The 57,671-nt window shown below is 36.7% G+C and carries 50 protein-coding genes (1 of these 50 running past the window's edge); 20 read left to right on the top strand and 30 right to left on the bottom strand.

The genetic code is table 11. The features are described from left to right. The 4 genes in view from hemA to hemE are tightly spaced (at most 43 nt apart) and all read left to right on the top strand, a layout consistent with a single transcriptional unit that may run on beyond the window. A protein-coding gene (gene hemA / locus ABID46_RS10000) for a glutamyl-tRNA reductase (protein ID WP_354509647.1) crosses the window boundary here: on the top strand, window positions 1–246 show its end. Its footprint begins 1,002 nt before the window's first position; 246 of the gene's 1,248 nt are visible here — the last part of the coding sequence; its start codon lies beyond the left edge, outside the window; it ends in the stop codon at window positions 244–246. Further along, a complete protein-coding gene (gene hemC, locus ABID46_RS09995) occupies window positions 246–1,163 on the top strand; it encodes a hydroxymethylbilane synthase (protein WP_354509645.1) in 918 nt (305 codons plus the stop codon). The genes hemA and hemC overlap by 1 nt, the downstream gene beginning before the upstream one ends. Beyond that, the gene (locus ABID46_RS09990) at window positions 1,164–1,853 is read left to right on the top strand and encodes a uroporphyrinogen-III synthase (protein ID WP_354509643.1); all 690 of its coding nucleotides are present in this window, start codon (window positions 1,164–1,166) and stop codon (window positions 1,851–1,853) included. It abuts the gene before it with no gap. A gap of 43 nt (window positions 1,854–1,896) precedes the next feature. Continuing rightward, a complete protein-coding gene (gene hemE / locus ABID46_RS09985; RefSeq protein WP_354509641.1) occupies window positions 1,897–2,931 on the top strand; it encodes a uroporphyrinogen decarboxylase in 1,035 nt (344 codons plus the stop codon). On the opposite strand, the gene ABID46_RS09980 is transcribed toward hemE, so the two are convergent. The 7 genes from ABID46_RS09980 to ABID46_RS09950 form a co-directional block, all read right to left on the bottom strand. Further along, window positions 2,928–3,320, bottom strand: a complete 393-nt coding sequence (locus tag ABID46_RS09980; RefSeq protein WP_354509639.1) for a GreA/GreB family elongation factor — start codon at window positions 3,318–3,320, stop codon at window positions 2,928–2,930. The genes hemE and ABID46_RS09980 overlap by 4 nt on opposite strands. A gap of 233 nt (window positions 3,321–3,553) precedes the next feature. After that, the gene (locus tag ABID46_RS09975) at window positions 3,554–3,898 is read right to left on the bottom strand and encodes a T9SS type A sorting domain-containing protein (RefSeq protein ID WP_354509637.1); all 345 of its coding nucleotides are present in this window, start codon (window positions 3,896–3,898) and stop codon (window positions 3,554–3,556) included. Between the two features lie 129 nt (window positions 3,899–4,027). Continuing rightward, a complete protein-coding gene (gene tsf, locus ABID46_RS09970; RefSeq protein WP_354509635.1) occupies window positions 4,028–4,849 on the bottom strand; it encodes a translation elongation factor Ts in 822 nt (273 codons plus the stop codon). A gap of 113 nt (window positions 4,850–4,962) precedes the next feature. Continuing rightward, complete coding sequence (gene rpsB, locus ABID46_RS09965; RefSeq protein WP_354509633.1) at window positions 4,963–5,733, bottom strand: 30S ribosomal protein S2; 771 nt, start codon at window positions 5,731–5,733, stop codon at window positions 4,963–4,965. A 186-nt stretch (window positions 5,734–5,919) separates the two neighbouring features. Continuing rightward, window positions 5,920–6,306 carry a 30S ribosomal protein S9 gene (gene rpsI, locus ABID46_RS09960; RefSeq protein WP_354509631.1) on the bottom strand — a complete coding sequence of 129 codons (387 nt, stop codon included), beginning with the start codon at window positions 6,304–6,306 and terminating at the stop codon, window positions 5,920–5,922. 8 nt (window positions 6,307–6,314) lie between these two features. Then, window positions 6,315–6,770 (bottom strand): 50S ribosomal protein L13, encoded by a 456-nt coding sequence (gene rplM, locus ABID46_RS09955; RefSeq protein ID WP_354509629.1) that lies wholly within the window; start codon window positions 6,768–6,770, stop codon window positions 6,315–6,317. 163 nt (window positions 6,771–6,933) lie between these two features. Further along, window positions 6,934–8,259 carry a T9SS type A sorting domain-containing protein gene (locus ABID46_RS09950; RefSeq protein ID WP_354509627.1) on the bottom strand — a complete coding sequence of 442 codons (1,326 nt, stop codon included), beginning with the start codon at window positions 8,257–8,259 and terminating at the stop codon, window positions 6,934–6,936. A 303-nt stretch (window positions 8,260–8,562) separates the two neighbouring features. Here ABID46_RS09950 and ABID46_RS09945 point away from each other — a divergent pair, with 303 nt between their 5' ends. Together ABID46_RS09945 and ABID46_RS09940 are read left to right on the top strand one after the other, a co-directional pair. Then, window positions 8,563–10,986, top strand: a complete 2,424-nt coding sequence (locus tag ABID46_RS09945) for an alpha-ketoacid dehydrogenase subunit alpha/beta (RefSeq protein WP_354509625.1) — start codon at window positions 8,563–8,565, stop codon at window positions 10,984–10,986. Between the two features lie 231 nt (window positions 10,987–11,217). Continuing rightward, entirely contained in the window at window positions 11,218–13,722 is a 2,505-nt protein-coding gene (locus ABID46_RS09940; protein ID WP_354509623.1) for a cation-translocating P-type ATPase, read from the top strand. A gap of 160 nt (window positions 13,723–13,882) precedes the next feature. On the opposite strand, the gene ABID46_RS09935 is transcribed toward ABID46_RS09940, so the two are convergent. From ABID46_RS09935 to ABID46_RS09850, 18 genes are all read right to left on the bottom strand, one after another. Beyond that, window positions 13,883–14,782, bottom strand: coding sequence for a cation diffusion facilitator family transporter (locus ABID46_RS09935; RefSeq protein WP_354509621.1), 900 nt, complete (start codon window positions 14,780–14,782; stop codon window positions 13,883–13,885). Between the two features lie 70 nt (window positions 14,783–14,852). Then, entirely contained in the window at window positions 14,853–16,484 is a 1,632-nt protein-coding gene (gene pruA / locus ABID46_RS09930) for an L-glutamate gamma-semialdehyde dehydrogenase (RefSeq protein WP_354509619.1), read from the bottom strand. A 94-nt stretch (window positions 16,485–16,578) separates the two neighbouring features. Further along, window positions 16,579–17,829, bottom strand: a complete 1,251-nt coding sequence (locus ABID46_RS09925) for a type IX secretion system plug protein (protein WP_354509617.1) — start codon at window positions 17,827–17,829, stop codon at window positions 16,579–16,581. A 97-nt stretch (window positions 17,830–17,926) separates the two neighbouring features. Continuing rightward, a complete protein-coding gene (locus ABID46_RS09920; RefSeq protein ID WP_354509615.1) occupies window positions 17,927–18,208 on the bottom strand; it encodes a GNAT family N-acetyltransferase in 282 nt (93 codons plus the stop codon). 206 nt (window positions 18,209–18,414) lie between these two features. Beyond that, complete coding sequence (locus tag ABID46_RS09915; protein WP_354509613.1) at window positions 18,415–18,813, bottom strand: OsmC family protein; 399 nt, start codon at window positions 18,811–18,813, stop codon at window positions 18,415–18,417. Continuing rightward, window positions 18,810–19,706, bottom strand: a complete 897-nt coding sequence (locus ABID46_RS09910) for a pirin family protein (protein ID WP_354509611.1) — start codon at window positions 19,704–19,706, stop codon at window positions 18,810–18,812. Before ABID46_RS09910 ends, ABID46_RS09915 begins: the two co-directional genes overlap by 4 nt. A gap of 9 nt (window positions 19,707–19,715) precedes the next feature. Next, window positions 19,716–20,030 (bottom strand): GNAT family N-acetyltransferase, encoded by a 315-nt coding sequence (locus tag ABID46_RS09905; protein ID WP_354509609.1) that lies wholly within the window; start codon window positions 20,028–20,030, stop codon window positions 19,716–19,718. A 95-nt stretch (window positions 20,031–20,125) separates the two neighbouring features. Continuing rightward, complete coding sequence (locus tag ABID46_RS09900) at window positions 20,126–20,719, bottom strand: Crp/Fnr family transcriptional regulator (RefSeq protein ID WP_354509607.1); 594 nt, start codon at window positions 20,717–20,719, stop codon at window positions 20,126–20,128. Between the two features lie 192 nt (window positions 20,720–20,911). Then, window positions 20,912–22,051, bottom strand: a complete 1,140-nt coding sequence (locus tag ABID46_RS09895; RefSeq protein ID WP_354509606.1) for an acyl-CoA dehydrogenase — start codon at window positions 22,049–22,051, stop codon at window positions 20,912–20,914. Window positions 22,052–22,089: 38 nt separating this feature from the next. Beyond that, the gene (locus ABID46_RS09890; protein ID WP_354509604.1) at window positions 22,090–22,566 is read right to left on the bottom strand and encodes a CvpA family protein; all 477 of its coding nucleotides are present in this window, start codon (window positions 22,564–22,566) and stop codon (window positions 22,090–22,092) included. Next, window positions 22,566–23,723 (bottom strand): cysteine desulfurase family protein, encoded by a 1,158-nt coding sequence (locus tag ABID46_RS09885; protein WP_354509602.1) that lies wholly within the window; start codon window positions 23,721–23,723, stop codon window positions 22,566–22,568. Before ABID46_RS09885 ends, ABID46_RS09890 begins: the two co-directional genes overlap by 1 nt. 30 nt (window positions 23,724–23,753) lie before the next feature. Then, window positions 23,754–24,203, bottom strand: a complete 450-nt coding sequence (locus ABID46_RS09880) for a protease complex subunit PrcB family protein (protein WP_354509600.1) — start codon at window positions 24,201–24,203, stop codon at window positions 23,754–23,756. A gap of 51 nt (window positions 24,204–24,254) precedes the next feature. Beyond that, complete coding sequence (locus ABID46_RS09875; RefSeq protein ID WP_354509598.1) at window positions 24,255–25,070, bottom strand: DUF4846 domain-containing protein; 816 nt, start codon at window positions 25,068–25,070, stop codon at window positions 24,255–24,257. Window positions 25,071–25,199: 129 nt separating this feature from the next. After that, complete coding sequence (locus ABID46_RS09870; protein ID WP_354509596.1) at window positions 25,200–26,897, bottom strand: ribonucleoside-diphosphate reductase subunit alpha; 1,698 nt, start codon at window positions 26,895–26,897, stop codon at window positions 25,200–25,202. A 42-nt stretch (window positions 26,898–26,939) separates the two neighbouring features. Next, a complete protein-coding gene (locus ABID46_RS09865; RefSeq protein ID WP_354509594.1) occupies window positions 26,940–27,914 on the bottom strand; it encodes a ribonucleotide-diphosphate reductase subunit beta in 975 nt (324 codons plus the stop codon). Window positions 27,915–28,310: 396 nt separating this feature from the next. Next, window positions 28,311–29,873, bottom strand: a complete 1,563-nt coding sequence (gene rny, locus ABID46_RS09860; RefSeq protein WP_435529326.1) for a ribonuclease Y — start codon at window positions 29,871–29,873, stop codon at window positions 28,311–28,313. 275 nt (window positions 29,874–30,148) lie between these two features. Continuing rightward, window positions 30,149–30,442, bottom strand: a complete 294-nt coding sequence (locus ABID46_RS09855) for a cell division protein ZapA (protein ID WP_354509590.1) — start codon at window positions 30,440–30,442, stop codon at window positions 30,149–30,151. Then, window positions 30,439–30,798 (bottom strand): uS7 family ribosomal protein, encoded by a 360-nt coding sequence (locus tag ABID46_RS09850; protein ID WP_354509588.1) that lies wholly within the window; start codon window positions 30,796–30,798, stop codon window positions 30,439–30,441. The genes ABID46_RS09855 and ABID46_RS09850 overlap by 4 nt, the downstream gene beginning before the upstream one ends. Window positions 30,799–30,888: 90 nt before the next feature. On the opposite strand from ABID46_RS09850, the gene ABID46_RS09845 reads away from it, so the two are divergent. The 4 genes from ABID46_RS09845 to ABID46_RS09830 all read left to right on the top strand — a co-directional run bounded on the left by ABID46_RS09845 (window position 30,889) and on the right by ABID46_RS09830 (window position 36,182). Then, window positions 30,889–32,586 (top strand): M23 family metallopeptidase, encoded by a 1,698-nt coding sequence (locus tag ABID46_RS09845; RefSeq protein WP_354509586.1) that lies wholly within the window; start codon window positions 30,889–30,891, stop codon window positions 32,584–32,586. Next, complete coding sequence (locus ABID46_RS09840; protein ID WP_354509584.1) at window positions 32,537–34,984, top strand: TonB-dependent receptor; 2,448 nt, start codon at window positions 32,537–32,539, stop codon at window positions 34,982–34,984. Before ABID46_RS09845 ends, ABID46_RS09840 begins: the two co-directional genes overlap by 50 nt. A gap of 200 nt (window positions 34,985–35,184) precedes the next feature. Continuing rightward, entirely contained in the window at window positions 35,185–35,511 is a 327-nt protein-coding gene (locus ABID46_RS09835) for a GIY-YIG nuclease family protein (protein WP_354509582.1), read from the top strand. Window positions 35,512–35,675: 164 nt separating this feature from the next. Further along, window positions 35,676–36,182, top strand: coding sequence for a hypothetical protein (locus ABID46_RS09830; RefSeq protein ID WP_354509580.1), 507 nt, complete (start codon window positions 35,676–35,678; stop codon window positions 36,180–36,182). A gap of 56 nt (window positions 36,183–36,238) precedes the next feature. On the opposite strand, the gene ABID46_RS09825 is transcribed toward ABID46_RS09830, so the two are convergent. From ABID46_RS09825 to ABID46_RS09815, 3 genes are read right to left on the bottom strand one after another with little or no spacing between them, the layout of a single operon-like run. Next, window positions 36,239–37,225: a glycosylasparaginase gene (locus ABID46_RS09825; protein WP_354509578.1), complete on the bottom strand. Its 987-nt coding sequence runs from the start codon at window positions 37,223–37,225 to the stop codon at window positions 36,239–36,241. Beyond that, window positions 37,215–37,487, bottom strand: a complete 273-nt coding sequence (locus ABID46_RS09820; protein WP_354509576.1) for a hypothetical protein — start codon at window positions 37,485–37,487, stop codon at window positions 37,215–37,217. The genes ABID46_RS09825 and ABID46_RS09820 overlap by 11 nt, the downstream gene beginning before the upstream one ends. Before the next feature lie 30 nt (window positions 37,488–37,517). Next, a complete protein-coding gene (locus tag ABID46_RS09815) occupies window positions 37,518–38,234 on the bottom strand; it encodes a copper homeostasis protein CutC (RefSeq protein WP_354509574.1) in 717 nt (238 codons plus the stop codon). Between the two features lie 141 nt (window positions 38,235–38,375). Between ABID46_RS09815 and ABID46_RS09810 the strand changes: the two genes are divergently transcribed. The 10 genes from ABID46_RS09810 to ABID46_RS09765 all read left to right on the top strand — a co-directional run bounded on the left by ABID46_RS09810 (window position 38,376) and on the right by ABID46_RS09765 (window position 49,926). Then, complete coding sequence (locus ABID46_RS09810) at window positions 38,376–38,909, top strand: nucleotide exchange factor GrpE (RefSeq protein WP_354509571.1); 534 nt, start codon at window positions 38,376–38,378, stop codon at window positions 38,907–38,909. A gap of 9 nt (window positions 38,910–38,918) precedes the next feature. Beyond that, the gene (dnaJ, locus tag ABID46_RS09805) at window positions 38,919–40,043 is read left to right on the top strand and encodes a molecular chaperone DnaJ (protein ID WP_354509569.1); all 1,125 of its coding nucleotides are present in this window, start codon (window positions 38,919–38,921) and stop codon (window positions 40,041–40,043) included. 96 nt (window positions 40,044–40,139) lie between these two features. Continuing rightward, window positions 40,140–40,973 (top strand): 1,4-dihydroxy-2-naphthoyl-CoA synthase, encoded by an 834-nt coding sequence (locus tag ABID46_RS09800; protein WP_354509567.1) that lies wholly within the window; start codon window positions 40,140–40,142, stop codon window positions 40,971–40,973. Between the two features lie 57 nt (window positions 40,974–41,030). After that, on the top strand, window positions 41,031–41,546 hold the full coding sequence (locus ABID46_RS09795; protein WP_354509565.1) for a TPM domain-containing protein: 516 nt from the start codon (window positions 41,031–41,033) through the stop codon (window positions 41,544–41,546). A gap of 111 nt (window positions 41,547–41,657) precedes the next feature. Continuing rightward, entirely contained in the window at window positions 41,658–44,882 is a 3,225-nt protein-coding gene (locus ABID46_RS09790; RefSeq protein WP_354509563.1) for a type ISP restriction/modification enzyme, read from the top strand. A gap of 10 nt (window positions 44,883–44,892) precedes the next feature. Next, the gene (locus ABID46_RS09785) at window positions 44,893–45,651 is read left to right on the top strand and encodes a hypothetical protein (protein ID WP_354509561.1); all 759 of its coding nucleotides are present in this window, start codon (window positions 44,893–44,895) and stop codon (window positions 45,649–45,651) included. Window positions 45,652–45,925: 274 nt separating this feature from the next. Continuing rightward, complete coding sequence (locus ABID46_RS09780) at window positions 45,926–46,459, top strand: TPM domain-containing protein (protein ID WP_354509559.1); 534 nt, start codon at window positions 45,926–45,928, stop codon at window positions 46,457–46,459. A 48-nt stretch (window positions 46,460–46,507) separates the two neighbouring features. Continuing rightward, entirely contained in the window at window positions 46,508–47,755 is a 1,248-nt protein-coding gene (locus ABID46_RS09775) for an MFS transporter (RefSeq protein ID WP_354509557.1), read from the top strand. Window positions 47,756–48,338: 583 nt separating this feature from the next. Next, the gene (menA, locus tag ABID46_RS09770) at window positions 48,339–49,235 is read left to right on the top strand and encodes a 1,4-dihydroxy-2-naphthoate octaprenyltransferase (protein ID WP_354509555.1); all 897 of its coding nucleotides are present in this window, start codon (window positions 48,339–48,341) and stop codon (window positions 49,233–49,235) included. 10 nt (window positions 49,236–49,245) lie between these two features. Then, window positions 49,246–49,926 (top strand): metal-dependent hydrolase, encoded by a 681-nt coding sequence (locus ABID46_RS09765; protein WP_354509553.1) that lies wholly within the window; start codon window positions 49,246–49,248, stop codon window positions 49,924–49,926. A gap of 118 nt (window positions 49,927–50,044) precedes the next feature. Here ABID46_RS09765 and ABID46_RS09760 read toward each other — a convergent pair whose 3' ends face one another. Next, on the bottom strand, window positions 50,045–52,573 hold the full coding sequence (locus ABID46_RS09760) for a GEVED domain-containing protein (protein WP_354509551.1): 2,529 nt from the start codon (window positions 52,571–52,573) through the stop codon (window positions 50,045–50,047). 234 nt (window positions 52,574–52,807) lie between these two features. Beyond that, window positions 52,808–57,319 (bottom strand): T9SS type A sorting domain-containing protein, encoded by a 4,512-nt coding sequence (locus tag ABID46_RS09755; RefSeq protein WP_354509549.1) that lies wholly within the window; start codon window positions 57,317–57,319, stop codon window positions 52,808–52,810. Window positions 57,320–57,671 lie beyond the last annotated feature (352 nt).

The raw sequence follows: 57,671 nt of genomic DNA, 5'->3' as shown, positions 1-57,671 counted from the left end.
AGTACACGTGAATTTGTTCCAATTATTCAATCTTTCAAAGAGCGTTTGGAATTTTTGCAAATGCATGAATTGAAAAATCTTCAAAAGAAAAATCCTGCCATCAATGGCACTGAAACCGCTGTCGCACAAAAATTGGTTCAAAATTTAACCAATCAATTTGCATCCTACTTACTTGAAAACAAAGAGAATGCGGAAGACACCATCCAGATGATGGAGGAAATATTCAGACTTAAAGCAAAATCCTAATGAATCCTATTCGCATTGGTACTCGAAAAAGCCCATTGGCAATGTGGCAAGCAAATTTAGTAGCTTCCAAATTGGAGGAACTAGGACAATCAACCCAAATTGTAGCCATTTCATCTGAGGGCGATATTAATCTAAAGCAACCCATTTATGAAATCGGAATTTCGGGTGTTTTCACCAGATCTTTGGACATTGCTTTATTAAATGGCGAAATAGATATTGCCGTTCATAGTTTAAAAGATGTTCCTACCCTACTTCCAAAAGGCATCGAAATGAAAGGCTTTATGGAAAGAGGAAATCACCAAGATATTTTGGTGTACAAATCAGAGGAAATCTTTGAAAAACAAACCCGAACCATTGCGACAGGAAGTTTGCGAAGAAAAGCCTTTTGGCTCAATCAATATCCGCAAGACACTTTAGTTGATTTAAGAGGAAACGTTCAATTGCGAATTCAAAAACTAATGGATTCCGATTGGGATGGTGCAATTTTCGCTTATGCGGGATTGGATAGAAGTGAAATTTTGCAAGAATTAGCCGAAAAAAATCTTAAATTTAAAGTATTGGATTGGATGATTTCCGCACCCTCACAAGGAATTGTTGGAATCGCCGCCATGGAAAATTTTGAATTGCCTCAAATTTCCAATGAACAATCCAAAATTGCAGCTACCGTTGAAAGACAATTTTTAAATGTTTTGGAAGGCGGATGTACAGCACCTATTGGTGGATATGCCAATGTCCAAAACGAGGAAATTCATTTTCAAGGTGCCGTTTTATCTTTGGACGGAAAAACGAAATTAACAATTGAAGAAACTTTTTCAAGATCAGATTTTGAACATAAAGGAAAAGAATTAGCTCAAAAATTGAATGAGCAAGGTGCTTATGATTTAATTCAAAACATCCAAAAACAAATCAAGAAATAGATGCAGCAAAATCCCGACATAAAAATTCTTTTTACCAAAGATCTTTCGGAAGATTGGATCGCGGGTAAATTGAATCCAAGTTTGGATTTTAGCATTCGTCCTGCTTTAAAAATCGAATTGATATCATCTGATCAATTTGAAAATCGAATTATTCCTGAAATAAAAAAATACCTTATTTCAAGCCAAAATTCGGTAAAAGCAATTTCAAAATTAAATCTTGATGGCGAGTTTTATGTTGTAGGACAAAAAACTGCTGAATTCCTAAGAAATTCCAATTTCAATGTTGTTCAAGTAGCCGATTATGCAATTGATTTAGCAGCGTATATTTTGGACAACGAAATCCCACAAACCTGGAATTTTTTCTGTGGCAATAATCGAAGAGATGAACTAGTTGAAATCTTAGGAAATGAAGGTCATAAATTAAATGAAATCATTTGTTATAATTCCTATCCGCAAGAATTAAAAATTCGATCAGAGGCCTATACGGGATTTGTGTTTTTTAGTCCATTGAGTGTTAAAACCTATTTTAAAAACAATTTTATTTCGAAGGGTGCGATTGTATTTTCGATTGGCAATACGACCACTGGCGAATTAAAAAAACATACGGAAAATACCATTATTACATCAGAAGTTCCTGAAATGGAGCATTTGATTCAAACCATTAACAAGTATTATGTTGGAAATGAATGACAAAATTTCGTTCATAAACAACTTAATTTAAATAAAGAAAAATATGCAAGAGTTGAAAAATGATTTATTATTACGCGCATTAAAAGGAGAAGAATTGCAAAGACCACCCGTATGGATGATGCGTCAAGCGGGTCGTTACTTACCCGAATTTATTGCGCTACGTGACCAATATGATTTTTTCACTAGATGTCAAACGCCTGAATTGGCTACCGAAATTACGGTTCAACCAATCAGAAGATTTCCGTTGGATGCAGCGATTTTATTTTCAGATATTTTGGTAGTTCCTCAAGCAATGGGAATGAATTTCGAAATGAAACACGGAATTGGACCTTGGTTGGAAAATCCGATCAGAACCGTTGAACAAGTTCAAAATGTAATCGTACCCGATGTAGAAGAGACTTTAGGATACGTGTTTGAAGCCATTAAATTGACCAAAAAAGAATTGGACAATAAAATTCCATTGATTGGTTTTGCTGGTTCTCCATGGACGATTTTATGCTATTGCATTGAAGGAAGAGGCTCTAAATCATTTGATATTGCCAAAGGATTTTGTTTCCAGCATCCTGAAGCAGCACATGAATTATTGCAAAAAATTACCGATACAACCATTGCTTATTTGTTGAAAAAAGCAGAAATGGGATGTAATGTGATTCAAATTTTTGACAGTTGGGGCGGAATGCTTTCACCAAAAGATTATGATGAATTCTCTTGGAAATACATTGAACAAATTGTCAATGCTGTTTCAGAAGTTAGACCGGTTACAGTATTCGCAAAAGGTTGTTGGTTTGCCTTAGAAAAAATGAGTCAATCAAAAGCTTCTGCATTGGGAGTAGATTGGACAGTAACTCCAGAAGTTGCTCGCCAGTTGACCAATAATTCTATCACTTTGCAAGGAAATTTCGATCCGTCGAGATTATTGTCAAAGCCAGAAAAGATTCAAGAAATGGTGAAGGAAATGATCGATGGATTTGGGACTACTCGTTACATTGCCAACTTAGGACACGGGATTTTACCCAATGTCCCAGTTGAAAATGCACAAGCTTTCATTCAAGCTGTAGTAAATTATCGCAAAGACTAAGCGTCTAAATCTTCATTATTTACTTTTAGGATACGAATTTGGGTGGTGCCAGCAGGCATCTCCCAATTTACTTCATCTCCTTCAGAAAAACCGATTAGAGCTACTCCGAGTGGAGCCAACAAGGAAACCTTTCCTTGAGCTAAATTAGCTTCTGTAGGCAACACCAAACGAACTTTCATGGTTCTTTTGGATTTCATTTCCTCTATTTCAACTTCGGAACCTATACGAACAATCTTTTCGTTGATTTCTTCTTCTTTGATTACGATTGCACGATCCAACTCCGATGATAGTTGTTGAACTTCCTTGGCAACTCTTTGATCTGTATTACGCTTAATTAAATCACGTAAAATTTGATATTCTGATAATAATACAATAGGTTTTATTTCCATGATGATAAGGATTAATGATTATGAAATAGTAATGTAAATTCGATTAAGAATTCGATTACAAAAAATAGTTAAATGACGTAAACTCTCGTATAGAAAACGAGAGTATTAAGAAATGAAGGCCTTATTGTGCGCCAATAAGATTTTGCTTTCATAATTCGGAAGAATTGAAATATTGGTAAGCAATACTATGTGTCTAAATGTAGACATAAATAATTCCGAAAATTTAAATTAGATTATTGTTTAATTAACGTAACAACTTCCGAAGTATTGTCGGTAAAAATTACACGTACCATATACTTCCCTTTTTTCAAACTTCTAACGGCTAAATCAAAAGTATTGGAAGAAGAATTGTAAGCTTTTGAATAAACTTCACTTCCAATTACGCTATAAATTGAGATCGATTTCACATCTGCCTCATTTCCTTCGATCGTTAATTTAACGTCAGAAACTGCAGGGTTGGGTGAAATGGTTAATTTCTTCTCATTGATGGGATTAGATACAACGATACCATCTCTGCTCTGTGCATGCACATTCAAAGCGGCAAAACTTAAAAACATTAAAAGTAGAATTCGTTTCATATCTATTTCAACAAAATTAGAGTATATTTTTCTAATTTCCAATATCTATACCAAAATAAATGTAGAAATCATAAAAATAAAAAAAGCTCTGTAAAAACAGAGCTTTCAATTGTATAGAATAGGATTTTATTATAAACCGTAACGGATGTATCCGATTACTTTTAAATCACCATTAACAGCGCTTACAACGTCTTTTACAGATGTTTTTCCATCTTTAATTGACGCTTGGTGAACCAACGTATTTTCTTTGAAGAATTTTTGCAATTTACCTTGCGCAATTCCTTCGATCATGTTTTCTGGTTTACCTTCTTGACGCAATTGGTCTTTTGCGATTTCCAATTCTTGGTCAATAACTGCTTGAGAAACTTGTGTTTCGTCTAAAGCTACTGGATTCATCGCAGCAACTTGCATTGCAACATCATACGCAACTTCTGTAGCACCAGGATATTCACCAGACAAAGCAACTACTGCAGCGATTCTGTTTCCTGCGTGGATGTAAGAATTCAAAGAGAATCCTTCGATTGTTGAGAAATGACCGATTTCGATTTTCTCTCCAATAACTCCCGTTTGCTCTGTTAATTTTTCTTCTACAGAAATACCGTTAAAGTCAGCTTTTAACAATTCTTCTTTTGAATCGAAATCCAAAGCCATTTCAGCTAAATCTTTCGCCAATTTGATGAAATCTTCATTTTTCGCAACGAAATCTGTTTCACAATTTAAAGCAAGAACAACCCCTTTGTTGTGACCAGCATTAACTTTTGCGATAACAGCTCCTTCAGTACTTTCTCTATCTGCTCTATTAGCAGCAACTTTTTGACCTTTTTTACGTAAGATTTCGATTGCTTTATCAAAATTACCTTCAGCTTCTTCCAAAGCTTTTTTAGAGTCCATCATTCCGGCTCCAGTTGCGTTACGAAGTTTACTAACTTCAGCTGCGGTTGCTTTATACATTGTTTATTTTTTTAATTGTTAGTAGTTAAATCTAAAATAAAAAGTAGTCCTTTCATTTACGAAAGAACTACATTATGATATGGTTAATTCTGATGAATAAACATCACCAAAAATTATTCTGCGTCCTTAACGTCTTTCATTTCCACTGCTTCCACTTCATCATTTTTAGACTCATCTTTTGATTTGTCCTTTTCGGCTTTTCTTTGAGATAAACCTTCTTTGATAGAATTGGTCACATTTTCCAAAATGATGTCAATTGATTTTGATGCATCATCGTTTGCAGGAATTGGGAAATCAACTTCTCTTGGATCGGTATTGGTATCCACCATCGCGAAGATTGGAATACCTAATTTTTGAGCTTCAGCTACTGCAATGTGTTCTCTAACTGTATCTACGATAAATACCGCAGATGGGATACGTGTCATGTCAGAAATAGAACCCAAATCTCTTTCTAATTTCGCTCTTTGACGATCTACTTGTAATCTTTCTTTTTTCGAAAGGGTTTCAAATGTTCCATCTTTCTTCATACGATCGATAGAGTTCATTTTTTTCACCGCTTTACGAATTGTGATGAAGTTTGTTAACATACCACCTGGCCAACGCTCAGTGATGTATGGCATCCCTACGCTTTCTGCGTGTTTTGCTACAACTTCTTTCGCTTGTTTTTTGGTTGCTACGAAAAGGATTTTACGTCCTGAAGAAGCGATTTTACCTAAAGCATCTGATGCTTCTTCTAATTTCACAGCTGTTTTGTGAAGATCTATGATGTGGATCCCGTTTTTCTCCATGAAGATATAGGGAGACATATTTGGATTCCATTTTCTTGTAAGGTGACCGAAATGTACGCCAGCCTCTAACAAGTTTTTTACATTTACTTTTGCCATTTTCTTTCTTTCTTAGTTTACGTTCCGCTTAATCTGCAAGCAATGTTTGAGTGGTTGAAATTATCTCGCCTGAAACATTTAGATGCTAAACCAACGGAAAATGGTTACTATTGATTTTTACTAATTCAGGTTTCTTATGAAGCCCAAGAGAATTCTCCCATAGCCAAGAAAACCTGAAACTGAATATTAACGTTTAGAGAATTGGAATCTTTTACGAGCTTTCTTCTGACCAAATTTCTTACGTTCAACCATTCTTGGATCACGAGTTAACAATCCTTCTGGTTTTAATTGTAATCTGAAATCAGCGTCTACTTCGCAAAGAGCTCTTGAAATACCTAAACGGATAGCCTCAGCTTGACCTGTAATTCCACCTCCATATACTTTCACGTCAACATTGAATTTCCCTTTGTTTCCTGTGATTGTTAAAGGTTGTTCTACTTTGTATTGTAAAACACCAGTTGTGAAATAATCTTTTAATTCACGACCGTTGATAAAGATCTCACCATTCCCCTCTTGCAAGTAAACTCTCGCAACAGAAGTTTTTCTTCGACCTATTTTGTGAACAATTGCCATAAAATTTATTATAAATAAGCGTTAATGTCGATTGATTTTGGTTTTTGTGCTTGTTGGTTATGCTCCTCTCCAGAGTACACATAAACATTAGACAAAATCTGTGTTCCTAATTTGTTTTTAGGTAACATTCCTTTTACTGCCTTTTCGACTAATCGAATTGGGTCTTTGTCAAATAATTGTCTTGCTGTTAAACTTCTTTGACCTCCAGGATAATTGGTGTGACGAATGTATAATTTCTCGTCCCATTTGTTCCCAGTCAATTGAATTTTGTCAGCATTCACAACTATCACATTATCGCCACAATCAGCATGAGGGGTAAAATTTGTTTTGTGCTTACCTCTTGCCAATTTAGCAACTCCTGATGCCAATCTACCTAAACTTAGTCCAGATGCATCTACAAGAACCCACTCTTTCTGAGCAGTTTCCTTGTTTGCTGATATTGTTTTGTAACTTAACGTATCCACTGTATTGATTTTTAATATTTTACTTGGTGAATAAAAATTCGGGTTGCAAAGGTAGGAATTCCTTTTTGTAATCCCAAATGCTTTTTGATAAATTATTGAGATTTATCCAAATAAAATGCCCCGATCACTCGGGGCACTTCTATTGTTGTGCAAAATAATTCAATTATTTTACGATAACTTTTGTGTTCTCTACACTTCCGTTAGCATATTTTACTTGTGCTACATAAACACCAGCTGCTAAAGAAGAAACATTGATTGAAGAAGAAGTAGATTTTGCTACAACTTTTCCAGTCATGTCAGCCAAAACAACACCAGTAATTTGGTTTTTAGCTGAGAAGTTAACTACGCTTGTAGCTGGGTTCGGATAAACTTGTAAGTTTGATTTAGCAACAACATCAGACACTGCTAAAGATCCTTGGAATTTCATGATTCCTGTAGATCCACCAGGTCCATCACTAAATTGTCCACACCATCCAGTTGTTCCATTTAAGAATTCAACTTTACCTCTTTGCTCACCTGCATCGATTTCAATCCAGTTCAAACCTCCATCAGTTGAATAAGAAGATCCCATCGGAGCTGCAGAGTTGATTCCAGTTGATACATATGTATTTGGAGTTCCAGGCACATATGCAATATCTCCATAATACCAAGGTCCGTTTGGAGTAATATCTGTCCAAGACTCACCTCCGTTGGTAGTTTCGTACAATACTGCAAAACCATTATCGTTTGTGATCAACAAACCATTAGTTGCACTTGAGAAAGCAAAACTTGCAGAAGATCCTTCAGTGATTACTCCACCAAAGTCCATTGCTGGAGAAATGTGAGCAGTCCAAGTGTTTCCTCTATCTGTTGAACGTAAAATACGACCTGTACTTGTTCCTAACCAGATGTTGTCCCCATGGACTTCTTTAACTCCAACGTAAGTAAACTCATCACCATTTTGAGGAGCTGGAGCAGTAGAAATCACAGTCCATGTGTTACCTCCGTCAGTAGTTTTGTACATTTCAAATTTATTTGCTACAGGGTCTCCACCAGCATAACCGTTGTTTTCATCCCAGAAATAAATATGATTTGCAAAAGATGCACTATTGTTGAAAATTGCTCCTGAATATTTTGTCCAGTTATCACCTCCATCAGTTGTTTTCCAGATACCGTTGCTAGACGCACCTCCACTAGATGGCGCAGTAATGATGAATGCTGTAGTTGAACTAAATGCATAAATATCACTAAATAATGCTGCTGCTGGCATTTCTTCAGCAGTTTTCGCTACCCAAGATGTTCCACCATTAGAAGTAACAGCGAAATCTTTTGGATAAGTTCCAGCTCCTGTTCCATCATAAGCAGTTGCCCAAACAACATTTTCATTTACGATATTAATCTCGTCAATACCCCAGCTTGGAGAAAAGTTCGTAGCCTGTGGCTGCCAAGACAATTGAGCAGACGCTAGTACTCCTGTCAAAGCGATTGCTAAAAAATAGAATTTTTTCATAATTGTTTTCAATTGTTAAACAGTCGTAAAATTATATATTATTTATGAATGTATGTATAATGATGTGTTAAAAATTAAAATTTACACCATATTTTAACGCTACCATTTTGGTTTTTAACAAAAAAAATCCTAAAAATTTTAGGGTCTAAAACCAACCAATCTTGCTTCCATACGTGTATTATGGGAAATAACTTGTTGAATCCGAAGAAAATTCAACATTTCCAATTCCAACAATTCTTACGTAAATCCAAATTTTTAATTCACTAGATAATTATTATTTTTGCTTCCATACCATATTATACAATGCAAACACAAACAGAAAATAAACTATCCTTTCAAGAATTTAAAAATCAAATTTTAGAAGATTATAGGATAGCTCAGCTTTCAAGAGAAACAAGTTTATTGGGTCGAAGAGAAGTTTTGACCGGAAAAGCCAAATTTGGAATTTTTGGTGACGGAAAAGAAATTCCGCAAATTGCAATGTCCCGAGTTTTCAAAAATGGAGATTTCCGTTCTGGCTATTACCGCGACCAAACTTTTATGTTGGCTATTGGACAATTATCCCTATCGGCATTCTTTGCCCAATTATACGCCAATACCGACCTAGAAAAAGAGCCAGCTTCGGGCGGACGACAAATGACCTCCCATTTCGCTACGCGTTCCTTGAACGAAGATGGTTCTTGGAAAAAATTAACCGATCAGAAAAACTCAAGTTCTGACATCTCTCCTACTTCTGGGCAAATGCCTCGACTCTTGGGATTGGCTCAAGCTTCCAAATATTATCGTCAAGTTCCTGAAGCCGATGAAAATCAAAATTTCTCGGTAACTGGAAACGAAATTGCTTTTGGAACCATTGGAGATGCAAGTACATCTGAAGGTCCGTTTTGGGAAACGATTAATGCAGGTGGAGTTTTACAAGTTCCGATGATTGTTTCGATTTGGGATGATGGTTATGGAATTTCCGTTCCTGCGAAATACCAACGCACCAAATCCAATTTAAGCGAATTGCTTTCGGGATTTGAACAAAACGAAGACGAAAGAGGTTACAAAATTTTTACCGTGAAAGCTTGGGATTATCCAGGTTTGATCGCAGCTTATCAAGAAGCAGAAAAATGGGCAAGAGAGGAACATACTCCTTGTATAGTTCACGTGAGAGAATGTACCCAACCGCAAGGTCACTCAACTTCTGGTTCGCACGAACGATACAAATCGGAAGAGCGTTTGAACTGGGAAAAAGAATTTGACGGAATCGCTAAATTCAAAGAATGGATTTTGAACTTTGATGCGGGCGATGAAAAATTGGCAACTGAAGAAGAACTTGCCAAAATTGAAGAAGAAGCCAAAAAAGAAGTAAAAGCAGCTCAAAAACAAGCTTGGGAAGATTATTTGAATCCCGTTTTGGCTTTGAAAGAAGAAGCAATCCAATTATTGACCCAAGTAGCCAATGAGAGCTCCAATAAATCTTTCATTGAAACCGAAATACAATCCTTAAAAGGAAAACAAGTTCCTTTCAAAAAAGATATTTACAGCGTTGTTCGCAAAGTATTCCGTATTACAAGAGGAGAAAATTTAGCGGCTAAAACTGCGCTAACTTCTTGGTACAACTCAAGAATGGAAGTCGAACAAGACATTTATTCGTCACATTTATATAGCCAATCCCAATGGAGCGCTTCCAACATAAAAAATGTAGCACCTGAATTTCCTGAAGAAGAACATTTGGAAGACGGACGTGTGGTTTTGCGTGACAATTTCGACAAGATTTTCACGAACAATCCAAACGTTTTAATTTTTGGTGAAGATTCAGGGAATATTGGTGACGTAAACCAAGGATTGGAAGGTTTACAAGAAAAATTTTCCGAAGCGAGAGTTTCTGACACAGGAATTCGTGAAGCAACCATCGTAGGACAAGGAATTGGAATGGCAATGCGCGGACTTCGCCCAATTGCTGAAATCCAATATTTGGACTATGTTTTGTATGGACTTCAATTGATGTCCGACGATTTAGCGACGGTTCAATATCGTACAAAAGGTGGACAAAAAGCGCCATTGATCATAAGAACGCGTGGACACCGTTTAGAGGGAATTTGGCACGCAGGTTCTCCAATGGGTGGAATCTTAAATTTGGTTCGTGGTATGTACGTTTTGGTGCCACGTGATTTAACCAAAGCTGCCGGATTCTACAATGCTTTGTTGCAATGTGACGAGCCAGCTATTGTGGTGGAAAGTTTGAACGGATATCGTTTGAAAGAAAAAATGCCTACGAATTTAGGGGAATTTACGACGCCAATCGGTGAAGTAGAAGTAACCAAAGAAGGATCTGATGTTACCTTGGTAACCTATGGTTCGACTTGGAGAATTGTCAACGAAGCGGCAAAAGAATTGGCTCAATTGGGAATTGATGCAGAAGTCATAGACATTCAATCTTTGATTCCATTTGACTTGAAGCAAGATATTGCAAAAAGTTTGGCCAAAACCAATCGTTTGGTCGTAATTGACGAAGACGTTCCAGGAAGTGCTTCTGCTTATATGATGCAACAAATCTTGGAAGTTCAAAATGGCTATTTCCATTTGGATAGCAAACCGATTACGATCACAGCGAAAGATCACCGTCCAGCTTATGCAACAGATGGAGATTATTTCTCAAAACCTTCAGTTGATGATATCGTAGAAAAGGTTTACGAATTGATGCGTGAGGCGAAACCAAATGATTTCCCTGCGATTTATTAAAATACAAATTTTACAATGATAGAAACTCCTGTTCGTAAGAATAGGAGTTTTTTTTTTACTTTATTTCGAATAAATCAATCCTAATTAGAAAATTTCTAAATTTCATTTCAACGAAATTGATAGAAGAAAATCTTTAACTTTATCTAATAATCAAGCATTCTATTAGTTAAACGACAAATTACTCAATTAGAATGCTTTACTTCTTCAGTATCATTAGTTTAAAAAAATTATATGGCTTTTCAAATTCCTTCTCATTTAACGGGTCTTTCACCAAATGAGGTAGCCGAATCAAAAAAACTCCACGGATCGAACCAACTCAATTCCAACCAAAATAATTCTTGGTTAAATCTACTTTTCGAGATCTTAAAAGAACCAATGTTGGTCATTCTGGCTATTATTTCCCTTATTTATGTAATTGTGGGAGAGTATGGAGAAGCCCTTTTTATGTTCGTCGCCATTGTAGCCGTTAGTGCAATTTCTTTTTATCAAGACAATCGAAGTAAGAAAGCTTTGGAAGCGCTAGAAAAGCTAAACGAACCTTTAAGTACCGTCATCAGGGATTCGAAAGTTGTTCAAATTCCTACCCACGAAATTGTAGTTGGCGATTTATGTTTGGTCGAAGAAGGAAAAATGATCAATGCCGATGGAACCATAAAGTACAGCACAGACTTTTCTGTCAACGAATCTTCTCTCACTGGCGAATCCTTTTCGGTTTTTAAAAATAAGGATACAGAAGATAATATGATTTATAATGGAACGCTTGTCGTGACGGGTTTAGCGGTTTTCGAAGTGAAGAAAATTGGACCGCAAACGAAATTGGGACAAATTGGTCAATCAATTCAAACTATCAAAGAAGAAATTTCACCTCTTCAAAAACAAATCACCAAATTCGTCAAAGGAATGGCGCTCGTTGGATTTGTCTTTTTCCTTATGGTTTGGGGGTATAGTTTTTATCAAACGGGCGAATTACTCAATAGTTTATTGGTTGGATTGACGTTGGCAATGTCGATTTTACCTGAAGAAATTCCAGTTGCTTTTTCAACATTTATGGCGATTGGCGCTTGGAAATTGATGAAAGAAGGAATCATCATCAAGCGAAGCAATGTCGTGGAAACTTTGGGAAGTACGACCATTATTTGCACCGACAAAACAGGAACCATTACCCAAAATGCGATGAACTTAAAATCGCTTTATGATTTTAAATCCAAAAAGTTGTTTTCAGAAGCTGAATTTGGAGATGTATCTTTAGCTGAATTGATTGAATACGCAATGTGGAGTAGTGAACCGATTCCGTTTGACCCGATGGAAAAAACTTTGCACCGAGTTTATGAATCTTTCATCAAAACGGATTTGAGATCTTCTTTTCATATGATTCACGAATATCCATTGGAAGGGAAACCACCCATGATGACGCATCTTTTTGAAAACGAAAATGGAAATCGAATCATTGCTGCCAAAGGCGCTCCCGAAGCTATTTTAGCAGTTTCCAATCTTTCAGAATCCGAAAAATCAGAACTTCAACTGGAAATCAAATCCTTGGGGAAACAAGGATTCCGATTGTTGGGTGTTGCCAAAGCAAAATTTGAAGGAAATCAATTTCCAGAAAATCAGCAAGATTTCAACTTTGAATTTTTAGGATTTACGGTTTTTTATGATCCTCCAAAAGAAGGAATTGAGCAAGTATTTCATCAAATTTATGATGCAGGAATTCAAGTCAAAGTCATCACAGGAGACAATGAAGATACTACCAAAGCTATCGCCCAACAATCAGGAATTCAACATTCCGAAAATGCGGTCAATGGTTCAGAGATTCTTAAAACTTCGGAAGAGAAAACCATTGAAATTTCACGAAAAACCAATTTGTTTACCCGAATGTTTCCCGAAGCGAAATTAAAAATGGTCAATGCCTTTAAAAAAGATGGCGAAATTGTCGCTATGCTCGGCGATGGCGTCAATGATGCTCCTGCGCTCAAAGCCGCGCACATAGGCGTTGCGATGGGAAATAAAGGAACCGAAATTGCCAAATCTGCTGCTGCATTGGTCATTGTGGATGATGATTTAACGAAATTGGTTACGGGAATTGCGGCAGGAAGACGAATTTACACCAACATCAAAAAAGCAATTCAATACATCATTTCCATTCATATTCCCATCATCTTAACAGTTTCTTTGCCGCTGTTTTTGGGATGGATTTATCCGAATATTTTCACTCCCGTTCACGTAATATTTTTGGAATTGATAATGGGACCTATTTGTTCGATTGTATATGAAAACGAACCGATGGAAAAAGGAACAATGTCGAAAAAACCCCGAAAAATGACCGATACTTTCCTAAATTGGAAAGAATTAAGCATCAGCATAGTTCAGGGAATTATCATCACAATGGGTGTGTTATTTGCGTATCAGTATGCGGTACAACTTGGTCAAGACGAAAGAACCACAAGAGCTATGGTGTTTTCGACTTTGGTTTTTGCCAATGTATTTTTAAGTCTTACCAATCGATCTTTTACTTATAGTCTTTGGGTAACTTTATTCTATAAAAATAGATTGTTTCCGCTGATTCTTTCGGCATCTATTCTACTTCTTCTTTGCTTATTATACATTCCTTTCTTGGCAGAATTTTTCCAAGTTACGGGATTGAGTTTGGAACAATTAGCAACAGTTATCCTGATTGCAATGGTTTCGGTTTTATGGTTTGAAGTTTACAAATGGATCAAAAGGAAATTCAGAAACTGAAATTATAATCCGTTTTCATTTTGAACGAAATTTTGAATGGATAAGGGAATTGCGTGAGGGATTATAGCAGAAATCCTTTTTTAGATTGCTTCGTACCTCGCAAATACAGATTGTCGCGGAAAGCCCGGTCCGCCGCTGCGGACACGCCCAAAAAGTTAGGTTAGGAATTTAGACTTTGATGATTATCGACAGAAACGCGATCGGGCTCTGTATGCACCAAAACATCTGCGATATGAGGAACTTGACGTTGAATTTCGTCTTTGAGATCATGGGCAATTTTATGTCCTTGGATGACAGAAATGTTTCCGTCCACAATCATATGCAAGTCGACATAGTAGGTCATTCCCATTTTACGAACATGACATTTTTCTGTATCCAAAACCCCTGGAACCGTCTGTGCTATGGCTCGAATATCCTCAATCATATCATCATAAACTTGTTCGTCTGAAATCTCACTGATGATCGGTTTGAAAATTTTATAGGCATTGTAAATGATAAAAGCAGAAGCCAATAAAGCAGCAACATCATCGGCCGCTTCAAATCCTTCGCCCAAGAAAATCGCAATCGATATTCCTATAAACGCCATAACAGACGTAATCGCATCACTTCGATGGTGCCAAGCATCGGCCTTTAAAGACGAACTATGTGTTTTTTTGCTTTGGCGAATCACATATTGGAAGGAAAGTTCTTTGAACAAAATAATCCCCAAAAGAACCCAAAGGGTAAATGATTTTGGACCTTCATGCGGCGTTTGAATGTTTTTGATACTTTCAACGGCAATTACTGTAGCAGAAATAACCAAAAATCCGATGACAGCAAAGGTTGAAATTACTTCAAATCGTCCATGTCCATAGGGATGATTTTCATCAGCTGGTTTGGTGGAATATTTCAAACCAATCCAAACTAAAATCGAAGCAAACACATCAGCAGTAGACTCAATAGCGTCAGCAATCAACGCATAAGAATTACCAAAAATACCTGCAAGAAATTTGATTACTGCAAAAAGTGCATTTCCTACAATACTAAAAACAGATGTTTGAATGGCTTGCTTGTTGCTCATTTGGATGATTCTGGTACAAAAATAAGCCATTCTTTTGGGAATGGCTTATGGATTTTATAGTGGATTTTCTTTACTCTTTTCCTAAGAAAGGATAACGATAATCTTTTGGTGTCACAAAGGTTTCTTTGATGGTTCTTACCGAAATCCAACGCATCAAGTTCATTGCTGAACCTGCTTTGTCATTGGTTCCAGAAGCTCTCGCTCCACCAAATGGTTGTTGCCCTACAACTGCACCAGTTGGTTTGTCATTGATGTAGAAATTTCCTGCAGCATTTTCCAAAGCTTTCATTCCTTGGTTCAAAACATAACGATCTTTTGCAAAGATGGCACCTGTCAAAGCGTAATCAGAGGTCTGATCAACCAATTCTAAGGTTTCTTCCCATTTTTCATCTTCAAATACATACACCGTTAAGACTGGGCCGAAGATTTCTTCAACCATACTTTCGTATTTTGGATTGGTAGTTTCGATAACCGTTGGATGAACGAAATACCCTACGGAATCATCACAAGTTCCACCTAAAACAACTTCAGCTTCTGAACTTGCTTGAGCTCTTTCAATATATCCTTTGGATTTATCAAAAGAGTTTTTATCGATAACTGCCGTCACAAAGTTTGAAAAATCCTCTGGTGAACCTACGGAAATAGAATCCAAAGCTTTTTTCATTTCATCTTTCACCGCTGGCCAAATTGATTTTGCAATATACGCTCTTGAAGCGGCAGAACATTTTTGTCCTTGGTATTCGAACGCTCCACGAACCAATGCAGTTGCTACCTCTTTGGCATCTGAAGAGCCATGTGCTACAACAAAATCCTTTCCTCCTGTTTCACCTACAATTCTTGGGTAAGTTTTATGGGTATTGATGTTGTCTCCAATTTGTTTCCATAAAGCTTTGAAAACAGAAGTTGATCCTGTGAAATGCAATCCTGCGAAATCTGGATGTTCAATACAAGTTTTGGCTGTTTCAGCACCACCTGTTAACACCATATTGATAACACCGTCTGGCAATCCTGCTTCTTTGAAGACTTCCATAATTACTTGAGCCGAATAAACTTGTTTGTCAGATGGTTTCCACACCACAACATTCCCCATCATAGCCATACAAGCTGGTAAATTTCCAGAAATAGCCGTAAAGTTAAATGGAGTGATTGCAAATGTGAATCCTTCTAATGGTCTATATTCAACACGATTCCATATTCCTTCTGAAGAAATAGGTTGATCGGCATAGATTTGGGTCATGAATTCTACGTTGAAACGTAAAAAGTCAATCAACTCACAAGCAGAATCGATTTCGGCTTGAAAAGCATTTTTGGATTGCCCAATCATGGTCGCTGCATTGATCCTTGCACGGTAAGGACCCGCAATCAAGTCAGCTGCTTTCAAGAAAATAGAAGCTCTTTGTTCCCAAGGCAAATCTGCCCATTCTTTACGAGCTTTTAAAGCTTCATTGATTGCTTCTTTGACATCTTCTTGTGTTCCTTTGTGGTAATATCCCACAATATGTTGATGGTCATGAGGAGGACGAATCTCGCCTTTGTTTCCTGACTTTACAATTTTATTTCCAATGTATTGAGGAACCTCCACAATTTCTTGGTACATCTTTTTATAGGTCGCTAACAATTCTTTTCTTTCGGCCGATCCTGGCGCATATGATAGAACTGGTTCATTCCCTACGAAAGGTACTTGATAAATTCCTTTGGGCATATTTTAAGATTTTATTTTATAATGAATTAACGTTTGCAAAGGTACGAAAATTATCGCTTTCTTAGGCGAAATCAAGGTTAGAGTTTCAGCTGATTTATCGAGTATTGACTTCACCGAATCCCATCAAAACATCGTATCGAACTCCCCAAGGTCGATAATAAAATAATCCTTGATAGGTGTTTTCGGTTTGCCAAAAACTTCCGTTTATTTCCGACATGGAAACTTGATTGGTTTTGGTATCCAAAACCGCATATTGATAATTGTAATATCCTTGTTTCAGAAGAATTGAAGCTTCCCAATAATTGGATTCTGTTTTATGAAGTTGATATTCTGGAGCGATTTGCCAATTGTTAAAAGCTCCTACCACATACAACTCTTTTGTTCCTTGTTTGTCATCAAATTCGTCCAATGCAAAATGAACCCAAGTGTAATCAGCTTCAGAATTAGACAAAGTCTGATTGGCAATGTTCACATTTCGGATGTAGAAGGCACCATTGACATCTTGATCATCAAAATATGACAAATTCCACTTTTGAAAATCGGGTCTTAAAACCGCATGGTAGATACTGTCTTTTCGAAACGAACGTTCGGTTGTCATTGCAGGCGCATCAAGATTTTTGGTATCAAACCATAGATATTCACTATTTCCTTCCATTATGATGGATTGATCTTTATACGTTAATTGGGAAGGTTTGATAAAGTTTGGTCTCGAAACGATCAAATGATCATTCCAATTTCCATTTTTCATGATAAACAAAGTCGCACCATCGGGTGTTTCGGTTAAATTCACTTGCGGACTTGAAACAATAACACTCAAACGTTGGTTTTGATATCCGCTTCCAATTGCTCTTTCCACTTGCATTCCAAGATTTACTTTACGTTCTTCGTAAAGTGCAAATCGTTTGGTAAACAAAGGTCGATTCTCATCTTTGGTATACACTTTCACTACATAGTTTCCTGCCAATTTAATTTGAGCATCGCGATTGGGTATTTGAACAGAATAATTGGTGTAATTCTGATAGGTATTGAAGGAATTTTGGTAATCTCGGATATAATTCGAACTATAGCCATCTAAAAATTCGGATTGGAAAATTCCAGAAGGCGTCCAATCGGCATTGTAATGTTCGATTTTGTAATTGTATTCTTTGAATCCTGGATCCAAATCATCAAACGATAAAATCAAATATTCACCATTTAATCTAATCACAGGGGTTTGATCATTGGTTTGCGGATTGAACAATTGAACGGTTTTGATGGTACTTGGCGGTAGTATTTCTTGGTATTTTTGCGCCAATAGATTTTCGAACATCAAAACAACCAACAAGAGAACGACTGAATTTTTCATACATTCAAAAATAAGGAATTGATTTGAATAAAAACAAAAAGGTGATTTCAATCTAGTAATCACCTTTTTTTTAAATACAATTCTAAATTCTATCTTATTAACTCAGCACATCGCGAATTTCAGCTTCTTTGTCAAAAACTGATTTTGCAAATGGACAAAGTGGGATAATTTTGATATGATTGGCTCGAGCGAAATCAACTGCATCCATCACCATTTTCTTCCCTACTCCTTGACCACTAAAATCTGGATTAACTTCTGTGTGATCAATGATAAATTTATCGGTTCCTGTCCAAGAATACGTCATAAGACCTGCTTGAACATCATCTTCAACAGCTCTAAAAAATCCTTTGTTGGCATCGTTGATTCTTTCAATTTTCATAATACGATATAATAAGTTTGTGTCAATAATTCGTTAAAGTTAAGCAATTCATCGATAGATTTTCGGCATTGGTCTATACATCGAAAACTTTCGAATAAAAAGGTATAAATCTTGTATTTAAATACTCAGAATGAGAGTATAGTAAGTTCTCATAGGTTAATAGGTTAGGTTATACAAAGGAAGAGCTCTACATGGTGGAGCTTTTCTCATTTTACAACTTCTGAACTAATTTCGATGGGATTGGCCAACATTCTATGAATCGGACATTTTCCCGCAATTTCATACAATTTATCAATTTGTTCTTGGGATAAATCGCCTGTGAATTTTAATTTCTTAGTGAATTTGGTCACATTGAATTTCGCATCGCGTTCAAAATCCACCTCTACTTCAACTTCTTGTAAATCCCATCCTTTTCGGTCTGCATACAATTTCACTGTAATAGAACTACAAGATGCCAAGGAAGCGGCCAACAATTCTCCTGGAGACGGACCAAAATCTTTTCCTCCAACTGAAATAGGTTCATCCACAATAAAATGATGAGGATCGGTTTGAATTTGTGTTCGGTAATTTTCTTTTTTCGTTATCGCTATTGACTTTACATTCATTTTCTTGGTTTTAGATTATGCAAATAATCGGGTAATGGCACATATCCGTCATCATTTTTTACTTTCGGAAATTGATGATGGATCCATTCTTCTTTTGCTTGTTGAATTCTTTCTGGACGACTCGAAACGAAATTCCAAAAAATGTATCGCTCTTCTGGAAAAGGTTCTCCTCCAAAAACATACACCTTTGTATTGGGCTTCATTTCAAATTCGCATAATTTGGTATCCTTGGCAATTAAAATATGTTTGGGTTCATAATCATGTCCCGAATCATGGATTCCACCTTCCAAAATATACAAAGCAGATTCGCCATACAATTGATCGCCAATTTTGACTTTCCCACCCAATTCTGATTTAATTTCAATAAAATACATGGGACTATGCACAGGAACTGGAGATGTATGACCTAAGGCTTCGCCCGCAATCAACTTAAAATGCATTCCGTCCTTTTCCCAACTTGGTAAATCGGTTGCTTCCACATGCGTAAAACTTGGATCGATTTCTTCTAATTCCTTGGGAAGCGCAATCCATATTTGAAGTCCATGGAGATGTTTTTCGGATTGTCTCAAATAGTCAGGAGTTCTTTCTGAATGCGTTACGCCCTTCCCAGCCGTCATCCAATTGACAGCTCCTGGTTGGATTTCAATTTCAGATCCAATGCTATCACGATGCATGATAGAGCCTTCGAATAAATAGGTTAAGGTCGAAAGACCAATATGCGGATGAGGCGGCACATCTAAATTTTCGTAATCTTTTAATGCGGCTGGCCCCATATGGTCGATAAAGGCAAATGGCCCAATCGTTCTTTTTTCTTTGAAGGGCAATAAGCGTCCGACCATGAAATTTCCAATGTCGGCGGCTCTTTCTTCTATGATTAACTCAATATTTGACATGGTATAATTTTAATTATCAAATCCATTGAAGGATTCATCAACAATTCGTTTCCATTCAGGATGCCTTTTGATATAAGCAAAAACAAAAGGACATAAAGGAACCAACGTGAAATTATTAGATTCCAAATACGCCAATGTTTTTTCAACCAAAGCAGTTGCAGCACCTCTTCCTTCTAATTCTGGCGGAGATTCTGTATGAATCAGGTAAATTTTATTCTCTTTCTTTTTATACACAATGAAAGCAGTAAATCCGTCAATTGTCAGTTCGAATTGCGTTTTTTCTACATTATCTTTCAAGGGTAGATTTTCAAATTCAGGTTTCATAGTATTAATTTGGGGAAATATCCCATTAAATTAACCATTCTAACTGAATTAGAAAATTCAATTTCTGCAAATTCTAAATTTTAGGGAGAATTTAACTAAACCTTAAAGTTTTTATTGGCCAATTCTTTTCGTACGCGACTTAAAGATTCAGGTGTAATTCCCAAATAAGAAGCGATCATCCATTGCGGAACGCGTAAGGTTACGTCGGGATACAATTTGATAAAATCCAAATACCGAACTTCTGCCGGAGCGCTTAACAAGAGATTGATACGTCTTTGCAAATGGCGAATGTGATTGTTCAACGCATACAAATTGTATTTTCTGAAAGAGGAATTGTTTTCAGAAGCCTGAACCAAGAAATCTTCATTGATGAATATCACTTTGGAATTTTCAACAGCTTCTACATATTGATCTGATTTCTCTTTCATAAAAGTACCAGAACGATCAGAAATCAACCAATTTTCTGGTGCAAATTGCATAATATGTTCCTTTCCTTGCGCATCGGTCGTATAACCACGTAACAATCCTTTGGAAACAAAAAAGGTGTGTTCACAAAATTCACCAGGGCTTACAAGATAAGTTCCTTTTTTTATGGTTTTCTCGGATAGATTCTTGTTCATCAAATCAATAGTTTCCTGATTGACATCGACAGATTTGTCAGTATAATACTGGATTAATTCTTGGAACATAGTAAGGTTGGTTCAATTTTCAGGCTGAAATTACATTTAATTTTACTTATATCAAATGATTTTCTTAAAAAATTCATTAGAAAGAATTAAACGAAAAATCATATAATAATCTCGCAATCAATCCCAGAGATTTAGATAAAAATAAATAGGATGGAAAATTCCATCCTATTTAATAACTATTTTAAGGTTCTTTTATTTGATCAAAGAACGAGAAATTACAATTTTCTGAATTTCAGAAGTTCCTTCATAAATCTGAGTAATTTTTGCATCACGCATCAAACGTTCTACATGGTATTCCTTCACAAAACCATATCCACCGTGAATTTGAACAGCCTCAACTGTTACATCCATCGCCGTTTTAGAAGCAAACAACTTTGCCATTGCTCCTTCTTTGTCAAAGTTTTGTTTCTGATCTTTCAACCATGCAGCATGCATACACAAATGTCTCGCCGCATCAATATTGGTCGCCATATCGGCCAATTTGAATGCAATCGCTTGGTGGTCAAAAATTTGTTTACCAAATGCTTTTCTTTCTTGTGAATATTTCAATGCCAACTCATAAGCACCAGAAGCGATACCTAAAGCTTGAGAAGCAATCCCGATACGTCCACCAGATAAAGTTTGCATTGCAAATTTAAATCCGAAACCATCTTCTCCGATTCTATTTTCTTTTGGAACTTTCACATCTGTAAACATCAAAGAATGAGTATCAGATCCGCGAATTCCCAATTTATTTTCTTTTGGTCCTACTTGGAATCCTTCCATTCCTTTTTCAACGATCAAACAGTTGATTCCTTTGTGTCCCAATTCCGGATTGGTTTGAGCAATCACCAAATAAACAGAAGCCGTTCCACCATTGGTGATCCAGTTTTTGGTTCCGTTTAATAGATAATGATCTCCCATATCTACAGCAGTCGTTCTTTGCGAAGTCGCATCTGACCCAGCTTCTGGTTCAGACAAACAAAATGCTCCGATTTGTTCTCCTGTAGTTAATTTGGTTAAATATTTTTGTTTTTGTTCTTCGGTACCGAATTTTTCAATTCCCCAACACACCAATGAGTTATTTACCGACATAACAACAGAAGCAGATGCATCTACTTTAGAAATTTCTTCCATAGCCAACACATAGGAAATTGTGTCCAATCCGCTTCCTCCATATTTTGGATCAACCATCATTCCTAAGAACCCAAGTTCACCCATTTTTTTGATTTGTTCTGCAGGAAAAATTTGATTTTCATCTCTTTCTATGACTCCTGGAAGTAATTCAGTTTGTGCAAAATCTCTAGCAGCCTGACGAATCATTAACTGCTCTTCTGATAATTCAAAATTCATTTCGTAAAATTTTATTAGGCTCCAAATATACTATTTCTTCAATTTTTAAAGAAACTAATTTTCAAGACTTCAACGATTTCCATCAAATAAGGAAGAAATTTACTTTGTTCAAGCGTATTGGGTTCAATCGAAGCATTCAAAAAAGGTAAAATATAGTATAGAAAAGCGCAAATTGCCAAGGTATACAACAGCAATCCGAAAATTGCTCCTCCAATTCGATTGAAAAATCCCAATCCAATGGTATGAACAGTGGAATGAATGATTTTGGATACAATACGAATTCCAACATAGACCAATCCGATGGTGGCAAGTAAAGCAACGATATTCACCAAATTATCGGGAATGGCTTCTTGTTGGTCCACAATCTCTTCTAGAAAACTAGAAAAATTTAGTCCAGCCCAAATGGCTAATCCAATTCCAACAAATCCAGCAAATGATTTGATGAATCCTTTTTGAAATCCAAACAAAGTTCCGATTCCTAAAAGAACCAATATCGAAATATCAATCCAATTCATTAAGCCGAAACTAAATGTTTTTCGCTGATTTGTTTTAATACCGAAACCAAACGATCGATATCTTCTCTTGTATTGTAACAACTAAAGGATACGCGGATTGGTGTAGTATTTTCAATTTGTTCGGGTGTTAAAATGGATTCAATAACTGCAGAAACTTTTGCAGCCCCAGAACTACAAGCGCTTCCTTGAGAAACGGCAATTCCTTTTAGTTCCAATTCAAATCCAATCAAAGAATTATAAAATGGCAAACGTATGTTTAAAACTGTGTATAAACTTTTCTCCAAATCGGCTGACAATCCATTGAACGAAACACCTGGAATGGCTTCTTTCAATTGTTCAATGGTATATTTTTTCAATCCTTCAATATGAGCACGATGGGCTTCTAAATCGTTGATGGACATTTCAAATGCTTTGGCCATTCCAACAATTCCATATACATTTTCGGTTCCAGAACGAAGGTTTCTTTCTTGTCCACCACCTGTAATTTGTGGTTTAAATTGAATGGATTTTTTCACATAGGCAAAACCTGCTCCTTTGGGACCATGCAATTTATGCGCACTACAAGAAGCAAAATCAATTCCCAGCTCATGTAAATTGAGCGGATAATGACCTAAAGTTTGCACGGTATCTGTATGAAACAATGCATTGTTTTCTTCACACAATGCTTGTACTCTTTTGACATCCAATAAATTCCCAATTTCATTATTGGCATGCATCAAAGTAACCAAAGTTTTCTTATCAGATGATTCCAATTTGGTTTTCAAATCTTCGTAATCAATAGAACCCCATTCATCTAAACCAACACGCAATACCTCAATGTTTCGAACATTTTCCATTTCTGCTGTGGTCTCCTTTACACACTTATGCTCGAGTGTAGACGTGATGATTCTTTGCACACCCAAATGCTCAACGCAAGATCGAATGATGAAATTATTGGATTCTGTCCCACAAGAAGTAAAGATAATTTCTGTTGGGCTAACTTCTAATTTTTCAGCGATTTTCTTTCGGGACAATTCCATTTGAGCTTTTGCTTCGCGTCCAAATACATGGGTTGAAGAAGGATTCCCATAAACATTTCGCATACAATCGGCCATCGCATCAATTACCTCAGGATGCATGGGAGTTGTTGCAGCATTATCTAAATAAACTTTTTGCATTTTGTGTGTTGTGTGTTAATTGATGAATTCTTATTCTTTGATGAATTCTATGGTAGGTTTTTCTACTTTGTCGACCAAAAGAATCATCATAGGTGATGTTATAGCCATGGTACCAAATTCGGTAGGGGAAGTTACAGAATAGGTAACTTGAATTTGATTTCCTTTTTGCGTAACAGATTTTATTTCGTAGGTATTTCCACCAGAATTTCTACTCTCAAAATTCTTGACTAGAATCATTTTTTCGTTTGAATCAAATTTCTTTGCACTAAGTGCCGGTTGAGAAGTTACTTCTGCCCAAAACAAGGAAAAATCAGCTTGATTATCGATAATACGCGTTTCTTCTATTCCGCTTCCACCGTATTCTTCTACATATAAAACTTCAAATTGATTCACTTTTTGTTCTGTTTGTTGATTGATTTTTGCACTGTCACAAGCAAGATTACTCAACAACAATCCAAAACATATCATCATATTTTTCATGAAAATAATTTTGAATCAAATTTACTGAATATATTTTGGAAGACTAAGAAATTATTCCTCTAAAAATTTAAACCTCATAAGGTCAGTGGTCATAAATCGCCACTCCGGTGTAAGCAATTCACCTTCTTTTACGGAATACCAAGGACTGATTTCGGGTTGATTGGGATTGGCTACAATTTGAATGTCTTGCGCTGGTTGAAAACTCTGGGCCAATAAGAAAAGTTTTTCGCCTTTTTTATTTTCTACCATATCCACGACCAAAACGGCATGACCGTTGGGCAAATTGTTTTGAACGAAAACATCCCCAATTTTGATGTCTTGAATGGGAACAGATTTTAAATCCTTGCAAAAACTTGGGGTGGAAACATTTTCCATCACAAAATCCAAATATTCATTGAAACTATTTCGGGAAAAATCTCCATCGGCAAATTCATTGAAACCTAGTTTTTTGCTTTCGGAATGAAAGGCAATTTTATCAAATTTGTTTTGGGAAAATAAATATTCAGATAACAAACGAATCACAGAATCTGTTGAGAATTGTAGGTTTTTCTGGGATAAAGGTAAATCAACAACCGATACATAAATATTGTTATTGGCTTTGATTTGACCATTGTAATAGCGCACCAAAGAACCTTCTGGTTTCAATTGTAACGTGCGTAAATATTCAGAAAACGTATTGGGGCGAATGGTTACGCGGTCGTATCCTAACGGAGCATCAAAACGTTCTAAAACCGTTTTTCCAAAATCATTGATCAAGGGTGTATTTTCGGTAAAACCCATTGCATTGGAATACACAATACTTTCATTATTCAAAGTATTGCATGAAAAAATTGCTCCTAAAAGCACTATAAATCCAAGCTTTTTCATTTGATTTCTTCTTAAGCTCCCTAAATCTTAAGTGATTCTATGACTCAAATATCATTCCAATTGGATATGGAAACAAAAAAATCCGTAAAAATCAAGATTCTTACGGATTCAAATTTATAAAAAAAATTGTTATGATTCACAACTTGAACAAGCCACCAAATTGGTTACCAATTCTTTTGAAACACTTTGGCTACGTTGATAATAAAGTGTTTTAACACCTAATTGCCATGCTTCAATCATCAATTTGTTAACTTCTTTGATTGGCAATTCAGAAGGAATATTCAAATTCAAACTTTGTGCTTGATCGACATATTTCTGACGAATGGACGCTTGTTGGATAATTTCCAATTGACTGATTTCACGGAAAGTTTTGAAAACTGCTTTTTCGTGATCGGTCAATCCCTCCACTTGCTGAACGCTACCTCCATTTAACATGATGCTTCTCCAAGTTTCTTCGTTATCCAAGCCTTTCTCTTGCAATAATTTTGCTAAGTATTTGTTTTTACGCATGAAATTTCCTTTGGACAATCCCGCTTTGTAATAGTTGGACGCAAAAGGTTCAATCCCAGGCGAAGTTTGACCCAAAATAGCTGAAGACGAAGTGGTTGGAGCAATCGCTAATGTCGTTGTATTACGGATTCCATAATCTTTTAACAATTCTGGTTCTCCATAAATTCTAGCCAAATCTGCCGTAGCTTTGTCTGCTCTATCTTTGATGTTTTTGAAGATTTCATTGGTCAACATTTTTGCTTCCAATCCTTCAAATGGAATCATGTTTTTCTGTAAGTAAGAATGCCATCCTAAAACACCCAATCCTAAGGCTCTATGACGTTTTGCGAAACGATTGGCAGATACCAAATAATGGTTTCCTTCGGTTTTTTCGATGAATTCTTGTAACACTGCATCCAAGAAGAAAATCGCCAATTTCACAGCTTCTGTATCTTTCCATTCGTCATACAATTCCAAGTTCATGGAAGACAAACAACAGATGAAAGATTCTTCTTCGCTAGAAGGCAACATAATTTCGGAACAAAGATTACTTCCATGAATTCTCATGTTTAAATCTTTGTAAACTTGTGGTTTATTTCGGTTTACGTTGTCAGAGAAGAAAATATAAGGCAATCCTTTTTGTTGTCTTGACTCCAACACTTTTGCCCAAATTTGACGCTTCTCTGTATCACCATCAATCATTTCCTGCATCCAATAATCTGGCACACAAACACCTGTAAATAGGTTTTGGATTGGATTTCCAATACTTTTAATTTTCAAGAACTCTTCAATATCTGCATGGTCGATATCTAAATACGCAGCAAAAGCACCTCTTCTAACACCCCCTTGAGAAATGGTATCCATAGCCGTATCAAACAACTTCATAAAACTTACAGCTCCACTACTTTTCCCATTGTCAGTTACTGCACTTCCTCTTTCGCGTAAAGTACCAAAATAACCAGAAGTACCTCCACCGATTTTGGTTTGCATGATAACTTCTCCCAATTTATGGGTAATTCCTTCAATACTATCTGGAATGAAAACATTGAAACAAGAAATTGGCAAACCTCTTTGGGTACCCATATTGGCCCAAATTGGAGAACTCAAACTCATCCAACCGCGTTCAATCATTTCTTTGAAAGGTTCAATCAATTCAGGTTTATACAAACGTTTTGCTGCAGCTGTTGCTACACGTTCAATTGCGCCTTCTACCGTTTCGCCTTTTAAAAGGTATCCACGATTTAAAATTTGTTCACTTTCTTCGTTTTTCCACCACAATTTTTCCATTTGCTCTGGAATGAGTGATGTCTGAATTGGGAGTTCGTTGTTTGTTTCCATACAGTTCTTGTGCTCTTGATTTTAATTTAGGTGTAATTTTCTTTAGAATAAATCGTTCGCTGTGATCGGTTTATCGTGTTTGGTATAATCCACAGGTCTTTTGGCGAAAAAGTCGTCATTGCTATTGGCAAATACTTCTTCTTCAAACCAGGCCATGGGTTTGTATTGTTCTTGTGTTGTATTGTAAATTGGTTTCAATCCAATTTTGCGCATGCTTTCATCTACTCTGAACTTCATGAAGTTCAACAAATCTGCTTTGTTAACGGTTGGGATTTCGCCGGCACTGAAAATCCAATCCAAGATTTTTCCTTCGATTTCGATGGAATTTTCAACGGTTTCGTGAATGTAAGCTATTGTTTGTTCGTCAAAGAAATCTGGAAATTCTTCACGAATCGTATTTACGATAAAGATTCCAGCATTGGCATGAATTTGCTCATCAACAGAGGTCCACGCAATGATATTGCTTACATTTTTCATGTAGCCTTTGAAACGAGTAAATGATAATATGATCGCAAATTGACTGAACAAAGAAACGTTTTCAATTAAAATAGAAAACAAGATTAACGAAACCACGTACTTCTTGCGATCGTCAGAACGAGCATCTTTTAAGGCGGATGACAAATAATCAATTCGCTCTCTAATCACTGGAACTTCTAACAAATTCTCAAATTCATCGTTGTATCCCAATACTTCCAACAAACGAGAATAAGCTTCTGAATGTCTAAATTCACATTCAGCAAACGTGCTTCCAAGTCCATTGAATTCTGGTTTTGGAAAATGTTGGTAGATGTCTCCCCAAAATGTTTTCACAGCAACTTCAATTTGAGCAATTGCCAGCAAACTGTTTTTAACTGCCAATCTTTCCTCTGGCGTTAAGTGCGAATGAAAATCTTGAGTATCTGCGGTGAAGTCTACTTCACTATGCACCCAAAATGATTTATTGATAGCATCCGTAAATTGGAAAATCCCTGGATATTCAAACGGTTTATAATTTATTCTTCTATCAAAAATGGACATAGTAAAATAATTTTTTGTTAGTATTGATTTGTTAAAATTTTCACCAATAGTGACCTGAAAATTGAGCTGTCGAGTGTATGATTCAATTACAGAAAAATTGAATTGTTTCGCTATCAAACTCTTATTCGATTAGTGTCTTATCCTATTGGTAATTTCAAAAATAGAATAACCTTTTCAAGTCTTGGCATCTTGGCAAGAAAAGAAATTAAAATGTTATCAACAAAGCGTTAATTTATTATTTATCAGACAGTTATTCAATTGAAATATTTTCATTTTTTTCGATGAAAAATCCCTCAAATTCGCATCAGAAAAGCCTTAGCGAAAGCTTTAAAAGAAAAAATCCTGAAGATTTCGCTCCAGGATTTTAGAAATTTATTTTCTTATTTTATCAACAAATTACCTTGCAATGTTCACCGCTCTTGTTTCACGAATTACAGTCACACGAACTTGCCCTGGATAGGTTAATTCATTTTGAATTTTATCAGTAATCAGGAATGACAATTCTGAAGCTTTTGCATCATCTACTTTATCACTTTCCACCATCACACGAAGTTCACGTCCTGCTTGAATCGCGAAAGCTTTCTCTACTCCATCAAAACTCAAGGCTGTTGTTTCCAAATCTTTCAAACGTTGAATATAAGATTCTACCACTTGACGACGCGCTCCAGGTCTTGCTCCACTGATCGCATCACAAACCTGAATGATCGGAGATAACAAGGAAGTCATTTCAATTTCATCGTGGTGAGCTCCAATTGCATTGACCACATCTGGATGTTCGCCATATTTTTCAGCCCATTGCATACCCAAAATTGCGTGAGGCAATTCTGATTCTTGCTCTGGCACTTTTCCAATATCGTGTAACAACCCTGCTCTTTTGGCCAATTTTGCATTCAAACCAAGCTCTGCAGCCATTGTTCCTGCCAAATGCGCCACTTCTCTAGAGTGTTGCAATAAATTTTGGCCATAGGATGAACGATATTTCATACGTCCAACGATGCGCACCAAATCTTTGTGCAAGCCATGAATTCCTAAATCCAAGATTGTTTTCTTACCAACTTCCAAGATTTCATCTTCAATTTGTTTGGTTGTTTTTGCGACAACCTCTTCGATTCTTGCTGGGTGAATACGTCCGTCGGTCACCAAACGGTGTAAGGATAAACGAGCAATTTCACGACGAACTGGATCGAAACAAGATAAGATAATCGCTTCTGGCGTATCATCTACAATGATTTCTACTCCTGTTGCTGCTTCAATGGCACGAATATTTCGTCCTTCACGACCGATAATTCTACCTTTCACCTCATCTGATTCAATGTTGAAAACAGAAACGGCATTTTCAATTGCTTGTTCGGTTCCGATACGTTGAATGGATTGAACGATGATTTTTCTTGCTTCATTTTTCGCATTCAATTCCGCATCTTCCATAATTTCTTGAATATGCGATTGTGCTTTGCTTCTCGCTTCATCTTTCAAGGTTTCCATCAATTCAGCTTTTGCTTCTTCTGCGGTATAATTGGCAACTTTCTCCAAAACTTCAACTTGCTTTTTGTGCATGGCATCTACTTCTTTTTGCTTCAAGTTCAATTTGTCTTGACGAGATTGTAGATTGCTTGTTTCATTTTTGATCTGATCTCTTGTACGTTGAAGTTCAGACATATCCAATTTCAACTTATCTTCTCTTTCTTTTATTTTCAATTCTGCTTCTGCAAATTTTCTCTCTCTTTGGTTGATGGATTCTTCATGCGCGGATTTCAATTCTAAGAATTTTTCTTTTGCTTGAAATATTTTTTCCTTTTTAATTGCTTCTCCTTCTTTTTGCGCATCATTGATGATTTCATCGGCTTTTCTTTTGGCGTCATCAATTAAGATTTGATTTTGCTGATCTACCGATTTTTTTGCTAAAAAATAACTTACCAAGGCTCCTATCGCAAGCCCCACTATTCCAACTATAATTGTCATTGTTTCCATTTCAATTTAAAATTTAGGTCATAAAAAAATCCCACATTAGTTACGAAAGTTTTGCGTAAACTCCTGAAAACAGGTTTTGAGTTAATTCCGTCAGTCAAAAATCCGCTGTCAAATAATTTGAACAACTTAGAGTTGTTGCGGCCCGCTTTCCGGACGGCATTCACCCGGTTACAAAACTGGCGTTGAGTTTACCAAAATAGTTAGAACTAATGTGGGATCGAATATTTTTACTACACTTAAGTAGCTGAGCGTCTATATATTAATGTTTATTTATTTTCCAATTCTCTTTCAATGAATTCGGTAAGTTCAAGGATTTTTTCATTGGCAATGGTACTATTGCCTTCTCCTTGACTTTTCACAATATTGAGTTTTGAAGCCATCTGCAAAGCCACCATAGAAATAGCGTCTTGTTTGTCTGTTACAGCATATCTGTCTTCAAATTCTTGTATCAATTTATTAATTTCTTTTCCTGCATTTCTAACCGCTTCCTCTTCTTCTGCATTGATGGTTAAAGGATATTGCCTACCGGCGATGTTGATCTTTATTTTGATACTATTCATCCTTTATCATTTTTTACTTGAGCTATACAAACATCCAGTTCTTTTATAAGTTTGTTTACTCGTAGTTTCATCAAACGTCTGTGTTCTTCGTCACCCAAAAGGGCATTTGCCACTTTCAATCGTTCATTGTCATCTTTCATTTTTAGGGCTTCAGATCGTGATGTTTTCAAACTTTCCTTCAATGATTCTATTTCCTCTGCTAGCGTTTCGTTTTCTTTTTTAATATTTCGATAAGCATCCACCAATTGATAGAGCTTTTGTTCAAGTTTTATGAAATTTGTTTCACTTTGATTCATCGTATAAGAGAACTTAATTCGTCCTAACTTATTTAACGCAAAGGTAACGAAAAATTGCATTGCTTCAAATCTGTTTCTAAATTTTAATTAATCCTAAATAGAAAAAGCTACTCTATGAATAATTTTTATTTTTGTTTAAAATATCAAAACATGAAAAACCTAAACATCTTAGTTTTGAGCTTGTTAACGTTTTGTGCTTGTGGTCAATCGCAAAACACCCAAGCTAATCCTAAGATCGAATACCCCAAAGGCGATTTCCGAAACCCACTTGGAATCACCAATTTTTTATCGGGCAACTTTGGCGAACTTCGAAACAATCATTTCCATAGCGGAATCGACATCAAAACCAATCAAAAAGAAGGCTACAACCTTTATGCAGTTGGAGATGGATTTATTTCACGAATCAATGTGTCTCCACGCGGATATGGAAATGCCATTTACATTGATCATCCAAATGGATATACCTCGGTTTATGCGCATATGCAAAAATTCAGCAAGGAAATTGAAGAATTCACCAGAGCGCATCAGTACAAAAATGAATCATTTGCCGTGGAAATTTATCCGAAGAAAGATGAATTAAAAGTGAAAGCCGGCGACATAATTGGATTATCTGGAAATTCAGGTGGATCGGCTGGGCCGCATCTTCATTTTGAAATTCGTGATACCAAAACCGAGGAACCTATCAATCCATTTTTATTTGGATTTGATGTTCCCGACACCTCTGCTCCTATGATCAACGGATTGTATATCTATCCGATCAATGGAAATGTAAACGGAAAAACCAGTCGTCAAGTCGTTGCTTCTGGCGCTAGTGTTTCGGCTTCTGGAAAAGTTGGATTGGGAATTAAAACCTATGACAAACACAATGGAGCGGATAATATGAACGGAATTTATCAGATCAATGTTTTTGTTGACAATAATCCTTATTACACCTACACCAATGATCGTTTGAATTTCTCTACAACTCGCGCCATCAATTGTTTGGTTGATTATGAGGATCGATTGAAAAATAATAGTTGGGTGTATCAATTGTACCGAAAAGAAGGAGATCCTTTGCATCAAATGTATTCCAATGTCGTGAACAATGGAATCATAGATTTGGAGGAAGGTAGAACCTATGACATCAAAATTGAGGTAAGAGATTATGCTGGAAATAAAAAAGAAGTGAAATACAAAATCACAGGAAAAACTCCACCAGCAGAAAAACCCATCTCTTCTGATGCGATCATTTTTCAATGGGATCAAGAAAATCATTTCAAAAGAGAGGGCATAGAATTGATGTTGCCCAAAGGAATTATTTACGAGGATTTGGAGTTCAAATACAAATTAGCAGACAATGGAAAACATTGGGTTCATGATTGGAATATTCCTGTACATTCTTATTATACCATTGCGATTGAACCCAAAGATGTTCCTACTGCCCAATTGGATAAAGCAATTTTGGTTCGGGAATATCAACAGAGAGGAGCTTGGAAGAAAGAATTCATCACGGCAGAATATAAAAATGGGAAAATCGTAGGTGAAGCGAGAGACTTTGGAGTTTTCTCTGTAGCAATCGACAATACGAAACCAACAATAACTCCCGTTAATATCAAAGAAAACAGTACATTTACGGGCGCTAAAGCAACCATTCGCTTTACGATAAGTGACAGTCAATCAGGAATTGAAGGATTTGCCGCCTATATTGATGGAAAATGGACGTTGACGACCTATGATCAAAAATCAAAATCCTTAACCATCGATTTAAATCGTGAAGGAATTACAAATGGAAAACATCAATTAGAATTAAAAGTTTGGGATGAAAAAAACAACACCGCAACCTACACCGCAAATTTCACAAAGAATTAATTTATTCTTTCTTTTCGTTTTATTTGCCGGATTTACCTTCGCACAACAAGCAACTTTCAAAGGAAAAGTATTTGACGAATACAATTTCCCTCTCATGGATGTAACCGTGACCGATGGAACCAATACAACTTATACAGATGGAAATGGAAATTTTAGTCTAACTGTTTCTTCTGATTCCGACATCCAAGTTCGTTTTGAACAAGATGGCCGAATTACCTTCACAGAAACCGTGAATGTCGCTTCGGGTCAAACCTACGAACGTTATATTATTTTGTCGGAAGGAGCATCTGACGGAGTTCAATTGCAAGAAGCAATCATCATGGGGGAACGCCCAAAACCAATCAATAGTACTTCTTTAAGTCCAGCTGATATGGAAACTTCCATTGGTCTTACGGGAGGTGTTACGGAAATGATTGGTAGTTTACCTACTGTAAGTGTTGGTTCGGAATTAACGTCTCAATACCGTGTTCGCGGAGGAAGTTATGATGAAAATTTAATTTATGTAAATGGAATCGAAATCTACAAACCACAATTAATTCGTTCAGGCGAACAAGAAGGCTTGGGATTTGTGAATCCCGCAATGACCGAAGCCGTTAACTTTTCTGCAGGTGGATGGGAAGCGAAATACGGAGACAAAATGTCGAGTGTTTTGGACATCATCTACAAACGACCAAGATCTTTTGAGGCTACCGTTGAAGCAAGTTTGATGGGTGGAAATCTAACGGTTGGATCTGGCTCAAAAGACGGTAAATTCTCTGCAATCGTTGGAGCGCGTTATCAAAATAGAAACTTAATTTTGAATACCTTGGATGGTGAGAGTGATTTCAATCCAAGCTATTATGACGTTCAAGCCTATTTGAATTATAAGTTCAATTCGAAATGGGAAGTTTCCTTTTTAGGAGCAAAAACCGATTCAAAATTTGATTTGGTTCCAAAAAATCGTGAAACCAAATTCGGAACCTTGGACAATCCAATGAGTTTAACTGTTTTCTACGAAGGAAACGAAGAAGATAAATTCCAAACCGAATCAGGTTCCTTGACCATTCGTCATAAACCGAACACAAAATTGGATTTGGTAGTGGACGCATTTGCATTCCATTCCAAAGAAAGAGAATATTTCGACATTTATGGTGCGTATAGAATCAATGAATTGGACGGAGAAGGAAATTATTTGTCTACATACGACATCGGAAGCCAAATCGACCATGCGAGAAATAATTTCGACGCTTTGGTTGTGGGAGCACAACACAGAGGTCGTTACAAAATCAATGTAAACAACGATATCGAATGGGGTTTAAAATACCAACGTGAAGACATCCGTGATTTGATGAGTGAATGGCAATATTTGGATTCGACTGGCTATTCCATTCCGAACATTTACAATCCAGGACAATTGGATCCAAGCAATTTGGAATTGAATTATAGCATCCATGCGAAAAATGAATTGGCTTCCAATCGTTATGCAGCATTTGCTCAATACACCAAACGTTTCATGTGGGGAAATTCCAAAGTTTTAGTAAACGGAGGAGTTCGTGCCACCTATTGGGATTTCAACGAAGAATTGAACATCAGTCCAAGGGCGCAAATTGCCATCAAACCCGATTGGGAGAAAAATATGACTTTCCGTTTCAATACCGGAATTTATTACCAGCCGCCTTTCTACCGTGAAGTAAGAAGATTGGATGGAACTTTAAACAACGAAGTAAAATCACAACAATCTGTTCATTTTATTTTGGGTCATGACTACGAATTCAACATGTGGAATAGTCCATTTAAAATGACAACAGAGGCGTATTACAAATTATTCAACGATTTGAATCCATATTTCGTGGACAATGTAAGAATCCGTTATACGGCTGATAACAATGCGAAAGGATATGGTTACGGAGTCGATATGCGTTTGTTTGGGGAATTTGTTCCAGGCGTGGATTCTTGGTTGAGTTTATCGTATGCAAGAGCATTCCAAAACATCGATGACCGAGGAAACATCCCGATGGCAACTGACCCACGTTTCAAAGCTTCGATTTTCTTCCAAGATTATATGCCGATTTTGCCTTCGTTCAAAGTCAATGTAAATTTGGTGTATGCTTCGGGAGTTCCAAATGGAGCGCCACCTTTGACTGATCCTTATGATTACCAAAATTATTTAACCGATTACAAACGTGTCGACATCGGATTCATCAAAGAATTCATCAACCAAAATGAATTGAAAGCAAACGGAAACTTCTGGAAAAATTTCAAAGAATTGTCTTTAGGAGTTGATTTGTTCAATATTTTTGACATCCGCAATGAAATTAGTAATACGTGGGTTCGTGATGTAAATTCATCTCAAATCTATGGCGTTCCGAATCGTTTAACAGGTAGATTCATCAATGCAAAAATAAGAATGAAGTTCTAAATTTTAGAAATATGATATTTGAAAAAGGATGAAAGTAAACTTTCATCCTTTTTTTAGTATACCTTGATGTCATGCTGTCCCGATAGCTATCGGGAGTCGAAGCATATTCTACTAATATAAAACCTTCCTATATATTTAGTCATGCTGAGCTTGTCGAAGCATTTCTAAACAATTCGCAATTTTATTTGTAAATTCAACACATGAAAACATTTTATGTGTACATACTAAAGTGCTCAGATGAAAGTTATTATACAGGATTGACATCAGATTTAGAAAAGCGATTTATGCAACATCAAGAAGGCTGGTTTCAAAATTGTTTTACTTTCAAAAGAAGACCTTTGAAATTGGTATTTTATCAAGAGTTTTCTGATTTTAATGAAGCTATGTTATTTGAGAAAAAAATTAAGGGTTGGAGTAGAATTAAAAAGAAAACTCTGATTGAAGCGAGATGGGAAGACTTGAAAATCCTAAGTAAAAATTATACTGAATTTGGAAAGCCCAAAGACCCTTCGACAAGCTCAGGGTGACCTATCATATTAAAATTAAAATCTTGACATTATTTAAACATTTCACATATCTCATTTAAATTTTTCTTTTGGCATATTCCTGCAAAAAACAAGAAATTACAAAAGAAGAACAATTAACCACTAAAACAGAATTTGATTATTATTTTCCACTATAAACCGACAGTTTGGATAGAAGCAAATTCCCAGATCAACAAGGGAAATTACATCCAGATATAAATAGATGGTTTTCAGAATACCTTCAAAAAATGGAAGAGCCGAATTTCTCTAAAAAAATTGATTCGGGTTATATCATTCGATACACGATTCTGCCTTCTTTTACAAATTCCTACACCTATCGAATCCAAAAAAGTTTTAATGATTGGTATATCCATTACAAAGAAATTGAACTTTTAACTACATCTGATTCTTATGAACCAGGAGAAATTGTAAAAGACACCCTCGTGGCATTTGATTGGCATACCTTTTATCAATTGGAACAGAAACTAAAGCAATTTGATTTACCCAATCATAATACGCATAATCAAATGGGATTAGATGGAGACATTCATATTTTGGAAGTCTATAAAAATGGTGATTACCAATTCATTCAAAGATGGTCACCACGAGAAGAAGATGAAAAAGAATTCATTGAACTAACCAAAATGATTGAAAATATTTACCTAAAAAATTAAATCCTCCGTCACCCTGTCCCGATAGCTATCGGGAGCCGAAGGACTAAATTCTATAATTATTTCGACAAAAAATCAGGCGATACATTTTTGTTTTCCCCATTCTGATAAATCTGATAACTAAATCCACCGTGAACCGAATAAGCGCCCACTTCACCTTTAGTATTCAAGGCAATAAACCCGACTTGAAAATCTTTGCGATGTATTTGTTTTTTCATAATTCGATTGACCGCTTCTTCACAAGCTTGTTGAGGGGTTCTTCCGTGACGCATCAATTCCACAATTAAAAAAGAACCAACGGTTTTCAAAACCTCCTCGCCCAATCCCGTTGCAGTTGCTGCACCTACCTCATTGTCCAAAAATAATCCAGAACCGATAATCGGTGAATCTCCTACTCGACCGTGCATTTTGTACGCCAATCCACTTGTGGTACATCCGCCCGCAAGATTCCCGTCTTTATCGATTGCGAGCATCCCAATTGTATCGTGATTTTCTATGTTGATAATCGGTTTGTATTCTGAAGTAACTTTCCATTCCTCCCAAGCTTTTTTAGAGGATTCTGTCAAAAGATTGGTGCGTTTAAAACCTTGTGCAACCGCAAAATCCTCCGCTCCTTTTCCTGCCATCAAGACATGCGGTGTTTCTTCCATCACCTTTCGTGCAACCGAAATCGCATGCACGATATTTTGAAGAAAAACAACAGAGCCATAATTACCGTTATGATCCATGATACATGCGTCCAAAGTCACAATCCCTTCGCGATCGGGCAATCCGCCATAACCAACCGAAGAATTTTTCGGATCTTCTTCTTCAACATTGCAGCCTTTTTCAACCGCATCGAGAGCAGAACCTCCTTTTTCCAAAACTTCCCAAGCTTTGGCAGTAGCATTAGGCACGTTCCACGTGGCAATCACCAAAGGACCTTTAAATTCTGATGAGTGAGTGGATACTGGAAGTTCCTCTAATCCCTTTGCCAATACAGAACCTCCAACAGTTAAGCCCAAGCCTGATAAAGCAGTATTTCTAATAAATTTTCTACGGTTCATTTCGATTATTTTCTATAAAATTATCTATTTCTTCTTGTGAAATGGAATTTAAATTGGCTAAAGATTGAATGGTTTCTCCTAATGTATGGAACAAACGAATTAGATTTTGAACATTGACATCAGTTGAATCTTCAAAATGACCAATTTCAAAATCTACGATTTCCCCCACATCAAACAATTGATTGTATTCCTGCATTTCCCCAAACATCGATAAATTTAAAATTTGCGTAAAAACGATGTTTTGTTGATCGGTTAAATCCACAATACTCTCGATTAGTATAACATGCTCATATCAAGTCATTTTCAATTGTTGAATGATCTCGACATCCGAAACAAATACTTTTGTTTCGTCCATAAATTTTGCCGAATTCATAGAAATTTTGGGCGCAGGATTTTCTTTCCAAACCGCAGAGGCAGAAGCATGAATTTCCTCAAACCCCTTTTCTTTGAATAATTTCGCATTCGATGGATTGATTCCTCCTCCAGGCAAAATAGTTAAAATTCCCTCCGTTTGCTTTTTCAAGTTCCATAAAAGATCAATTCCCTTTTCGGCTGAACTTTCCTGCCCTGAACTCAAAATCCGATTCACACCCAAATCCATTAAAATTTCAGCACCCTCATTGGGATTGGGAATCAAGTCAAAAGCTCTATGGAAAGTAAATTTCATGGGATAGGACGCTTGAACCAATTCTTTGGTACGCACCACATCAATTTCAAAATTTTCGGTTAGTACACCACTTACAATTCCTGAACAACCTAAATCTTTGCACAATTCAATATCTTGTAACATCGCTTGAAATTCAGCTTCCTCATAAACAAAGTTTCCACTTCTAGGACGAACCAAAACATATACCGGGATTTTCACGGCTCCTAATACTTGAAGCAAAAGTCCATACGAGGGAGTTACACCACCTACTGCCAGCTCTGAACAAAGTTCAATTCGGTCGGCTCCTGCATTTTCTGCATGAATGGCCGATTGGACAGATGTTGCACAAATTTCAATTTTCATGTATGAGTCTTTTCAATATTTAAAGATAGAAATTATTGATTCAAAACCACGGCAATTTTTATAGGAAGGGTTTAACTGCCAAACTGACAGAATTCTTGGATTGGCAATGTTTTTGACTAATTCAACCAAAATAATAATACGATGTCAGAAAATACGAATGAAGAAATTTTGAATGAAAATCTTGAAAATCAAGATACTACTACTGAAAATACAGATGAAAACATTTCAGAAGTTGATCGATTAAAAGAAGAACTTCAAAAAGAAAAAGATCAGTATTTACGATTATTCGCAGAATTTGATAATTACAAAAAACGTACAACAAAAGAACGTTTCGATATATTCAAAACCGCTAATTCAGAAGTTATTACCGCTTTACTTCCTGTTTTGGACGATTTTGAAAGAGCCATGAAAGAAATTGAAAAATCATCTGATCAAGACCTTTTCAAAGGAGTTTCCTTGATTCAAACGAAATTAACGGAAACCTTACGAGGAAAAGGACTTAAATCTGTCGAAATTGCAGCAGGTGACGAATTTGACACTGACAAAATGGAAGCGATTACACAAATTCCAGCACCCAGTGACGAATTAAAAGGAAAAGTTGTCGATGTTGTCGAAACAGGATATGCCTTGAACGACAAAATCATTCGCTACGCTAAAGTGGTAACAGGAAATTAAAGTATTAAGATGTCAAAAAGAGATTATTACGAAATATTGGGGATTTCCAAATCTGCAAGCGCAGATGAAATCAAAAAAGCCTATCGTAAGCAAGCGATAAAATATCACCCTGACAAAAATCCAGGAGATAAAGAAGCAGAAGAAAAGTTTAAGGAGGCTGCGGAAGCTTACGAAGTTTTGAGCGATCCAAACAAAAAAGCTCGATATGATCAATATGGTCATGCGGGAATGGGTGGCTCAGGCGGATTTGGAGGCGGAGGCGGAATGAACATGGAGGATATTTTCTCTCATTTCGGTGATATTTTTGGCGGCGGATTCGGTGGTGGTTTTGGAGGTGGCTTCGGTCAACAACAACGCGGCCCAAGACGTATGAAAGGTTCTGATTTGCGCATTCGCGTAAAATTGAACTTGGAGGAAATGATGAATGGTACCACCAAAAAAGTCAAAGTAAAACGTTTCAAACAAGCGCCTGGAACGACATTTAAAACTTGTCCTACCTGTAATGGATCGGGAGTTCAAATTCGCGTGACCAATACATTTTTAGGTCAAATGCAAACCCAAACTACTTGTGGAACTTGTCAAGGAATTGGGAAAGTAGCAGACCATATTCCCCCTGGAGCCAATAACCAAGGATTGAATAAAATCGAAGAAACCGTTGAAATCAAGATTCCAGCGGGTGTTCGTGAAGGAATTCAATTGCAAGTTGCTGGAAAAGGAAACGATGCTCCATTTGACGGAATTGCAGGTGATTTATTGGTCTTGATTGACGAGGAACCGCATGCAGAATTAAAAAGGGACGGTAACAATCTACATTATGATTTGTACATCTCCATCCCAGATGCAATTTTGGGATCATCCAAAGAAGTTCCAGCAGTTAACAACAAAGTTCGAATCAAAATTGACAAAGGAACCCAATCTGGGAAAGTCTTGCGATTGAAAGGTCAAGGTTTGCCAAGCTTAAATGGGCATGGCAATGGTGATTTATTCATTCATATCAATGTATGGACACCCGATAAATTGACCAAAGAACAAGAAGCATTTTTTGAAAAAATTAAAGATGATGAAAACTTCTCTCCACATCCTCAAAAAGATGATAAATCCTTTTTTGATCGTGTGAAAGAAATGTTTAGTTAAGATTTCACATAAAATATATCCAAAGTCCCGAATTTGTTCGGGACTTTTTATTTCGACTGAATCGCATTCCGTATTTTTACAAAAAAAATTCAAAACATGAACACCATCCATTGGCAAACTGTCAAAGAATACGAAGATATCACCTTTAAAAAATGCGAGGGCGTTATGCGCATCGCATTCAATAGACCCGAAGTTAGAAATGCATTCCGTCCGAAAACAGTTTTTGAATTGCTGGATGCTTTTCAATTGGCAGAAGAAGACCGCGAAGTAGGAGTCATTTTGTTAACCGGCGAAGGTCCTTCACCCAAAGACGGTGGCTGGGCTTTTTGTTCGGGAGGTGACCAACGCGTTCGTGGTAAAAAAGGGTACGAAGGTCAAGATGGTATTGGTCGATTGAACATCTTGGAAGTTCAACGCCTCATTCGTTTTTCTACCAAAGTCGTTGTAGCCGTTGTTAACGGTTGGGCTGTCGGTGGCGGACATTCCCTTCATGTGGTATGTGACATGACTTTGGCGTCAAAAGAACATGCGATTTTCAAACAAACCGATGCCGATGTGGCAAGTTTTGATGGCGGATACGGTTCTGCTTACTTAGCCAAACAAGTGGGTCAAAAACGTGCACGCGAAATCTTCTTTTTGGGAATGAATTATTCCGCGCAAGAAGCCTATGACATGGGAATGGTCAATTTGGTTGTGCCTCATGAGGAATTGGAACAAGTGGCATTTGACTGGGCACAAGAGATTTTAACCAAATCCCCCACTGCTATCAAAATGTTGAAATACGCATTTAACTTAGTCGATGATGGATTGGTAGGACAACAAATCTTTGCAGGTGAAACTACTCGTTTTGCCTATGGAACCGAAGAAGCCGAAGAAGGTCGAAATGCTTTTCTTGAAAAAAGACCAAGAGATTTTAAACGTTTTAGATAACCATAGAAACCTTGTCGGATTAACCACCCGACAAGGTTCTCCCTAAAAACTTACCCAATGATGACACGTATTTTATTCGTCCTTTTTGCCTTGATTGCAACTTTGTTTGTAAAGGCTCAAGAAACCGAAACAATCCCTTCTCCCAAAACAATCACTACAACCAATTTCCCTGAGAAATTGGGATTGGTCAATGATCATGTAGGCATTCTTACTGCTGAGGAGGTTGCAAAATTGACTACACAGCTCACAGATTATCAGTCTAAAACCAAGCGCAATCTATACATTGTGATGGTTGACGACACAAAACCTTATCAGAATATGGTTGATTATACGCGTGACCTAAGTCTTGAATGGGGATTGACGCCTGATGATGAAAAGGACTTAATGATTGTATTGGGATTTGACATTCATGATGTGCGTGTGCTTTCTAGTTCGGAAAATTTGGAAAAACTAAGTCTTGACTTTCTCAACTCTGTTTTGAACGATAGTCTTTTGGCAAACTTCAACGAAGGAAAATTCTACCAAGGACTTCATCTTGCTTCTAAAAGGATTATGGAAGCTTGGGGGGAGTAAGAGATTTTTTCAAAATTAATAGAATACTACTAGGAATATTTATTAGCTATTCAAATGTTAAAATTCTGGTTATATTTGTTTGGAAAGGAACTCTTTAACAACATTAACTAGATGACAACTCAACAATACATTGATAATTTGAATCAACGCTTCAAATTAGGAAATGCTACTGAACATACTTTTAGAGGTGATTTACAAGCCTTAGTAGAACATCTTTTACCAGGAATACAAGCCACGAATGAGCCCAAGCGTCAGGCGTGTGGTGCTCCAGATTATATTTTGACTCAAAATAAAATTGAAAAAGGCTATATAGAAGCAAAAGATATAGGTGATAAGGATCTTGAAGGTGCAAAGAAAACGGGGAATAAGCTACAATTTGATCGGTATAAACAGGCATTACCTAATTTACTTATTACGGATTATCTACGATTTCGCTTGTATAGAGAGGGTGAGTTTGTAACAGAGGTAAAAATTGGTGAAGTTGATGGAAATCGGATTGTACCTATTGTTGGGAATTTTTCACATTTTGAAAATTTAGTAAAGGATTTTGCGAGCTATAAAGGTCAGACGATTAAAAGCCCGAAGAAGTTGGCAGAAATGATGGCGGGGAAAGCGCGGTTGTTGTCCGATGTGATTGAAAATGCGCTGAATTCTGACGAAATAAACTATGAAAATAGTACGCTGAAAGACCAAAAATTGGCTTTCAAACAAATCTTGATACATGATATAACACCAAAAGGGTTTGCAGATGTTTATGCGCAAACGATTGCTTATGGAATGTTTGCGGCAAGACTACACGACCCTACTCTACCAACGTTTAGTAGGCAGGAAGCAGCAGAGTTAATCCCAAAGTCCAATCCTTTTTTACGAAAGCTTTTTGGGTATATCGCTGGACCAGATATAGATGACCGAATCTTATGGATTGTAGATAGTTTGGTAGAGATTTTCTTGGCGTGTAATGTTGAGGAGATTTTGAAGAACTATGGGAAGGCAACGAAAATGGAAGACCCGATCATTCATTTTTATGAGACTTTTTTGAGCGAATATGACCCGAAGTTGCGTAAAGCAAGGGGTGTATGGTATACGCCTGCGCCCGTTGTAAATTTCATTGTACGTGCTGTTGATGAGGTGCTCAAAACAGAATTTGGGTTGAACCAAGGTTTGGCAGACACGAGCAAGACGACCATCAAGTTAAATACACAAATTGCAGATAAGCGTTCTGCAACGGGTTATAAGCAAGAGGAACGTGAGGTGCATAGGGTGCAGATACTTGACCCTGCTACTGGAACGGGAACTTTTCTTGCCGAAGTGGTGAAACATATTTATAAAAAGTTTGAGGGACAGGAAGGTATTTGGACAAATTATGTGGAGCAACATTTATTGCCTCGCTTAAATGGTTTTGAGTTGTTGATGGCGAGCTATGCTATGGCTCATTTGCAGATGGATTTACTGCTTAAGGAGACAGGGTTCAAACCTATGTCTAACCAACGTTTGCGTGTATATCTAACCAATAGTTTGGAAGAGAGCCACCCAGACACGGGTACTTTGTTTGCCAATTGGTTAAGTACAGAAGCAAATGAAGCAAACCATATCAAAACCAATACACCTGTGATGTGCATTATTGGTAATCCGCCTTATAGCGGTATTTCTTCTAACAATGGTGAATGGATTGCAAGTTTGATAGAGGATTATAAATATGTTGATGGTGTGCATTTTAATGAACGTAAACATTGGTTAAATGATGATTATGTAAAGTTTCTGCGCTATGGACAACATTATATAGAGAAAAATGGTAGCGGAGTTTTGGCTTACATTAACCCTCATGGGTTTTTAGATAATCCTACTTTTAGAGGGATGCGTTGGAATCTTTTGAAAACCTATGATAAAATTTACACCATAGATTTACACGGAAATTCGAAGAAGAAAGAAACCGCTCCTGATGGAGGAATAGACCAAAATGTATTTGATATTCAACAAGGTGTTTCAATCAACATTTTTGTTAAAACAGGGGAGAAAAAAGAAAATGAATTGGGGAAAGTATTTCATTATGATTTGTATGGAAAAAGAGAGGATAAATATGATTTTTTAGTGAATAATTCTCTGAATAAAATAGGTTTTAATGAGATAGAATATTCAGAACCCTATTACTTTTTTGTACCAAAAGATGAAAATGGAAGAATTGAATATGAAGAAGGAATAAGAATATCTGAACTATTTCAAAATAATTCTGTTGGATTTGTATCTGCTAATGATAATTTAAATATTTCCATGTCCTCAGAAGAACAAAGAGAAAAAATTAAGGACATTTTAAATTTAGAAGAAAATATTTGGCGAAATAAATATAATAGGTTAAAAGACGCTAGGGATTGGCAATATAATTTTGCTAAAAATGATGCATTTAATAATCAAAATAATAGTTTAACAAATGTAACATATAGACCTTTTGATATAAGATTCACATTATACACAGGAAATTCACGAGGATTATATTCCTCCCCACAACCAAAAACTTTGTTACATTTTTTAAATAATAAAAAAAATGTTGGATTAGTCATCGGACGTCAGGGACAAGTTGTTGGTTCTATGCCATGGAATTTGGCTTTTATTACAAATTCTGTAACAGATTTTAATTTATTTTATCGAGGTGGAGGAATGATTTATCCTCTCTACCTCTACCCTGAGCGTACAGAACAACAAAGTTTGGAAGGAAAGGTTGAGCGAGTTCCAAATTTGAATATGGAAATTGTACGGGAGATTGAAAAGTCTTTGGGGATTGATTTTGTTGCGGAGCGCGAGGAAGGGAATTTGTGTTTTGCAGAGAATGTGGATGAGTTACAGGATGCTTACAAAGCAAGTTTTGCTCCAATTGATTTGCTTGACTATATCTATGCGGTCTTGCACTCGCCTGCTTATCGCGAAAAATACAAGGAGTTTTTGAAGATTGATTTTCCGAGGGTTCCTCATCCGTCAGATGTTTCGGTATTTTGGCAATTGGTGAAGTTGGGTGGAAAGTTGAGAAGGATTCATTTGCTGGAATCTGAACAGGTGGAACGCTATGTTACGAAGTATCCGATAGGTGGAGATAATGTTGTGGATAAGCCTTTGTACAAAGATGGAAAGGTTTACATAAATGAAACGCAGTATTTTGAAGGAGTACCAGAGGTTGCATGGAATTTTTACATAGGTGGTTATCAGCCCGCACAAAAATGGTTAAAAGACCGTAAAGGAAGGGCATTGGAGTTCGACGATATTTTACACTATCAGAAAATCATCGTTGCATTAATGGAAACTGATAGGTTGATGAAGGAGATAGATATGGTTGGGGTTGTGGATTGAATAAATGGTGATGGAAATAGGAAAAGCTGGACCACCGTATTTATTTAGATATCGTTCTAATAATTTAGATCGATTAATCTCTGAGATAACTGAAAGCTATATTTATTTTCCTAATAATGAACAATTAAACGATCCTTATGATGCAAATTATAAGATGCTAAAATTTTCGGAAGATGAAAATGAACTTCAAAAATTATTTTATTTACTTTTTTTAGAAGCAGATAATGAATCTAAATCTTTCATTCAAAGAAAATTTGAAAATAAACCCAAAGATTTATTGGAACTTTTAAAAAAAATGGCTCCACATTTCATAGCAAAATATGGTATAGCTTGTTTTACACTATCTCCAATAAATATAATGACTTGGGCGATGTATTCTTCTAATCATGAAGGTGTGTGTATTCAGTATAACATGCAATATGATGAAGTCTTTTTTAATGATATTAGACCAATAGATTACGTTGAACGTTTTACTTATGTCGATTTCGCACCTGCTACCAAACCTTTAGATTTTCTTGAAATATTTTATAAGAAACTTAAATTATGGGAAAATGAGTATGAATTGCGCCTATTAAAAGAAACATCTGGCAGACATTACTTAAATCCAGAAAGCATCCGAAGTATTGCTTTTGGATTGAGATGTAAAGAGCTTTTCAAAAATGAAGTTATATCTAGCGTCCATAAAGTTCATCCGCATATTAAATTTTATGATACAAAAATTTTAGAGGATACTTATGGTTTAGAGTTTAGAGAATGGATATCTAAATAGAATTTGAAAAATTGATAATAAAAAACTAATCTACAATACAAATAATCATTTTAAACGATTAATCAACTTTCAAAAAGAAAATTTCTTGCATTATTGAATCAATTTTAGGAATTTAGGGAAACCTAAAAACCTACCCCCACTCAGGCACCGAAGTCGAAGTGAAGTCGCTTACTAAAAATGAATGGTCACTGAGCGGAGTCGAAGTGCCATTCATTATTGATTCCCCTTCAAAAGAAACTTTCATTATTCTCCCAAATTTCCCTTTACTTTGACTATGATGCGTTTTGTACTAATTATTTCGTTCCAAATTATCTTAATTTTTTGCTTAGTCGGGTGCTCCAATTCAACTCCCACAAATGCAATTCAAATTGTTTATTCGATTGCCAATGCTGAACAAATTCTACCGAAACAAGTCGGATTTGTCAATGATTATTCTTTCGTATTCACTCCAGAAGAAAGAGAAATTTTAGAAAATCAATTGAAAAATTATTCCAATGAAACAACCAATCAAATTGCCATTTTAACTATTGACAATATCGATCCTTATACCGATATTATGCATTACACGACCGATTTAGGGAATTATTGGGGAATTGGTTTAGCTGAAAAAGATAATGGACTTCTCATTGTCATGCGTACAGAAGATAGACAGATTCGAATTTCATCGGGGAAAGGAACACAAAAAATATTGACGGATGAAATTTTAAAAGAAACCATTGATTCCATCATCATACCTAAATTCAAAGAAGAAAAATTTTACGAGGGAATCCAAGATGGAATAAATGATTTGATTAAAAAATGGAACTAAGATATCCTTCGAAATAGGTACATTCGCTTCTTAATTTCAACAACTCCCATGAGCCAGCAAGAGAATATCCCGTCGGTTTGGAAAAACAAAGAATTCATTTCTTTTATCTTTCTACGCTTTTCGTTGATCTTTGCCTTGTTCATCCAGAGTACATCCGTTGCCTTTGAAATCTTCCGACTCACCAAAAAAGAATTATTCTTGGGACTCATCGGGCTATTTGAATTCGCCCCCATCTTATTCACCGCATTTTACGCCGGACAATTGGTCGATAAACTCGACAAACGAAAGGTCATCATACGCTGCATCGCTAGTTTTATGCTGTCCTCTTTCGTCTTATTGATTGTCAATTTTCCAAGCATACGTGAGCAAATCGGAATTACAAGTTACCTCGTCGCCTCCTATTTTGCCTTTTTCATACTAGGTATTACACGCGCCTTTAGTGGACCAGCCGTTTTTTCCTTATTAGCAGTGGTCGTACGAAAAGAAAACTACGAAAAAGCAATTCCCTTGAGTTCCTCTGCATTTATGATTGGATCCGTTTTGGGACCTTTGGCAGGTGGTTTACTCATTGCGGGATTTGGAATCGAAACCGCACTAGCAACCGCTTTTGTGTTTATGTGTGTATCGATGATTATGATTTTACGCATCGCACCAAAACCCGCGATCGAAGAAGATCAGTCCGACGAAACACCCCTTCAACGCATCAAAGAAGGATTTAAATTCATCCTGGCAACGCCCATTATTCTCGCGGTTTTGAGTCTAGATATGTTTGCAGTCTTTTTTGGCGGAGCCGAATCTCTTCTTCCTGCCGTAACCGAAAAATTATTAAAAGCAGGTCCCGTAGAATTCGGATGGTTACGCTCTGCACATGGAATTGGATCGTTGATCATGTTGTTTTTCTTGTCCTCACTCCCACTTTTAAAATCCAAAGTCGGTCCGAAACTCTTGTACAGCGTTGGTTTGTTTGGGGTGTGCATCATTGTGTTTGGCCTATCGCGAAATGTCTATTTGTCTTTTTTCATCTTGATGCTGGCCGGAGCTTTTGATGCGGTTTCCATGATCATTCGTCAAAGCATTTTACAATACAAAACACCCGAACATTTAAAAGGTCGGGTGTCGTCTGTGAATAGTGTTTTTGTCAGTTCTTCCAACGAATTGGGTGCTCTTGAAAGCGGATTGGCCGCAACCTTTTTAGGATTGGTTCCCGCCATTTTATTTGGAGGATCCATGACGATTTTGACTGTGATCATTATTGCGATTTGCTTCCGTCAAGTTCGGAAAGTCACGTTGGAATAATTTTAGATTTCAGATTTACGAATTCAGATTTACGATTTGAGATTTCAGATTTTTGATCTTAGAAGTTTGATTTTAGGGAAACAATCTAACTTGCTTTCAAAGTGCAAGTCTTTTTAAGGTTAACGAAATAAAAGTCTTAATACTTCATACTTGATACCTACTACCTGATACGTATTCAACTTTACCGCAGAGAAACGCAAAGAAATCACAAAGTTTCGCAGAGGATGTTAGATTTCAGATGTAAGGCTTGAATTTAGGGAAACAATCGAACTTTCTTTCAAAACGAAAGTCATTCTATGGTTAACGAAATAAAAGTCTTGATACTTGACACCTACTACCTGATACGTATTCAACTTTACCGCAGAGAAACGCAAAGAAATCGCAAAGTTTCGCAGAGGATGTTAGATTTCAGATGTAAGGCTTGAATTTAGGGAAACAATCGAACTTTCTTTCAAAACGAAAGTCATTATATGGTTAACGAAATAAAAGTCTTAATACTTGATACCTGCTACTTGATACGTATTAGAAATTTGTTTAATGACTGTCTATTTTCTATTTTCTAATTAAAGTATCTTTGCGACATATGAAAAAATGGATTGCAGCAGCTCGATTGCGTACTTTGCCTTTGTCAATTAGTGGAATTATTTTGGGGTCTTTGATTGCCTTAAGTCAAGGTCATTGGGATTGGATTATTTTCGGATTGGCTTTTTTGACGACTTTGTTTCTGCAAGTTTTGTCCAATTATGCCAATGACTATGGAGACGGAGTCAAAGGAACAGATGCCGTACGAGTTGGCGAAAAAAGAGCGGTAGCTTCGGGTGAAATCACTGCCGATCAAATGAAAAATGCAGTCATTTTGTTTAGCGTCCTTTCGGCAGTTACAGCCATTGCTTTAGTGGTCTATTCCTTTGGAATCGAAAACCTAAAATGGATCTTACTGTTTCTATTTTTAACTATTGCTTGTGTTTGGGCAGCGATTCGGTATACAGTTGGGAAAAATGCTTACGGATATGCCGGTTTGGGTGATTTATTTGTCTTTATTTTCTTCGGAATTGTATCGGTTTGGGGAAGTTACACCTTGTACCAACATGCCGAAATTGACCCTCTAATTTTTCTACCAGCCATTGCCATTGGCGCTTTGAGTTCAGCCGTTTTAAATTTGAACAATATGCGCGATATCGAAACCGATGGATTGACGGGGAAAAATACACTACCTCTTCGCATGGGATTTGAAAACGCCAAAAAATATCAGATTTTCTTATTGCTTATTCCATTCGTTTTAAACACCTTATATATTTTGAATTTGAAAGAATTCAACTGGTATTACTTAAGTTTCTGGGTGCTTATCATCCCGATTATTAAATTGATCCAAACTATTCTCCACACAAAAGAACCTCGAAAATTGGATTCGGAATTGAAAAAGGTGGCTTTGTTAACCTTAGCATTTTCCTTAATTTTAGGCATTAGTATCAACTTTTAAAAATAAAATCATGAACATAACCTATTTAGGACACGCAAGTTTACATATTGAAGCAAATGGAAAATACTTAGTGGTTGATCCATTTATCAGTGCCAATCCACTGGCTTCCAACATTCAATTGGACGAATTAAAAGCAGACTATATTCTCTTGACGCATGCGCATCAAGACCATGTGTTGGATGTAGAATCGATTGCAGAACACACCGGCGCAACCATCATTTGCAATGCGGAAATGTCCTATTACTACGATGCAAAAGGTTTGAAAACCATTGGAATGAACACTGGTGGAAAAATTGAAGTTGATGGAATTAAGGTAAAATCTACGATTGCGTTTCATACTAGTTCGTTTGCCGATGACACCTATGGAGGAAATCCCAATGGATATGTAATCGAATGTTGTGACAAGAAATTCTACATTGCGGGTGATACAGCCTTGACCCAAGAAATGAAATTGATTCCAGAAACAATCGGGAAATTGGAATTGGCCATTTTACCAATTGGTGATCATTTCACGATGGGTATTGAGGATGCAATTTTCGCTTCAGATTTTGTTCAGTGCAACAAAGTCTTGGGATATCACTATGACACCTTCCCTCCTATCAAAATTGACCATGAAAAAGCAAAAGAAGCTTTTCAATCCAAAGGAAAGGAATTGATTTTATTGGAAATCGGTTCTTCACTTTCGATCTAATTATAAACGATAGTAAACAAGAAAGACTTCAATTCATTTTGAAGTCTTTTTTTATACCTAAAAAAAAAGCCCCGATTTCTCGGGGCTTGGTATTTCTAAAAATTATAGGATTTAATCCTTACTTTTTAATCACTTTAAAAGTTTCCACTTGGCCTCCTTCCAATGATACGCGGAATACGTAAGTACCAGAAGTCAATGCCGAAACATTAACTTGACCGTTCATTACTTTTCCGTTTGCCATTACTGACTGACCTGCCAAGTTGAATACTTCTACTTTCTCAATTCCTTTCGCTGTCGTGATGTTCAATACATCGTTCACTGGGTTTGGATAATAAGAGAATTTCGCGCCTGAAAGATCATTCAATCCTAATGTAGCACATTCTCCGTCGATAATTAGATCTCCTTCAACATTTGCTCCAGACTGAGCTACAAAAACTGCCCAAGTTGAACCTCCATCAGCCGATTGCCAAGTTGGTAAAGTAGTGGTGTACACATAATCTGAAGATACCCAATACACTGGATTTCCAGCAGCAGTTGGCATACCTGAAATACCTACCCAATATTTTTTATCATCTGTTACTGTTGCAGGGAAAGTGATTGAAGTTGGTAAAGTGATATCCACTGCATATACCGGATAACCCGTTGAACCAAATGTTCCATTTTCAATAATTGAAGTTGGAGTTATACCTGTAAGAGTTTCTCCAAATTGAGTTTCAACACCTGTTTCACCTTCAAAGAATTTCAAATCAAAGGTTGTTGGTTCTCCTCCTAAGGTTACAACGTTGATCGTGAATTTCTCTACTTCAAATTGTGTATTCATCAATACATTGAAATCATTGGCTGCCATATAATTGTCAGTTCCATTGTTGACAAAACCTACTCCATTGGTAGCCACTCCTTCATGTACTGGTGCACATGGATCATATACTGGAGGATCTGAACAAGTAATATTTAATTCATAATTTCCAGTAGATGAGCTCCATCCTTCTACCATAATGTAGTAAGTTGAAGTACCGTCTGACATAAAGTTAACTTCTGACTGAACTCCACATGAATCATCGTTGTAAGCAACTTCAGTTCCTAAACCACAATCCGTAAATACGCGGATTGCTGTATCATAAGTAGAATTACATAATGACAATGTAACCATTTGAGCGCTTCCTGTTCCTGTAAATTTATAGAATACATCACCTGCAGCATTTCCACCTGAATTGGTTGCAAACGTTGTTGCACCTGTTACTGTGTCACCACATGATACTGCAATTGCGTCTTCGCAATCATCATTTACTGGAGGAGGTAAGATTTCTCCACATTGAACAAATCTAGATCTTGATACATTTTCAAACTCACAATCTGCGTTATTATGTAAAATGAATCGTACAGTTTCTGAATTGACAGCCGTCCAAGTTACAGAACCTGTACCTGCAGCGTAAGCAATTGTACCATCTGGATTTGCTATCGTAATGAAATCGGTTGTAATTGAGCTAGAGAAAATATATTCTGTTCCAGCTGATACTGTAATATTTGAATATTCACCTGTCCAACCTGCTGAAGTTACCAATTCAGGAGCCCCTGAACATGCTGGAGTCAACGATCCCCAAGATCCATTTGGCGTATCTAAACATCCTTCCACCGGCTCTTCATCTCCTTCCACGTTGATGGTGTAGTCTTCAGCTTGGCCAAAGCCAGCACCTAAACATGGATTTAAGAAATTGGTTGTTCCAAATATTTTCTTTACTCTCATACGAGTATTACCAGGTACTGCATCTTCTGGAACTACAATATTTCCAGTAGCTTGTTGTCCATCCGTTCCATTTGAATTGACAATGGTTCCAATCTCATATACCTCACCTGCATCATCTAAAATTCCATTTTGATTCCAGTCAATGAAAACAACGAAACGATTGGTGAAATTTCCATTAGTATTACCTTCTAAAGCAATTGGATAGGTTTCACCAGGAATCATTTCTCCTACAACATCTAAGAAAAATTCATGTGCTGGTGTTGTTCCGCCCACAACAGCAGAACTCTCTTGTGAGATATTTGACACAATAACTTTGGAAATAGGCTCTACAGTACTAGTAAATGCAAGAGGACCACAATATTCAACTGAACCATCATCAGAATCAACGATCACGTCATCTAAATATACAGCGGCTCCGTCAGAACCAACATATGCGAAAGCAATTTTCACGTTTGCTTCACCATCATAATCAGAAATATCTATCGTAACTGCATTTGCAGCCCAATTGGTGAAAACACCTAATTCACTTTCGTCCCAGATGTCTGTCCAAGTAGTTCCATTGTCTGGTGAAATCTTTACGATAAAATCATAATTATCCTCAGGGTCAACACCCCAATAATAACTCATTCCCATCTTAAATCTCAGTCTCGTATTTTCACTAGTTGTAAGATTTAGTGTTGGGGTAATCAACAACTCATTTTGTAAACCAAGTGCAGCGTCATAATCAACAGCGGCTACATTACCAGTAAATCCTGTGCCTCCAGGTTGAATTCCCCAGGTTTCATTCGCATTGGTCTGTTGAACAGTCCAAGTAGCAGGTATGCCTGACTCAAAATGTTCTTCCAAAATTTGCCCAAAACCGAGAATTGGTATGAGCAACATAGAAAATAAATGTTTTTTCATAAAAAATTAAATTAGGTTAATAATTTTGGCGTGACTACACACATTATAATCATCACTTCGGTACGAAAGTTAGAAAATGTTTATAACTAAAAAAAAGATTTAAATATTTAAAAAAATAAAATTGCATATAAATATATTAGACAATTATATATATGTTTAAATGACTTAGGATTTAAGGAAAATTAAAAAGCCCCGATTTCTCGGGGCTATTACTATTTATGAAAGTCTAGGAGCTTAACTCCCTTTTTTAATGACTTTAAAGGTTTCTACTTGACCTCCTTCTAATGTCACTCGGAATACATAAGTACCTGCCGTCAATGCCGAAACATTTACTTGACCGTTTGTTACTTTTCCGTTTACCATTACAGATTGACCTGCTAGGTTGAATACTTCTACTTTCTCAATTCCTTTGTAAGTTGTAATGTTCAATACATCGTTCACCGGATTTGGATAGTAAGCAAATTTCGCTCCTGACATATCTGACAAGCCTAATGTTGCACATTCACCATCGATGAATAAATCTCCTTCTACATTCATACCTGTTGAAGATGTAAAGAGTGCCCAAGTTGCACCACCGTTTGCAGATTGCCATGTTGGCAAGGTATCGGTTTGTACATAATCAGAAGATACCCAATAAACTGACTGACCAGACACAGATGGCATTCCAGATATTGCAATCCAATATTTCTTATCTGAAGTTGTTGTTGCTGGGAAAATCACTGTGTTTGGCAACGTAAATTCTACACTGTACACTGGATAAATTCCTGCAAAGGTTCCATTTGGAGTGATGCTAGATGGAGTCAAACTTGTTAAAGTTTCTCCAAATTGTGCTCCTACACCTGTTTCTCCTTCATAGAAAGAAATATCAAATGTTGTTGGCTCACCGTCCAATGTAACCACGTTGATCGTAAATTTCTCTACTTCGAATTGAGTATTGGCCAATACGTTGAAGTCATTTGCGGCAACATAATGATCAGTTCCATTGTTGACAAATCCTACTCCGTTGGTTGCAACTCCTTCATGTACAGGCGCACATGGATCGTAAGGTGGCGGAGGTACAATCTCACCACATTGAACAAATTTAGATCTTGAGTTGCTATCATACTCACAATCTGAATTGTTATGCATGATGAAACGAATAGTTTCAGATGAAGTTGCTGTCCAAGTTAATGGAGTAACTCCAGCAGCATACGCAACTGTTCCTGAACTGTTTGCAATTGTAATAAAGTCTGTATTAACTGAACTTGAGAAGATGTATTCTGTTCCTGCAGTAACGGTTACACTAGAGTATTCGCCCGTATACGCAATTGAAGTTATCAATTCTGGAGCTCCTGTACAAGCTGGAGTCAAAGATCCCCATGAACCATTTGGCGTGTCTAAACATGGTTCCTCTGTAGCTACATCATTACAATCTCCTTCAACATAGAATACAGAACGATAATTGTCTACATCAAGTACCCAAGATGCTCCAGATGTATTACTCAAAGCTACAACAGACCCACTTGTTCCAGAAGTTGTCGTAACCCAATAGGTTGCGTTCGGTGTTGTAACATTTAACCAATAAGTTCCTTCTCCTAAAGTTATTGGAGTTGCTAGGGCAAATTCAACACGATGTGCTGTGAATCCGAATGCTTCTCCATACTCAACATTTGTCGTTGGTGTTAAAGTTACATTTTCAATCTCAGTACCAGGGAAGCCAGATGCATCTTCATGAATTCTCACTGTTGCTGAAGTTACTCCAGTCAATGACAAGAAACTCATGGTTATTTGACGCAACGTAAATTCAGTTCCTGGATCAACCGTGAAATCATCTGCTACACGGAAAATATCTGATTCTAAAATTCCATATCCATTCTCAAGCGCACTAATTTCTCCATCTCCTTGGAAGCAATCATAGTCTGGATCATCAAATACAAATGGTTCTCCACACTTAACAAATTTCGATCTTGAAACATTTCCATAGTCACAATCTGAGTTGTAATGCATGATGAATCGGATAGTTTCATTTGAAGTCGCTGTCCAAGTTACTGGAGTTACCCCAGCAGCATAGGCTACGGTTCCCGCATTGTTTGCAATTGTGATAAAGTCAGTATTAACTGAACTTGAGAAGATATATTCTGTACCTGCCGTAACAGTAATAGAAGAGTATTCTCCAGTCCAAGCAGCAGAAGTTACCAATTCTGGCGAACCTGTACACGCTGGTGTCAATGAACCCCAAGATCCGTTTGGTGTATCCAAACAAGGTTCCTCTGGCTCAACAGTTGTACAATCTCCTTCTACATAGAATACAGAACGATAATTTTCTACATCAAGTACCCAAGTTGCTCCCGAAGTATTACTCAATGCCACTACAGACCCACTTGTTCCAGAAGTTGTAACAACCCAATAGGTTGCGTTCGGTGTCGTAACATTTAACCAATAGGTTCCTTCTCCTAAGGTAATTGGAGTTGCTAGGGCAAATTCAACACGATGTGCTGTGAATCCGAATGCTTCTCCATACTCAACATTTGTCGTTGGTGTTAAAGTTACATTTTCAATCTCAGTACCAGGGAAGCCAGATGCATCTTCATGAATTCTCACTGTTGCTGAAGTTACTCCAGTCAATGACAAGAAACTCATGGTTATTTGACGCAACGTAAATTCAGTTCCTGGATCAACCGTGAAATCATCTGCTACACGGAAAATATCTGTCGCCAAGATTCCATATCCATTTTCAAGTGCAGAAATATCTCCGTCTCCTTGGAAGCAGTCATAGTCTGGATCATCAAATACAAATGGTTCTCCACATTGAACAAATTTAGATCTTGAAACATTTCCATAATCACAATCTGAATTGTTGTGCATAATGAATCGGATAGTTTCATTTGAAGTCGCTGTCCAAGTTACTGGAGTTACCCCAGCAGCATAGGCTACGGTTCCCGCATTGTTTGCAATTGTAATAAAGTCTGTATTAACTGAACTTGAGAAGATGTATTCTGTTCCTGCAGTAACGGTTACACTAGAGTATTCGCCCGTATACGCAATTGAAGTTATCAATTCTGGAGCTCCTGTACAAGCTGGAGTTAACGATCCCCAAGAACCATTTGGCGTTGTCAAACATCCTGGGTTAAGTATTTCATCTGCATCAATGACAACATTGTCTACCACTACTCCATATCCCCATTCGTTTAAACCTTCAAATGCAATGAAGTATTCATCTGCTAAATCTGATTCTGGTAAATCAAATGTAGCCAAAGTCCAAGCGTTAACGTTGGTTGTAAATTCAGCTCCTGGAATCAAAGTCCACGCTCCAGCTGCTGAAGTTTTATAATATACTCTTAATTCATTTTGATCACCTATCCATTCTTGGTTACCATAATAGAAGCTAAGACTAGCATTTTCAAAATTTGAAAAAACAAATTTAGGTGAAACCAATTTAGTGATGTCTTGATTCGAATTGGCTTGTTGAAAACGAGCATTCAAACCAGATCCACCATAAGCTGTAGTGATAGCCCCACCTGCTGCTCCTGCTGCATACGTCCAATCACTTGTGCCAGAAACATGCTCATTTGTCCAACATTGTCTAGATGGACTTGATTGTTCAAATGTTTCTGTAAATGGATACGAAGTAATGGTGTCCATCGTACACGGAGTTGGAGGTGCTGGAGTACAGGTTACGTATCTAGTCACACTATTTGTTGAAAAATCACAAGCTGAGCTTAAATGATGGAAAAACTTAATCGTTCCAGTCATTGTGGCCGTCCAGTTTACGGTTCCTGTACCAGCAGCTAAAATCACATTATCACTATTCGTAATGGTTATAAAATGAGCCGGATTATTCACTCTAAAATTATATTGGTTTCCTTCCGTTACATTTACAACCGAAATCTCACCTGTATATCCAGCAGTTGTAATTGTTTGTTCAGTTCCTGCACAAGCGGGTGTAAAAGTACCTGTAGGCCATTGTCCATTAGGATTATTTGTACATCCATCCAAAATTTCCACTCCATTTACTTCAAAAGGAAGTCCTTGTGGTCCCACATCTTCAAGGTTTGTCCATAAAGCAGTTGCTGGATCATACTGTTTTGCATTTCCAGTAGTCGACATTCCCCAAATTGCAATAGGCGGAGCCCAAGGGCCAGAGCTTAGCGTGCCTCCAGTTTGCCAATCCAACCAATACGTACCTGGTTCTAAGGTTAAACCCGGTGTATTAACAGTTGTAATCATAATTGGCCTAGAAGTATCGTTCAATGAAGTATCCAATACACGATAAACTCCCGTCCAAGTTGAAGACGAAAAGGCATTTGTGGTTTGACTTCCCCAAACAATGGAACTTCCAGACTCTCCCGGAACACCATTCCAAATAGCCAAACTAAGGAAATTGATTGTGGAAGTTGTAGATGATCCAGTTTGATAGGAATAAAATTGAAAACTGTCAACGGATACTGGATTGGCTACAACCCAATCATCTGCTACACGAAATCCAGAGGATTGAGCATGACCAGATCCATAAGTAGTCATTAATAAATCAGTACCCTGTAACACACTTTTATTAGGTGTTCCAGGTTGATTGTAAAAAGGCCCATTACTATACAATGTTCCTTCATCGATGTTATTCACACCGTATTCGGGTTCGCCAATAAAAATGGTATTGTTAAATATGGTTTCTCGTGATTGATTAGTCACAATCTGAGCCATACTACTTACCATAAAAAGAAAGGAACAGCAAAACAAAATTGCCATCCTCAAAAGTAAACTGTTTCTCATATGTTAATGTTTTAATAGTTCATACAAGGTAGACAGTTTCTGGTAATTAAACAATAGATTTCAATTTTTAAACCCTAAAAATCAGCACTTAATACAATTAAATATTTGAAAAATTTAAAGCATTTCCACTACTAGAGCAGATTTAAGAAATTTTTGACTTACTGATTTTAATTATAATTTATATCAATTCTAAATAAAATACATATATAACTCATTCATAATTACTTTTGGATATAATAATGACTAATTTTCACAAAAAAAGAGGCTGTCTCAAAAGACAGTCTCTTTTTTATGCTTAATATTTTTTTTTTTGCTTCTTGGATATTAAAATTTCATTTTTCTAGCTTAAAAA

This window comes from Moheibacter stercoris, assembly GCF_040545805.1.
Classification (GTDB): domain Bacteria; phylum Bacteroidota; class Bacteroidia; order Flavobacteriales; family Weeksellaceae; genus Moheibacter; species Moheibacter stercoris.
This window is presented reverse-complemented; position numbering and strand designations above follow the sequence as displayed.

Bases quoted from the DNA above. Each gene is read 5' to 3' on its own strand.
- hemC (WP_354509645.1), top strand. From the start codon at position 246: ATGAATCCTATTCGCATTGGTACTCGAAAAAGCCCATTGGCAATGTGG.
- ABID46_RS09990 (WP_354509643.1), top strand. From the start codon at position 1,164: ATGCAGCAAAATCCCGACATAAAAATTCTTTTTACCAAAGATCTTTCG.
- hemE (WP_354509641.1), top strand. From the start codon at position 1,897: ATGCAAGAGTTGAAAAATGATTTATTATTACGCGCATTAAAAGGAGAA.
- ABID46_RS09980 (WP_354509639.1), bottom strand. From the start codon at position 3,320: ATGGAAATAAAACCTATTGTATTATTATCAGAATATCAAATTTTACGT.
- ABID46_RS09975 (WP_354509637.1), bottom strand. From the start codon at position 3,898: ATGAAACGAATTCTACTTTTAATGTTTTTAAGTTTTGCCGCTTTGAAT.
- tsf (WP_354509635.1), bottom strand. From the start codon at position 4,849: ATGTATAAAGCAACCGCAGCTGAAGTTAGTAAACTTCGTAACGCAACT.
- rpsB (WP_354509633.1), bottom strand. From the start codon at position 5,733: ATGGCAAAAGTAAATGTAAAAAACTTGTTAGAGGCTGGCGTACATTTC.
- rpsI (WP_354509631.1), bottom strand. From the start codon at position 6,306: ATGGCAATTGTTCACAAAATAGGTCGAAGAAAAACTTCTGTTGCGAGA.
- ABID46_RS09950 (WP_354509627.1), bottom strand. From the start codon at position 8,259: ATGAAAAAATTCTATTTTTTAGCAATCGCTTTGACAGGAGTACTAGCG.
- ABID46_RS09945 (WP_354509625.1), top strand. From the start codon at position 8,563: ATGCAAACACAAACAGAAAATAAACTATCCTTTCAAGAATTTAAAAAT.
- ABID46_RS09940 (WP_354509623.1), top strand. From the start codon at position 11,218: ATGGCTTTTCAAATTCCTTCTCATTTAACGGGTCTTTCACCAAATGAG.
- ABID46_RS09935 (WP_354509621.1), bottom strand. From the start codon at position 14,782: ATGAGCAACAAGCAAGCCATTCAAACATCTGTTTTTAGTATTGTAGGA.
- pruA (WP_354509619.1), bottom strand. From the start codon at position 16,484: ATGCCCAAAGGAATTTATCAAGTACCTTTCGTAGGGAATGAACCAGTT.
- ABID46_RS09925 (WP_354509617.1), bottom strand. From the start codon at position 17,829: ATGAAAAATTCAGTCGTTCTCTTGTTGGTTGTTTTGATGTTCGAAAAT.
- ABID46_RS09920 (WP_354509615.1), bottom strand. From the start codon at position 18,208: ATGAAAATTGAAAGAATCAACGATGCCAACAAAGGATTTTTTAGAGCT.
- ABID46_RS09915 (WP_354509613.1), bottom strand. From the start codon at position 18,813: ATGAATGTAAAGTCAATAGCGATAACGAAAAAAGAAAATTACCGAACA.
- ABID46_RS09910 (WP_354509611.1), bottom strand. From the start codon at position 19,706: ATGTCAAATATTGAGTTAATCATAGAAGAAAGAGCCGCCGACATTGGA.
- ABID46_RS09905 (WP_354509609.1), bottom strand. From the start codon at position 20,030: ATGAAACCTGAATTTGAAAATCTACCCTTGAAAGATAATGTAGAAAAA.
- ABID46_RS09900 (WP_354509607.1), bottom strand. From the start codon at position 20,719: ATGTTCCAAGAATTAATCCAGTATTATACTGACAAATCTGTCGATGTC.
- ABID46_RS09895 (WP_354509606.1), bottom strand. From the start codon at position 22,051: ATGAATTTTGAATTATCAGAAGAGCAGTTAATGATTCGTCAGGCTGCT.
- ABID46_RS09890 (WP_354509604.1), bottom strand. From the start codon at position 22,566: ATGAATTGGATTGATATTTCGATATTGGTTCTTTTAGGAATCGGAACT.
- ABID46_RS09885 (WP_354509602.1), bottom strand. From the start codon at position 23,723: ATGCAAAAAGTTTATTTAGATAATGCTGCAACAACTCCCATGCATCCT.
- ABID46_RS09880 (WP_354509600.1), bottom strand. From the start codon at position 24,203: ATGAAAAATATGATGATATGTTTTGGATTGTTGTTGAGTAATCTTGCT.
- ABID46_RS09875 (WP_354509598.1), bottom strand. From the start codon at position 25,070: ATGAAAAAGCTTGGATTTATAGTGCTTTTAGGAGCAATTTTTTCATGC.
- ABID46_RS09870 (WP_354509596.1), bottom strand. From the start codon at position 26,897: ATGGAAACAAACAACGAACTCCCAATTCAGACATCACTCATTCCAGAG.
- ABID46_RS09865 (WP_354509594.1), bottom strand. From the start codon at position 27,914: ATGTCCATTTTTGATAGAAGAATAAATTATAAACCGTTTGAATATCCA.
- rny (WP_435529326.1), bottom strand. From the start codon at position 29,873: ATGACAATTATAGTTGGAATAGTGGGGCTTGCGATAGGAGCCTTGGTA.
- ABID46_RS09855 (WP_354509590.1), bottom strand. From the start codon at position 30,442: ATGAATAGTATCAAAATAAAGATCAACATCGCCGGTAGGCAATATCCT.
- ABID46_RS09850 (WP_354509588.1), bottom strand. From the start codon at position 30,798: ATGCAATTTTTCGTTACCTTTGCGTTAAATAAGTTAGGACGAATTAAG.
- ABID46_RS09845 (WP_354509586.1), top strand. From the start codon at position 30,889: ATGAAAAACCTAAACATCTTAGTTTTGAGCTTGTTAACGTTTTGTGCT.
- ABID46_RS09840 (WP_354509584.1), top strand. From the start codon at position 32,537: ATGAAAAAAACAACACCGCAACCTACACCGCAAATTTCACAAAGAATT.
- ABID46_RS09835 (WP_354509582.1), top strand. From the start codon at position 35,185: ATGAAAACATTTTATGTGTACATACTAAAGTGCTCAGATGAAAGTTAT.
- ABID46_RS09825 (WP_354509578.1), bottom strand. From the start codon at position 37,225: ATGAACCGTAGAAAATTTATTAGAAATACTGCTTTATCAGGCTTGGGC.
- ABID46_RS09815 (WP_354509574.1), bottom strand. From the start codon at position 38,234: ATGAAAATTGAAATTTGTGCAACATCTGTCCAATCGGCCATTCATGCA.
- ABID46_RS09810 (WP_354509571.1), top strand. From the start codon at position 38,376: ATGTCAGAAAATACGAATGAAGAAATTTTGAATGAAAATCTTGAAAAT.
- dnaJ (WP_354509569.1), top strand. From the start codon at position 38,919: ATGTCAAAAAGAGATTATTACGAAATATTGGGGATTTCCAAATCTGCA.
- ABID46_RS09800 (WP_354509567.1), top strand. From the start codon at position 40,140: ATGAACACCATCCATTGGCAAACTGTCAAAGAATACGAAGATATCACC.
- ABID46_RS09795 (WP_354509565.1), top strand. From the start codon at position 41,031: ATGATGACACGTATTTTATTCGTCCTTTTTGCCTTGATTGCAACTTTG.
- ABID46_RS09790 (WP_354509563.1), top strand. From the start codon at position 41,658: ATGACAACTCAACAATACATTGATAATTTGAATCAACGCTTCAAATTA.
- ABID46_RS09785 (WP_354509561.1), top strand. From the start codon at position 44,893: ATGGAAATAGGAAAAGCTGGACCACCGTATTTATTTAGATATCGTTCT.
- ABID46_RS09780 (WP_354509559.1), top strand. From the start codon at position 45,926: ATGATGCGTTTTGTACTAATTATTTCGTTCCAAATTATCTTAATTTTT.
- ABID46_RS09775 (WP_354509557.1), top strand. From the start codon at position 46,508: ATGAGCCAGCAAGAGAATATCCCGTCGGTTTGGAAAAACAAAGAATTC.
- menA (WP_354509555.1), top strand. From the start codon at position 48,339: ATGAAAAAATGGATTGCAGCAGCTCGATTGCGTACTTTGCCTTTGTCA.
- ABID46_RS09765 (WP_354509553.1), top strand. From the start codon at position 49,246: ATGAACATAACCTATTTAGGACACGCAAGTTTACATATTGAAGCAAAT.
- ABID46_RS09760 (WP_354509551.1), bottom strand. From the start codon at position 52,573: ATGAAAAAACATTTATTTTCTATGTTGCTCATACCAATTCTCGGTTTT.
- ABID46_RS09755 (WP_354509549.1), bottom strand. From the start codon at position 57,319: ATGAGAAACAGTTTACTTTTGAGGATGGCAATTTTGTTTTGCTGTTCC.